The organism is Alcaligenes sp. GW821-FHT11D07 (assembly GCF_058808495.1).
Genome location: NZ_JBXART010000003.1, coordinates 286,556 through 344,226 on the forward strand (window position 1 = coordinate 286,556; position 57,671 = coordinate 344,226).

Consider the following 57,671-nt stretch of genomic DNA (forward strand, 5'->3'; position numbering starts at 1 on the left):
CAAAAAAAACGCAGCAACATCAGCACTGACGACTACGGGTTATCCGCAGTAGCGCATCACTATCTGCCGATTCAAGGGGTATGCTGCTGGAGCCTGGCCGCCCTTTGTGCACATACAAGCAGATCACAAATTTGAATAAGAAATTTCAGAATATAAGAAATAAATCAATCTGCAGCCTGTATTTTTTTCAATTAAGAAAAATAGTCATCAACATTATTTTTGAAACAAAAAAATATCACAAAAAAACAGGATATTGATTCATCGAACAGGCGGCACGGGAACAAATGTCTTATACTTCAACTAAATAATCACTTGAATTTAGCCAGCTTATCGCCTCATATCCAAGTTGGGCCGCTGGTGGCACATTATTCAAAGCTGCAACAGTTAAAGTAAATAGCAGACAGGATTTTGCATTTCTTTACCTAAAGCGTTCGCGCCACTTAGAGCCCTTTGCTTCATTTGATTAATTTAAGCTTAAAAACGAATTTACTTTGATCTGTCGCAATGTCAAACTTCGATACAGCCCCTAAGATACCCTCCAAGCTAACCCAGCTTGCTCATGGCTGCGGTCTGCGTCCTTCAAAGCTAAACATTTTGGACATGCACCATTAAGGCAAGCTATCTATGATCATGAACGATATCCCCGCTTCCGCCGTCGCTGATGCCGCTCCCGACTTGGAAAGCCGTGCTCACAGCGACGACCACTTCGACACCCGACTGTGGTTACGTCTGATGGCCTGCACCAATCTGGTTGAAGGCGAAATTCGCAGCCGTCTGCGTACCGAACACATGACTACCCTGCCTCGTTTTGACCTGATGGCTCAGCTACAGCGTCAACCCGCCGGCATGAAAATGAGCGAGCTGTCTCGCCATTTGATGGTCACCAACGGCAACATCACCGGCATTACCGATCAACTGGAAAAAGAAGGCCTGGTCGAACGCATCAAAGTTCTGACAGACCGTCGCAGCTCCCTGATCCGCCTGACACCCAAAGGCAAGCGCCAGTTCAAGAAAATGGCCGCTTCCCACGAACAGTGGCTGCAAGAGATGTTTGCCAACCTGTCCGAAAAAGCGCGTTCCGCCTTGTTCGAGGCACTGGGCGAGCTCAAACTGATCACCCGCAACAACGTTGCGCTGGCAGCGCGCCAGAACTAAATACGCCACACGCCCAAAGCGATGTGCTCAGGCGGCTCAAAGCAAGTATCATTATTGCTTTGAGCCGCCTTTAACATTGTTTTCCGGATCGCGTCATGGCCGTCAATCTGTTCATTCCCTCTGAGTCTGATATTCACCCCGTTGCCGGTGTCAAAATCGGTATTACCGAAGCCGGTATCCGCAAGGCCAACCGACGCGACCTGACCGTGTTTGAACTGGCCCCTGGCACCAGCGTGGCCGGCGTGTTCACCACTAACCGTTTTCGTGCTGCCCCGGTACAAGTGTGCGAATCGCACCTGGCCACCCACGATGGCATTCGCGCCCTGGTCATCAACACGGGCAATGCCAATGCAGGTACCGGGCAAGCCGGTCTGGAAAAAGCACAGCAAACGTGTAAGGAAGCCGCCCGCTTGCTGAACATCCTGCCTCAGCAAGTGCTGCCCTTTTCCACTGGCGTGATTCTGGAACCGCTGCCTATGGATCGCCTGCTGGGTGCCTTGCCTGCGGCCGTGAACGATTTGTCCGACAACAACTGGTTCAATGCTGCCCACAGCATCATGACTACCGACACGCAGCCCAAAATCGTGTCGCGTCAAATCCAGCTGTCCGGCAAAACCATCACCCTGACGGGTATCAGCAAAGGTGCGGGCATGATTCGCCCAAATATGGCCACCATGTTGGGCTATCTGGCTACCGACGCCGGTATTGCTCCCGACTTGCTGCGCGATATGTGCCGCCAGGCAGCGGATCGTTCGTTCAACCGTATTACCGTTGATGGCGATACTTCGACCAACGATTCCTTCATCATCATGGCCACTGGCCAAAGCGGCGTTACGGTGGAGTCGATTGCTGACCCTAACTACAACACCTTGCTGGACGCCCTGGTCGACGCCTCGCGTGAACTGGCACAGAAAATCGTGCGTGACGCCGAAGGTGCCACCAAGTTCATGACGATTCAGGTAGACGATGCGGGCAGCAGCGAAGAAGCCCTGAAAGTGGCCTACGCCATCGCCCACTCGCCATTGGTCAAGACTGCGTTTTTTGCCTCGGACCCGAACCTGGGCCGTATCTTGTGCGCTATTGGCTATGCCGGCATCACCGATCTGGATGTCGACAAGCTGCGTTTGTGGCTGGGTGACGTTCTGGTTGCCGTTGATGGCGGTCGCAACCCTGATTACCGCGAAGAAGACGGCCAGCGCGTCATGCAGGAAGCCGAAATTCTGGTGCGAGTGTCACTGGGCCGTGGCCAGCACAGCGAAACGGTTTACACCTGCGACTTCTCCCACGAGTACGTCACGATCAACGCTGACTACCGCTCATAAAAAAACCGCCTCCATCCTAAGATGGAGACGGTTTTTCGATTCAGACGGGCCCGCCCTGAGCGGGCCTGTTCTATTTCTTGCCCATGCCCTTGACCAGCGTGAACACCGCCAGAATCAAGAACACTACAAACAGAATCTTGGCTATCGAAGCAGCCCCGGCGGCAATACCACCGAAACCCAGCACAGCCGCCACAATGGCGATTACAAAAAAGACGACAGCATAGTAAAGCATACGATTCTCCTCTCCTTCAGTACGAACGGACTAATAGCGTTGTCTGACCATCCACGCCTACCTCTATCGGGAACCAGGTGTCAGACCCGATCCTGCTATCCGCGTCGCTAACGATCGTACTTATCGTAAAAATCCTTCACTTCACGTTCCGCTTCTTCCCGGGTACGGCCATAGCGCTCCTGCACCAGACCCGCTAACTGCGTAGCATCCCCTTTGATCTTGGCCAAATCATCATCGGTAATCTCGCCCCAGACCGTACGGGCCTTGCCCGCCAGTTGCTTCCATTTCCCTTCGATCGTGTCCTTATTCATACGCTTCCCCTTAATCAGGTTCGAGAAATAAATGACTTACGCTCAGTGAACGCAACGTCTCTAGCCTAACGGAAACATCAGCCCACAAACGCCACAGATTGAGGGGAAATGTAATAGTTTGGGGCGAAACCATACACGGAACGCATCGAAGCGGACGCGCGAGCGGTGCTGCTCCTGCCTCTGGCAAGGAACCGGCGCCAGAGAGAGACGAAAGGATTGGATGCAAAATACTGACAGCAAAGGGGCCAAGCCATTGACAGCAAAGCCTTTTTAACCTATTATTTTTTGCTTGGCATTTTGCGTGTCAAGATTTTTTTATGTTAGATGGCATTACAGCGGGCACTAAACAGCCTTTACGCGATGCCTGTTTGACTCTTTAAGGGATTCCCTATGTACGCGGTTATAAAAACCGGCGGTAAGCAATATCGCATTACTGCTGGCCAAAAACTCAAAATAGAACAGATACCGGCTGACATTGGGCAAGAAATTTCGCTCGACCAGGTACTGTCGGTAGGCGAAGGTGAAGCACTGCAAATTGGTGCTCCTTTCGTTACTGGCGCCGTGGTCAAGGCAACCGTTCTTGCGCAAGGCCGTCACGACAAAATCAAAGTCTTCAAAATGCGCCGTCGCAAGCACTACCGCAAAACGCAAGGCCATCGTCAAAACTACACCGAAATCCGTATCGAAGCGATCAACGCCTAAGTTGTTGCTGAAAACGAATTTGGTAATTTCTTCATCTAGGAGCTAAAGAAATGGCACAGAAGAAAGGCGGCGGCTCTACGCGGAACGGCCGTGACTCACAGGCCAAACGTCTGGGCGTTAAAGTCTACGGCGGTCAGGTAATTTCGGCTGGCGGCATTATTGTTCGTCAGCGCGGCACTCAGTTTCACCCCGGCGTGAACGTGGGCATTGGTAAAGACCACACCCTGTTCTCCCTGGTCGATGGCAAAGTTAAATTTTCCATCACCGGTGCACTGAACAAGCGTACCGTTTCGGTCGTTGCTGCCGAATAAGCATTACGTATTTACGTAATCGCTACGAAAAGCCCTGCCGCTATTGGCAGGGCTTTTTTTATGCGTGGCAATCTGCCATGCTGATACTCATACCCGGCTTAGCCAGTTTCCCTTGGGGCCACAGCAAGAGATTAAAAATCGGCCACTATCACTGCACATACCGGCAGATAAGCCAATCTCCTATACACTAAGCAATTGGGGTTTTTGTTTAAAATGGTCTGCACTCAGACTAGCAGCCCGACCGGCTCTGCGGCCCCTGGACCTATACAGCACTCATCACCATGAAATTCGTAGACGAAGCGACCATTGAAGTGGTCGCAGGCAAGGGTGGAAACGGCGCTGCCAGTTTCCGCCGAGAAAAATTTATTGAAAAAGGTGGCCCTAACGGTGGCGATGGCGGCCGTGGCGGCAGCATCTATGCCGAGGCCGACCGCAACGTCAACACCCTGATTGACTACCGCTATGCCCGCCTGCACCGCGCTCGCAACGGCGAGAACGGCCGTGGCTCCGACCAGTACGGCGCGGGTGGCGAAGACATCACTTTGCGCGTGCCCGTAGGCACCATGATTTTCGATGCCGAGACCGGCGAGCAACTGTTTGACCTGAAGCGTCATGGCGAGAAAATCACCTTGGCTCAGGGCGGCTCTGGCGGTCTGGGTAACCTGCACTTCAAATCCAGTGTGAACCGCGCCCCGCGTCAGTTTACTTATGGCAAGGAAGGCGAGCAGCGCAAACTGCGCCTGGAGCTGAAAGTACTGGCCGATGTGGGCCTGCTGGGCATGCCCAATGCCGGTAAATCCACCTTGATCACCCGCATTTCCAATGCCAAGCCCCGTATCGCGGACTACCCTTTCACGACCTTGCACCCTAATCTGGGTGTGGTGCGTTCCTCCGAAGCCCACAGCTTTGTAGTGGCGGATATTCCCGGTCTGATTGAAGGTGCTTCCGAAGGCGCTGGTCTGGGTCATCTATTCCTGCGTCACCTGACTCGTACTCGTATCCTGTTGCACCTGCTGGATGTATCCAGCCTGGACCCGGACGAAGATATCGTAGCCAAGGTTTCTGCCGAAGCCCGCGCCATTGTCGAAGAACTGCGCTTGTACAGTGAAGAGCTGCACGCCAAGCCTCGTTGGTTGGTGCTGAACAAGCTGGACATGGTGTCTGACCCTGAAGACCTGAAAGCCCGCCTGCTCAAAGAGCTGGAGTGGGAAGGCCCGGTCTTTGGTATCTCGGCGCTTACCGGCGTAGGCACCCAGGATCTGGTGTACCAACTGCAGTCCTGGCTGGACGAGGAAAGCCGCAAAGAACATATCGAGCAGGATATTGCGGACGGCACTCATATTTACGACGAGAGGTTTGCCCCAGACTGATCGTGCCAAACAGGTCCAGGCCCCAGGCTCTGTGACTGAACACTAAAATGCCCGGAAAGAGGCGGTAAGCCTGCCGCCCTGCTCCTGGCATTTTCTCTATTTACACGCCAAGCGATGGATTTCTGACTCCTCATGCAGCACTCTTCTCATTCTGAATCGGCCGTTGCACAGTCACGCCGACTGGTTATTAAAGTAGGTTCGTCCCTGGTCACCAACGAAGGCAAAGGGATTGACCTGGATGCCGTCGAACAGTGGGCCACCCAAATCGCCCAGTTGCATGCCCAAGGCAAGCAATTGGTGCTGGTGTCCAGCGGCGCTATCGCCGAAGGCATGGCCCGCCTGGGCTGGCCGCGTCGACCCAAAGCCATGAATGAATTGCAGGCTGCTGCAGCCGTGGGCCAGATGGGACTGATCCAGGCCTATGAAGTAGCGTTTGCCCGCCACGGCGTGCGCACTGCCCAGATCTTGCTGACCCATGAAGACCTGGCAGACCGCCATCGCTACCTGAATGCACGGGGCACCATCACCACCCTGCTGGACCTAGGTGTGGTGCCTATCGTGAACGAGAACGATACCGTCGTCACCGACGAAATCCGTGTGGGCGACAACGATACGCTGGGTGCGCTGGTCACTAACCTGATCGAAGCCGAAACCCTGATTATTCTGACGGACCAGGCTGGCCTGTACAGTGCTGACCCTCGCAGCAATCCAGACGCCCAATTTATCTCGCTGGGACAAGCGGGCGACCCGACTCTGGAAGCGATGGCTGGCGGATCGGGCAGCAATATTGGCACCGGTGGCATGATCACCAAGATTCTGGCCGCCAAGCGCGCCGCACAAAGCGGTGGGCACACCATTATTGCTTCGGGCCGGGAGCAACAAGTGCTGTCGCGTCTGGCACAAGGCGAGCGCATTGGTACGGAGCTGCGCGCCACCCTGCCTGTGCGCTCGGCACGTCAACGCTGGCTGGTGGATCAGTTGCGCGTCCGTGGCCGTGTGTCTTTGGATGAAGGCGCAGTGCGTGCTCTGGTACAGGGCCACAAGAGCCTGCTGCCCGTAGGCGTGACTCATGTAGAGGGTGAGTTTGACCGTGGTGATGTCGTCGCTTGCGTGGACAAGCACGGCGTGGAGTACGCCCGCGGTCTGATCAATTACTCCTCTGACGACACGCGTCGCATCATGGGCCAGCCCAGCCATTTGATCAACGAACTGCTGGGTAGTGAGCACGACACCGAACTGATTCATCGCAACAATATGGTGTTCCCACGCAGCACACCGGATCAAGACTAATCCTTGACCCCCACCCAGCCTGCCTGTTGAAATAGACGGATAAAACGTATCGAATTGCGACAGCACGCGCGGCTCTTCCGCGCCTGATCGCAACACTCTCTCTTTCGGGCGATGCGCCCCAGGAAAAGTATGAAGATCCTCGTGCTAGGTGCTGGCGTAGAAGGCGTAACCAGCGCTTATTATCTTGCTCGCCAAGGACACAGCGTGACGGTAATCGACCGCATGGCTGGGCCCGCTCTGGAAACCAGTTTTGCCAATGCCGGTCAGCTCTCTTTTGGCTACGCCTGCCCTTGGGCTGCGCCGGGTATCCCTCGCAAAGCCATCAAGTGGATGTTCGACAAGCACCCTCCCCTGACCATTCGCCCGGACGGCACGCTGACCCAAATCAAGTGGTTGCTGGCGATGTGGAGAAACTGCACGGCAGATCGCTACGCAGTCAACAAGGAACGCATGGTGCGGCTGGCTGAGTACAGCCGCCACTGCATGGGCGAATTACGCGCCCAGACCGACATCCAGTTTGAGCACCGCTCGCAAGGCACTTTGCAGGTCTTCCGCACTCAAAAGCAGTTGGATGGCATTGCTGCCGATATTGAGGTCTTGAAACAAGCTGGCGTCCCTTACGAGCTACTGGCTGCATCTGAGCTGCACACAATCGAACCCGCCTTGCGCCATGTGGAGCACAAGCTAAGTGGTGGCCTGCGCTTTCCCGAAGACGAAACGGGTGACTGCCAATTGTTCACCCGTCGCCTGAGCGAGCTGGCTGAAAAAGAAGGCGTGGAATTTCGTTGGAACCAAAACATTCAGCGCATTCATGCCAGCGGCAATGAGATCAGCGGCGTACAGTGCGCCAACGAATTGCTTACGGCTGATGCCTATGTGATGGCATTGGGTTCCTGGTCCACAGGCTTGATGAAAGACCTGCAAGCCATTCCGGTCTACCCGCTCAAAGGCTATTCAATTACAGCCACCATTGCGGATGCCTCCCGCGCCCCACAATCCACCTTGCTGGATGAGAGCTACAAGATCGCCCTGACCCGCTTTGATGAGCGTATTCGCGTTGGCGGCATGGCCGAGGTCGTCGGCTTTAACAAGCGCCTGAACCCTCGTCGTGAACAAACCTTGTTGATGGTCTTGAACGACCTGTTCCCAGGCAGCTACCAAAGCGATGCAGACCTGCACTTTTGGACCGGCTTGCGTCCCAAGACACCAGACAGCACCCCGATTGTGGGCCGTAGCCGCTACCCCAACCTGTTCCTGAACACGGGCCACGGCACCTTGGGCTGGACCCTGGCTACCGGCAGCGCTCAATTGCTGGCTGATCTGGTCAGTAATAAAGAGCCTGCCATCCGTGCAGACGACTTATCGGTACAGCGCTACTACTAAGAAAGACACGCTCCTGCGATCAAAGGCTCTGTCAGCCTATGCTGTCAGAGCCTTTTTCATGCGCCCTGCCCTAGTGACGCCCGGACGCTTCAAGCAGTTGACACGTAGCGGCAAACATATAGCCCCAGTTATGGATTGAGCGTATGGGCAAGGACGTACCGCCTTGGCTAAATTTGCGCCGCATTCGGCTGACCAGCACGCCCAAACGATTTACATGCTGGGCACCGGGTGGATTAGCAATAACATCCCGCTTGCTTGCAACGGCCTTCATCAGCTCGTAGTGACTGGCCCGGCGGTCTTCATCTTTGAGCAGACAGACAATAAAAGCTCTTTCGGTACTGGTCAGGCCAAAAGAGATCCCCAAGGGAGAGATCAAGGTCCAGCCCTCCTGATCCAGAATCCAGTCGCTAGACAGCCCAGGGTCAGGGATAAGGGGCACTTGCATCAGGCGTCGCCGCAGGCTGTGCAAGCTGGCTGCCAGTAGTTCCAAAGAAGCATCCTTGGGACAAAACTGGTCCCCTCCACTATGCAGGGCTTGGAGCATGGCGGAATCAGACGCCTCGGACTGCATCAGAATGCCTATCTGAGGGCACAGCATGCGTAGGCGCACGGCTGCCGAGCAGATCTCTGTCAGGGCTCCTCCCAGCCACGCAATGCACACCGAGCCGGCATGACGGCTCCGCGTTTGAGCCAGCTGCAACAAGGCCGTGATATCCGGACAAAAAATAAGGCGATAACCACGCTCTGCCAAAGCCTGTATTTTTCGTTCCAGCAGACCCCGATCAGTGATGGTACTGGCCAAGTACAAGACCACAGGACCGCCAGCGACTTCATTTACAACCGACATAGTTGACACCTTAACTATAATGACATCCGATGACTGTGCCGGACAGTATAAATCACGACTGTGATTTTTTACTAAAACCATCGTGCTGGCAGTTACATCAACAATCTGTTGTGTGAAACATTTCTCCGAACGCCTCCGCCATGCACGTCAACACCGCAGTCTTTCCCAGGCGGGTTTGGCGCGTCTATGTGGATTGAGCCAAAGCGCTATTTCCAACTATGAAAATGGCACGCGTCGGGATGCTCGTGAAATTCTGGATCTGGCCAAAGCCTTGAATGTCAGTGCGCTGTGGTTGCATAAGGGGGTAGGCAGAATGGAGTTGCGGATGGATGGCGACTACTCTCTTCACGAATCCCAGGAAGGTGCGCCTATTGTGACTTGGCCTTTTAGCCTGTTCTCCGTGAATGAAGTGGTTGCTTTAGGCAATTCCGAACGTGATTTGCTGGATCGCACTATTCGTCATTTGCTGGACGGCATGAAAAAACGCTAAAGCACGCCTGCTGCTGACCGCGTTATCCACCCATCCCCTATAAAAAGCGTGTCGCCCAGTGGGTTTACTGAGGCGTCTGATGGGCGCTGCCTACTTTCTTGAATCCATTCGTTTTATCACATACGGGGTTTTTTCTCAAAACCATCGTGCAGGATGTTCCATGAACAATCTGTAGTGTGAAACATTTCTCCGATCGCCTTCGCCACGCCCGTCTGCAACGCGGCTTTTCCCAAGCCGAACTTGCCCGCCTGTGCAACCTCAGTCAAAGCGCCATCTCCAATTACGAGAGCGGCACACGACGGGATGCACGCGAGATTCTGGACCTGGCAAAAGCCCTGAACATCAGCGCACAATGGCTGAAAAACGGGCTGGGCAATATGGAGCTGAGCGCCTCAAACACAACAACGCTGCAGGACTCCGGCGAAGGGCCGCCGATCGTGACCTGGCCGTTCAGCCGTTTCTCCGTAGACGAAATCGTGGCTTTACCCGCCAAAGAGCGTGACCATCTGGATCAAACCATCCGTCACCTGCTCAATGGCATGAAAAGAAAATAAGCCTTATACGTCCACAAGCCACTCCAAGATACCTATACTTGTCAGCACGCAGGGGTACTCGCCATTTGGCGGGTTGAGAAAAACCCTCGTACCAGTACGGATAATGCCGATGCTGGGAGCGTGTGCCACAGGTGCAATGCCTGTACTGCACTTCTTCCTATATCGGCTCCACCTATCTTTGGAGCTGCAATGACAAGCAAGACCCCTTCTTTTACGGCCACAGCGGCCAGCGTAGACCCGGCTGCGATCCAGCCCTTACCCAACTCCCGAAAGATCTACCAAACCGGCTCACGGCCTGATCTGCGTGTGCCTTTTCGGGAAATATCCCTGGCTGATACCCCCAGCCAATTCGGTGCCGAACCCAATCCCCCTTTAAGCGTGTATGACACAAGCGGCCCTTACTCCGACCCCAGTGTTCAGATTGATATACGCAAAGGTTTGCCCGCGCTGCGCCAAGCCTGGATTCAGGAACGCCAGGACACGGAGCTAATGGCCGGGCTTAACAGCCAGTACGGTCAGGCCCGCCAGGCTGACCCGGAACTGGACACGTTGCGTTTTGAATTGAAGCGTCAACCCCGACGCAGTCAACCCGGCGCCAATGTCACGCAAATGCATTACGCACGACGCGGCATTATCACGCCCGAAATGGAGTTTGTCGCTATTCGGGAAAATCTGCGGCGCGAGCAGTACATTGAAAGCCTGCGAGCCACCGGCCCGCAAGGTGAGGAGATGGCCCGACGCATGACCAAGGTCCATCCAGGGCAAGGCTTCGGTGCCAGTCTGCCTCCCTCGGTTACTCCCGAGTTTGTCAGGGATGAAATTGCGCGGGGCCGGGCTATTCTGCCTGCCAATATCAACCATCCAGAAACTGAGCCCATGATTATTGGCCGCAATTTCCTGGTGAAGATCAACGCCAATATTGGCAACTCCGCCTTGGGTTCCACTATTGGCGAAGAGGTCGAGAAAATGACCTGGGCGATTCGCTGGGGTGCGGACACCATCATGGATCTGTCCACTGGCAAGAACATTCACGAAACGCGGGAATGGATTATCCGCAATTCACCTGTTCCGGTTGGCACAGTGCCCATTTATCAGGCCTTGGAAAAGGTAGGTGGCATTGCCGAAGACCTCACCTGGGCCATTTTCCGCGACACCTTGATCGAGCAGGCTGAGCAAGGCGTGGACTATTTCACGATTCACGCCGGTGTGCGTTTGCCCTTTGTTCCCATGACGGCCAGCCGCATGACAGGCATTGTGTCGCGTGGCGGTTCCATCATGGCCAAATGGTGTCTGGCCCATCACCGAGAAAGCTTTTTGTACGAGCATTTCGAGGATATCTGCGAAATCATGAAGCAGTACGATGTGGCCTTCTCGCTGGGGGATGGTTTGCGTCCGGGTTCAGGCTATGACGCCAATGATCAGGCTCAGTTTGCAGAGCTGCGTACTTTGGGCGAGCTGACTCAAGTGGCGTGGAAACATGATGTGCAAGTCATGATTGAAGGGCCTGGCCACGTGCCTTTGCATCTGATTCCAGAGAACATGCAGTTGCAGCTGGAACACTGTCACGAGGCCCCGTTCTACACCCTGGGGCCATTGGCAACGGATATTGCGCCCGGCTACGACCACATCACCTCCGGCTTGGGTGCTGCCATGATCGCCTGGCAAGGTACAGCGATGCTGTGCTATGTGACACCTAAGGAGCATCTAGGCTTGCCCAACAAGAAGGATGTGAAGGACGGCATCATCACTTACAAGATTGCGGCTCATGCGGCGGACTTGGCCAAGGGGCATCCTTCGGCGGCATTCCGGGACAATGCTTTATCCAAGGCGCGCTTTGAATTCCGTTGGGATGATCAGTTCAATCTAGGTCTGGACCCGGATACCGCGCGTGAGTTCCACGATGAGACCTTGCCCAAGGACTCCATGAAAGTGGCGCACTTCTGCTCTATGTGTGGTCCCAAGTTCTGCAGTATGAAGATCTCACAAGACGTGCGGGATTACGCCAAGGCGAATGGTCTGGACGAACAGTCGGCCGTGGATCAGGGAATGAAGGAGATGTCGGTGCAGTTTGTTCAACAGGGGAGCAAGCTTTATCAGGATGCTTGATGCCTGTTTAATGGAATCGTAGTTCACGCCTGATGCTTGCTTGCTTGCTTGCTTGCTTGCTTGCTTGCTTGCTTGCTTGCTTGCTTGCTTGCTTGCTTGCTTGCATTGACTCTAATGGATGAAAAGCCCTGAGTAGACAGCATGTCTGCTTGGGGCTTTTTCCTTTTTGGAAGGTAGGGGCCCAAATTATGCGGCAGTCGTATTCGTAGGCAGAATAGTTCGTTCTGGGAGACGCCCCTTGAGCCTGGCTTCCGGGTGTCTGGGCTGAGTGTTTGCCGGTGCTGCGCACCGGTGCCCTTGTCGAGAGATGGCTACGGGCGCATCCTGAACTCGCCGGGTACTTGGTCCCCCGGACCAAGTACAAGCGTCCGGCTCAAACAGCAGGATGCTTGTACCCCTACGCCATCTCCCGCCCGCGGCAAACTCTCTGACCCGCCCTGCCACCCTGAAGCCAGGCTCAACGGGCTCACAATCGTTTTCTTCTGACTGGTTGAACACTGTGTGCTTGAATGGGTACGTTATGAGCCCTTGGCGGCCGTGGGGACACGGAGGGGCGATTCAGAGTACTTGCCGCAGACACGGGGGCATCATCTGGGATGCAAGCACTCTGCTGTTCGAGTGGGGCGCTTGTGGCTGGTCCGGGGGACCAGCCACCCCAGGAGTTCAGAGTGCGCCCAGATGTTGCCCTCGGCAAGGGAACCGGTGCGCAGCACCGGCAAGTGCTCAAGCCCCTCCGTGTCCCCACGGCCGCCAAGGGCGTGCTCACTACTGGGTTCTATTCAATAATCAGGCCTGCTCCCCAAGTGACGCTATCAACGGCAACAGATACTCCTCAATTGGCAGCTCACAACTAGCAACTAGCAACTAGCAACTAGCAAAGGATACTGCCCTCTAACCAAGCCATTACTCATCGATCAAACACAAAAAAGCCCGGCTAAAAGACCGGGCTTCTTATCCATACGCCCGAAGGCGCTAGGAGCTTATTACTTCTGCGGAGCGTACAAGTACAGTTCCACACGGCGGTTCATGGCGCGACCTTCAGCCGTAGCATTGTCGCCAATTGGCGCACTCGGACCACGACCTTCCACCATCAAACGACCCTGACCCACGCCTTGCTGAGTCAAGTAGTTGGTCACAGCGCTAGCGCGGTTAACCGACAAAGTCTGGTTGGTTTGAGCCGAACCCGTGCTGTCGGTATGACCGATCGCCTTGGCACGCAGTTCAGGATGCTGATTCATGGCGCGAGCCACACTATCGAGCACAGGCAGCAAGGCCGGTTTGAGCTGGTAATGGCCAGTATCAAAAGAGACGCTGCTTGGAATATTGACGCGCAAGCTGCCGTCAGACATCTCGGTAACATCGACACCAAGGCTGGACGCGCCAGACTGCTGCACATCCTTTTTGATGCCCGACCAGTTATAGGCGGCAATACCGCCGGCCAGAGCGCCGATGCCAGCACCGATCATGGCAGCCTTACTGCTGTCACCAATCAAGGCACCTAGACCTGCACCCACGGCGGCACCACCACCGGCCCCAACGGCTGTGCGGCCGCCAGTTCCCATGTTGTCCATAGTGCCGCAGGCTGCCAGCAAGGAAAAAGCACCAGCACACGCTGCTAATTTTGCAGAACGAATGAAAATTGTCATTATTGGCTCCGTAATCTCAAATTAAGTACCAGGACTTATTGAACGCCTACCATACTAGCAAGTGGCGCCCAAAGGAGATACTTCAAAACAGCCTTCACTGCCTTCTTTAACAATTCTTGATCTTGCAAGAAACCCTGCAAGACCTTGATCACTCGTTGCCACCGGCACTAAGTCCTTGAAACCTTAGAACAACTCGGCACCCGAGTCGGCAACGACTTCTTTGTACTTCTTAAGATCACTGCTGACAAGCTCGCTGAACTCTTGCATGGTGCCCGGCTGTACGTCCGAACCCATAGTCGCCAGCGCTTCACGCACAGCGGGGTCCATCAACGCCTTGGTGTAAGCGGCATGCAGCTTGTCCAAAACAGGTTGCGGGGTGCCACCCGTGGCGAACACGCCAAACCAAGTACCCAAGTCAAAGGGCTTCACACCGGCTTGTTCCATTGTTGGGACTTCTGGCAGGAAGCTGGAACGCTCCAAGGTCGTGACCGCCAGGGCAGTCACCGTGTCTGCCTTGATCAAGGGCGAGGCCGAGGCCAGGTTGTCGAACATGAAATGCACTTGACCCGCCAGCAGAGCGGTCTTGGCGGGGTTTGCGCCCGCGTAAGGGACGTGAACAGAATTAATCTCGGCGCGAGTATTCAACACTTCGCCAGCCAAGTGACCCGCGCTGCCATTACCGCCCGATGCAAAGTTCAACTGACCGGGATGCTCTTTGGCATAGCTGACCAAATCCTGTACGGTGGCAATCTTGTTCTTCTCGGCAAATTCCTTGTTCACGATCAGGATGTTGGGCACCGAGGCAACCAGAGCGATGGGGGCAAAGCTTTCAACCGGATCAAAAGGCACGGTTTTGTACAGCCAAGGGTTGATGGAGTTGATCGCAACCGCGCCCATCATCAAGGTGTAACCGTCTGGGGCCGCCTTGGCCACGATGCTGGCACCGATATTGCCACCCGCACCTGACTTGTTCTCGACCACGACTGTACCCAGGTCGCTTTTGACGCGCTCGGCCAGCAAGCGGGCCATGCTGTCCAGTGGGCCACCCGGCGGATAAGGCACCACAAACTGAATCGGTTTGGAGGGATAAGAATCCTCTGCCATTACTGCAGGCGCAGCCATGACGGCAGCGACACCCGATACGGCCAGCATCCACTTACAGACACGAAACATCACTTTTTCCTTGAAATTAAAATGCACATGGGCTGCACAAGGCAGCCCATCAAGAGCAGCCACGGATCTTAATGAATGATCTGGCTTAAGAACTCGCGTGTTCTTTCACTGCGTGGCGAGTCAAAGAACTCATCTGGCGTATTTTGCTCGATGATTTCTCCTTGATCCATAAAAATGACCCGATCGGCCACTTTACGTGCAAAACCCATTTCGTGGGTCACGCACAGCATGGTCATGCCGGTATGGGCCAGTTCAACCATCACCTCCAGCACTTCCTTGACCATTTCCGGGTCCAGAGCCGAGGTGGGTTCGTCAAACAACATGATTTTAGGCTCCATGCACAATGAACGTGCAATGGCCACCCGCTGTTGCTGACCACCGGATAATTGCCCTGGGTATTTATCAGCCTGCTCCGGAATGCGCACACGCTCCAGATACTTCATGGCCAGCTCCTGTGCCTGGGCTTTTGTTTTACGACGCACCCACATGGGGCCCAGGGTCAGATTCTCCATGACAGTCAGATGGGGGAACAAATTAAAGTGCTGAAACACCATTCCCACATCGCGCCGGATCGCTTCTACCTGGCGCACATCGTTGGTGAGCTCTTCACCGGCCACAATAATCTGCCCCTGCTGATGCTCTTCCAGACGGTTGATACAGCGGATTAAGGTGGACTTGCCGGAGCCTGATGGCCCGCAGATCACAATGCGCTCGCCCGAGGCTACATCCAGATTGATGTTACGCAGCACGTGAAACTGCCCATACCATTTGTTGACGTTCTTTAGCTGAATAATGGCGTCTGCCATGCAAAACTCCTTGTCTGGACTGCAAGGCAGCCCGGCTTTACCGGACACCTTGCCGCCTGTGTCAGCGTTCATAACCCGTTTGCAAACGTCGCTCCAAAGAACGACTGTAGCGAGAGATGGAGTAGCAGAACACAAAATAAATCAGTGCGATAAACAGGTAGGCTTCCCGGCTGAACCCGCGCCAGGCCGCATCGGCCAGAGCCACTTTGGCCGCCTGGGTCAAATCGAAAATACCGATGATGACCACCAGCGAGGTGTCTTTGAACAGGGAAATAAAAATGCCTACCAAAGGGGGAATCACAATCTTGAGCGCCTGGGGCAGAATGATCTGCCGCATGGTGCGCCAATAGCTCAAGCCCAAGGATTGGGCTCCCTCGTACTGTCCTTTGGGGATAGCCTGCAAGCCACCACGCACGGTTTCTGCAATATACGCAGCCGCAAACAAAATAATGGCGATTTGGGCGCGCAGCAGCTTGTCGATGTTAAAGCCCTCGGGCAGGAACAAGGGCAGCATCACCGAGGACATGAACAACAGGCTGATCAGCGGCACGCCCCGAATCAACTCGATGTAGATCACGCACACCGCTTTAACAGCCGGTAAACGCGAGGTACGGCCCAAGGCCAGCAGCAATCCCAGCGGGAAGGCAAAAGCAATACCGAAAGTGGCCAGGATCAAGGTCAGTGGCAAGCCACCCCACAGGCTATTTTCTACATAGCTCAGGCCCAGCACGCCGCCCCACATGAAAATACCCACGACGGTCAGTCCGACCAGCCATAGCAGTGGCAACCAGGGCTTCCAGAACCAGCGCACGCAACTGCATACGATCAGCAAGGTCAGCAAGATCGTGGCCACCAAGGGCCGCCACTGTTCGTCGTAGGGGTAGATGCCAAACAGGATCAGGCGGTGCTTTTCACGGATAAAGGCCCAGCACGCCCCAGCATTGGCACGGCAATCCTGGGCCGTTTGCGCATCGAAGTTGGCCTTGATGAACAGCCAGTCGACCATGGCAGGCACGGTCAACAAAAGCAGCCACGCCGACAAGGCCGTCAAGATGGCATTTAAGGGGGAGGAAAACAGATTCTGGCGCAGCCAGCCCAGCGTGCCCCGCTGCAGCGGCGGCGGTCCGGATAAGGTGGATGTAGGCGTATGACTCATTTAGCGCTCCACCAAGGCAATACGATTGTTGTACCAGTTCATGAAGACCGAGATCGACAAGCTGACCGTCAGATACGCGGCCATGATGATCAAGATGCCTTCAATTGCCTGCCCGGTCTGGTTCAGGGTGGTGTTCACCACCGAAACGATGTCGGGATAGCCAATGGCAACCGCCAATGAACTGTTTTTAGTCAGGTTCAGATACTGACTGGTCATGGGCGGCACAATCACGCGCAAGGCCTGCGGCAACACCACCAGACGCATCATGCGTCCACGGGACAGACCCAATGCCTGCGCGGCTTCCCACTGACCTTTGCCTACCGCTTGAATACCGGAGCGCACCACTTCGGCCACGAAAGCCGAGGTATAGGTAATCAAGCCAGCCAACAGAGCGGCAAACTCCGGTGACAGCGTTACGCCACCCACAAAGTTGAAACCTTGCAGACGCGGCAGATCAAGAGCCAGGGGCTCGGGGCTCACCACCAAAGCCAGCACCGGCAGCGCGATCAGCATCAGCACGCCAAAACGGATGGTGGGGAAAGGACGACCGGTTTGTTCCAGGCGACGGCGAGCCCAGTGAGCCATCAAAACCCACAGCACCACAGCCAAGCCCAGACCCATGAAGATCCAGTCCATTCCGTCGCCCTGCAAGGTAGGCAGTTTCAGGCCGCGATTGGACAGAAACACGCCCCCGATGGGATTCAGGGCTTGCCGGGGTCCCGGCAACGTTTCGGTAATCAGCGCATACCAGAAGAACAGTTGCAGCAGCAGTGGCACATTACGCATCACTTCCACATACAAACCGGCCAGCCTTGAGACCAGCCAGTTATTGGACAGGCGCGCGATGCCCAGCAAGGTGCCAAAGACCGTGGCGGCAATAATGCCGATAACCGCTATTTTGAGTGTATTGACCAGGCCGACCAGAATAGCCCGCCCATAGGTATCTGAAGGCTTATACGCCAGAGCCGACTCACCAATGGCAAAGCCGGCTTCTCGATTCAGAAAATCAAAACCTGTTGAAATATTGCGAACAGCCAGATTGTGCAAGGTATTGGAGACCAGATACCACACACAAAAACCCAGCACACCTAAGATCAGCGCCTGGTAAATAATGCCGCGTGTGAACGGATCATTCCAGGACAGGCGTCGTTTAGGGGCTGGCGCGGCAGGTGTTTTTTGTGCCATAGCGTAAAACCCGTGGATGCAGCACTACGCGTAGCCCTGCGAAGTGGCGCGCGTCCGACCGGGGCCGGACGCGAGAAACAAACAGTGAAGATCGAAATCTTAACGCACTGGCCAGCCGTACATCACACCACCATCACGCCATTGTGCATTCAAACCGCGATCCAGCTTCAATGCCGTCGATTTACCCAGATTACGATCGAAGCTTTCGCCGTAATTGCCGACCTGTTTAATTATGTTGTAGGCCCACTTGTTATCCAGCTTCAGGCCTTTGCCCAATTCGCCAGACACACCCAAAATACGCTGGATGTTCGGGTTCTCGCTCTTGAGTTTTTCATCAACGTTGCTGCTGGTGATACCGTACTCTTCGGCTTCCAGCATGGCGTTCAAAGTCCAGCGAACCAGATTGAACCAGTCCTCGTCACCTTGACGCACGAACGGTCCTAAAGGCTCTTTGGAGAAGTCCTCCGGCAAGATATCAAACTCATCCGGTGTGGCCTGGGCAGCACGCATGGCAGCCAACTGCGACTTGTCGCTGGTAAAGCCGTCACAACGTCCCGAGGTAAAGGAGCGCATGGCTTCTTCAGGATTGTTGATCACCACAGGATTGAATTTCATGCCCTGACCACGGAACCAGTCGGCCAGGTTCAGCTCTGTTGTCGTACCTGGCTGAACGCAAACGGCAGCACCATCGAGCTCTTTGGCACTTTTAACCCCCAGGGCTTTTTTGACCATCACGCCCTGGCTGTCGTAGTAGTTCACGCCGGTGCTGACCAAACCCAAGGTCGTATCGCGTGAAATGGTAGCTGTCGTATTACGGGTCAAGACATCGACCTCACCCGATTGCAAGGCAGTAAAGCGTTGCTGGGTCGTCAAAGGCGTCACTTTATATTTCTTGGCATCCCCAAAAATGGCAGCGGCGATGGAACTGCACATGTCCACATCAAGGCCGGACCAAACACCTTTACTGTCTGCCAGCGAGAATCCTGCAATACCGGTCGAGACACCGCACTGGACAAAGCCTTTTTTCTTGACGGAGTCCAGGGTTTCACCTGCTTGTACATTGGCGGCCAGAGCCATCAACGCAACACTACTTGCAATGGTTTTCACTAAGGTCATGGAATATCACCTCCTGTTTACTTTTGGTAAATGGATGCAGATTACAATTGCAGCTAAGCTGTGGTGTCCAATCGTAGAGCCAGACTGTGGAAACAAAAATCGGGGGTTTCCCTCTAACTGTCTGCTAATTACTTTTACCTACGTTGACATTTTCAGCCCTGCCCCTGCGAATATCTCATGGGGTTTTCCAAGCAGATTCCTCTTTAATTGTGCGTCGCGATGATCGAGTTTCAACACGTTTTTAAATCGTATGGCCGCAGTAAAAATATTCTTGCCGACATTAATTTTCGCATTGATGATGGCGAATTCATTTTTGTGTCCGGCCCGTCGGGAGCAGGCAAATCCACCCTGCTGCGCCTGATCGGAGGTCTGGAACTGCCCAGCCGCGGCTCTGTTCAGGTCAATGGCCATCGGCTCGACAAGCTGCCGGCCCGGGCTAGGCCGTACCTGCGGCGAGCCGTAGGCGTTGTCTTGCAAGACACGCACCTGCTGCAGGACCGCAGTGCGCTAGACAATGTGCTGTTGCCCCTGGCCGTCATGGGCCTGGAGCCGCGCACCGCGCAAGCGCGTGCCCGAGCGGCCATGGAAAAAGTGGGTCTGCGCGGTAAAGAGGACTTAAAACCCGTGGAGATGTCCGGCGGGGAACAGCAACGGCTAGCCATTGCCCGGGCAATTGTGAATCGCCCTGCTATTTTGATTGCCGACGAACCCACCGCCAATCTGGACGCCGATAACGCCAAACGCATCATGGATGTATTGATGGACTTTAATCGGGTGGGTGTCACCACCCTCATTGCTTCTCACGATATGAACTTAATGGCGCGCTATGCCCGGCGCACTTTGCTGATTCGAGACGGCCGCTTTTCCGATCATCCGGGAGTGCTGGCATGAGAACCTGGCTGCGCCATCATCAATACGCCTTTCTGGTGGCTTTGCGTCGCCTGAAAGTGCAACCGTTTTCCTCCTTGTCCAACCTGCTGGTCATCGCTCTAACCTTGGCGGTTCCAGTGCTGGGGGCCAGTATTTTGCTGGCTGCTCAACCCGTCGTGCGCGAGATTCCTACTTCGCCCGAAATGACGGTGTTCATGAAGCAGAACAGCACACTGGAACAGGCTCAGGCCTTCAGTAAGGCGATAGGCAAAGAGTTTCAGACCGAGCTTGCCAATGTGCGGCTGGTCAGCAAGGAGCAGGCCTTAAAGCAGCTGCAAAGCAATCCCAGCTGGACCGATGCCTTGGGCGCTTTGCCCAGCAACCCTTTGCCGCATGCTATTGTGCTGACGCTGCACGAAACACCGGATCTGGTGACGCGCGCCGACTCCCTGGCCAAGACCTTGCAGGACCGCGAAGGCGTAGACAGCGTCTTGCTGGATAGTGAATGGGTGCAGCGCCTGGCCGCCATCCTGAGCTTCATCCGCATTGGCTTATGGATACTGATGGCTGGCGTGGGAGTAGTGGTGATTGCCACCGTATTTAACACGGTACGTTTACAAGCCCTGAACCAGCGTGAAGAAATCGCAGTAGCTCGTCTGGTGGGAGCAACTGAGGCCTTTGTACGCCGCCCCTTCCTGTACATGGGTGCCTTGACGGGCCTTGTCGCCAGCGCGTTGGCTTGCGGCTTGGCACTGCTGGCCCTGACACCCTTGAATAAAGTCTTATCCAGTCTGGCCGCCAGCTACGGCGTGCCATTAACGCTTAGCCTGCCAGACTTTTCCACCTTGCTGACGGCCGCCATTCTGGTTGCCATTTTGGGCGCACTGGCTGCACGCTGGTCCGTTACCCGTAGTACTCAATATTGATGTCGCTCCCTACCCCTAGTCCTCAAAATCTGGCCGAAAAAGTGGTGGCCTGGCAGAAAGTCTCCGGCCGCCACCACCTGCCTTGGCAGAATACTCAAGACCCTTACCGCGTCTGGCTTTCAGAAATCATGCTGCAACAAACCCAGGTCGCGACCGTCCTGGGCTATTACGAGCGTTTTCTGGAGCGTTTTCCTACGGTGCAAGACCTGGCCGCTGCCGAACAAGACGAAGTCATGCCGTACTGGGCCGGTCTGGGTTATTACGCCCGAGCCCGTAACCTGCATCGCTGTGCTCGTGAAGTTATCGAAAAATGGCAAGGCCGCTTCCCTGAAAAAGCCGTAGATCTGGCTACCTTGCCAGGCATTGGCCGCTCCACCGCCTGTGCGATTGCAGCCTTCTGTTTTGGGGAGCGTAGCCCCATCATGGACGGCAACGTCAAACGCGTTTTCACACGCTATTTCGGGATTTACGGACCCACGCAAAAAAAGGCAGTAGAAAACGCCTTATGGGACAAGGCCGAGGAAGTTGTAGAGTTAGCCCCGGCAGATCTGGACATGGCGGCCTATACCCAAGGTTTGATGGATCTGGGTTCGCAGTGCTGTACGCGCAGCAAGCCCACCTGTAGTCTCTGTCCCTTGCAAAATGACTGCTACGCCCATACCCATCAGGCGCAGTCAGAGTTACCCAGCCCCAAGGAACGTCTGCGACAGGACGAGCGCTATGCGCACGTATTGATTCTGGAACTCAATGGGCAAGTTCTGCTGGAAGCCCGCCCCGACAAGGGCATCTGGGGCGGGCTTCTGACGCTGCCACAGTACGACGATGCCATGAGCCTGCACACGGCAGCCTTACATTGGTCCAAGGATGAGGCCATCGCATTGGCCTCCTTCCAGCATGTGTTCTCGCACTTCAAGCTGCATATCACGCCCTGGCTCTTGCAAGTGGATGAGTCCGTCTTGGCCGAGCCAGCGGCCGGACAGCAATGGCAAGACCATGAGGCACTGGAGCAGACAGCTTTGCCCGCGCCTATTCGCAAATTGCTATTGGGCCTGTATCAGAGCGCAGAAAGTGAACAACTGAGCTTGGGCTGATTCATCCGTCACCCGGCACATCAGGGCTTGGCCAGTTCTAAACGACCAGCCCTGCCCCGTTGGCAGTACGCTTTTCTTAACCGAAACTTTCGCCCACGCTTTGCTAGGTGGGCCGCCTGGGCTTGTCATTGCTAATGCTCATCAGCATCCCGCAAGCCACGCCCAAGGTCATCAAGGCGGTACCGCCGTAGCTCAAGAAAGGCAGTGGCACGCCCACGATAGGCAAGATGCCCGTCACCATGCCGATGTTCACGAAGACATAAACAAACAGCATCATGGACATGGAGCCCGCCAGCAGGCGGCTGAACTGGGTATGGGCTACAGCTGCGATAGACAGGCCGCGCAGAATCAGCAATGCGTACAAAACCAGCAGCATGATACCGCCATACAAGCCAAACTCTTCAGCGAACACGGCAAAAATAAAGTCGGTTGTACGCTCTGGCACAAAATCCAGATGGGACTGCGTGCCCATCATATAGCCCTTGCCGTACACCCCGCCCGAACCAATAGCAATCATGGACTGGATGGTGTGAAAACCTTTACCCAACCTGTCACTGCCCGGATTTAGCAGCGTGCAGACCCGGTGCTTTTGATAGTCGTGCAGCAGGACCCAATCAACTTCGGGCATGCATATATAGTCCTCGTAGTACAGCAAGGCGCTAATACCCAGGACCAGCAACACCACAATAGGCACAATCAGCTTGAACGACAGTCCAGCAAAATAAATCACGCAAAAGCCAGCGGCAAACACCAGCAATGCGGTACCCAAGTCCGGCTGACGCACGATCAGCAGGAAAGGAATCATCAGCAAAACCCCGGCGACCGCGAAATCCAGCAGGCTCATCTTGGGCCGCTGATAACGGTGGAAATACCAGGCCAGCATCAAAGGCACTGAAATCTTGAGCATTTCAGAGGGTTGGATACGAGCAATCCCCAGATCCAGCCAGCGCGTTGCCCCTTTGCTGGTTTCACCAAAGAACTCTACCCCCAGCAGCAAAACCACCCCTACCGTATACACAACGGGGGCCAGCTTCATCCACATGGCAGGCGGGATCATGGCAGCCAGCCACATCACGCCAAAGGCCAGCAGGAAGTTACGCACCTGGTCTGCAAAGCGCCAGTCTGTACCCCCCACCGCCGAATGCATGACCGTCATGCCCAAGGCCGCCATCAACACCAACAAAAGCAGCAAAGGCCAGTCAAAGGCAGTAATGGCTTTCAGGCCCAGTTGCAAAATTCGCCTCATTGCATCTGCCCCCGCTCGACCAACCAGTAATCAAAGACTTTGCGCACAATAGGTGCCGCAATCGAACCGCCCCAACCGGCGTTTTCTACAATCAACGCCACCGCAATCTTGGGGTTTTCTGCTGGCGCGTAAGACATGAATAAAGCGTGGTCGCGCAAACGCTCGTCAATTGCATTGGCGTTGTACTTGGCTCCTCGCAGGCTGAACACCTGCGCTGTCCCGGTCTTGCCAGCCGCCTGATAAGCAGCCCCGGCAAACGCACGTCGTGCCGTGCCCAGACGCACCACATCCACCAGTGCGCGCTTGATCACATCAAGATTGGCCTGCTTGAGCGGAATCAGCCGGGCATCAATACGCACGGGCTGCTCGATATCCGGGTCATGAGGATTCAAGGTCTGGGTTACCAGATGCGGGGGGCGAACAATGCCATTGCTGGCCAAGACAGCCGTCGCATGTGCCAATTGCAATACTGTAAAGGAGTTGTATCCCTGTCCCACCGCCACGGAGATACTTTCCCCGGCATACCAGCGTTGTTGGGCGGGTTTACGGTATGCCTGACGCTTCCACTCTGTAGAAGGCAGAATCCCTTGGCGCTCTCCATCCAGGTCAATCCCTGTCTGCTGGCCAAAGCCAAACTGCTTCATGAAGTCGTGCAGATTATCTACCCCGATCTCTGGCCCCAGAGAATAGAAGTAGGTATCAGAGGACACCACCAGAGCCCGGTGCATATCGGTAGAGCCATACACTGCGCCGCCCGCGTTGCGGAAACGCTGTCCGCCAAATTCAAAATAACCAGGGTCTGAAATACGATCTGTAGCCCGGCGCTTGCCCAGCTCCAAGGCGGCTAAAGCGACAAAAGGCTTATAGGTAGAGCCAATCGGATAAGTGCCGTAAAGCGGGCGGTTAATCAGTGGGTGATCGGGCGAGTCGTTCAACTTGCGCCAGTTTTCCACATCAATACCATCGATAAACAGGTTCGGGTCGAAGGACGGGGCAGACACAAATGCCAGCACTTCGCCGGTGCTGGGTTCAATCGCCACCAAAGCACCGCGACGCCCCTCGAACAGAGCCTCCGCCATCTTCTGCAAACCGATATCCAGGGACAGGCGCAAACTGGCACCCGGCACAGGATCAATACGGCTCAGTGTGCGCACGGGGCGGCCCGAGGCAGCGACTTCCACTTCCTCGATACCGGTACGGCCATGCAGCGTTTTTTCCCAGGTTTTTTCAATCCCTTTTTTGCCAATGACCTGGGTGCCACGGTAATTCCCCGTTTGCCCTGTCTCTTCAAGACGCTGCTGATCTCCCTCGGAAATCCGGCCTACATAGCCCAACACGTGGGCCGCCGCTTCGCCTTGCGGATATTCGCGCACCCAGCGGGCCTGCAAGGTCACACCTGGAAACTTGAAAGCATGAGCAGAGAACCAGGCGGCCTCCTCATCGTTCAGGTTATTACGCAGCAAAATTTCAGAGTAGCGGCTGTTTTGCGCAACGCTTTGCTTGAATCGACGGCGGTCACGCGGGCTGAGCTCCACCAGTTCCCCTACCCGGTCCAGCATATCGTCCACCGGCTCACCCAGGCTGGCTGGCACGGCGGACAAGGTGTAGTCCCGGTAGTTGCGGGCCAGAACTTCGCCATTACGGTCCAGGATCTCGCCACGACGGGGCGTAATCGGGACAACGGCAATCCGGTTTTGATCTGCCCGGGCGGCAAAGCCTTCGTAGCGCACCACCTGTAAATACCACAAGCGTACGCCCAGCACCCCTAAGAGCACGCAGGCCAGAACAGCCGCCACCAAGGCGCGAAACAAAATGCGCTGGCGCAGCTGGTGCGAGGTTTTCTTGAATTCAAACATGGCCGGCCATCCTGTCAGGACGAACCGGAGTCGGACTCGTCCAGACGTCGCTGCGGCAAGAACAGCACGCTATCGGCCAACGGCCATAAGGCAGCGGTCAGCAAGATGCCGCCCGCCCATTCCCAACCAGACCATTCCCCCACCAGCCAGGCATGCAATACACGCACAATTAACTGGGCCAGCAGCATGACTACCGCCATGTGCAGGAAATGGGTCCACATGCCGAAGTTCAGGATGCGCTTGCGCAGGACAAGTGCGCCATACACCACCAGCACATAGGCCAGGGCATGTTCGCCCAGCAAGCTGCCATCGTGCACATCCATCAGAATACCCAGCACAAAAGCCAGGGACATCGGTACGCGACGTGGTTCGTGCACAGCCCAAAAGGCCAGCACCAGCATCAACATGTCCGGGGCAAAGGGCAGCAAGCGCCACGACAACATGGAACTGAGCCACATCAGCAGGATCGAGCCCCAGATCAACCACGGGCTGGAAGCACGTGTGAAAGGGCTGCTGTCGATGGGCTGCAAGCTTCCCAACGACGAAGCCTTGGCCTTACGGTTTGGAGGAGTACTTGAGGACTCAGCGCGTCGCATCATTGGCATCGTCCTGTTCAAGAGAGCGCTCGCTCTCCGGTACTAGCAAAATCAGAAAATGGCGGTAGCGTTCCGGGTGCGACAAGGGCGTCACCAGCGCCAGGGCAAAGCCGGAGGCGTCATCGCGCTCAATGCTGCTGACCACGCCAACGGGCAAACCGGCAGGGAACAAACCACCAATTCCACTGGTAATCAGGGTGTCTTCAGGCTCCAGATCCACATCCGCCGTCAAATAGCGCACTTCCACCTTGCCGCCTGGATTGCCGCCAAAGGCGATCAAGCGCAAACCATTGCGCAGTACCTGTACCGGCACCGAGACTTTATCGTCCGTGATCAAAGCCGCTTCAGAGGTAAAGCGGGTTACGCGCACCACTTGGCCGACCACCCCCCCTTCATCAATCACCGGCATGCCGGGACGAATGCCGCTGGCCGAGCCTTTATTGAAAATCAGGTGGCGGGCATAACCATTGGGAGGTTCGTAGAGCACTTCAACCGCCACAGACGGTTGGGTGACCGTATCGGCCACTTGTAGCAAACGACGCAATTGTTCGTTTTCGGCAGAAAGCTGGGCGGCGTGAGTGGAAAGCTGCGCCAGCTCAATGCGCTGGCGTTGCAACGCTTCTTTTTCAGAACGTGCCGTAGACGCAGCGTCCGTCCAGCTGCTGAAGTAAGACACCATATCGCGTGGCGCCAGCATGACGCGCTGAAAGGGATACAGCACAGCCGCTACTGCTTGACGCACGGGTTCGAGCACCGCATAGCGAGCATCAGTGATCAACAAGCCCACCGCCAGCACCAAAAGAGCGGCCAGACGCAGCTCAGCAGATGAGCCACGCCTAAATAGCCGAATGGAGCCTTGTTCTCGCATTACTCAAGCACTCGATCACTTGTCCCCACGGGCAGAACACTGCCTTGAGAACCAAGCAAAGATCAATCGTAAATGAATACGGACTCCAGACGCTCCAGATGCTCCAGAGCCTCGCCGCAACCACGTACCACGCAGGTCAATGGGTCCTCGGCCACCACCACGGGCAAGCCGGTCTCTTCCTGCAACAAACGGTCCAGATCATGCACCAGGGCACCACCACCGGTCAGGACAATACCTTTATCGGTGATATCCGCACCCAGTTCGGGAGGAGTTTGCTCCAACGCCGTTTTAACTGCCGAGACGATTTGATTCAAGGGATCGGTCAACGATTCCAGAATCTCGTTGGAAGAAACGGTGAAACTGCGTGGCACACCTTCGGACAAATTACGGCCTTTGACTTCGATTTCGCGAATTTCAGTGCCGGGGAATGCGGAACCAATCTGTTTTTTGATCAATTCTGCAGTCGGTTCGCCAATTAACATTCCGTAATTGCGACGGATGTAATTAATAATGGCTTCGTCAAATTTATCGCCACCGACGCGCACGGATCCTTTATAGACCATACCGCCCAAAGAGATCACCGCCACTTCCGTGGTGCCGCCACCGATATCGACCACCATGGAACCGCTGGCATCGGACACGGCCAGGCCTGCACCGATGGCTGCTGCCATGGGCTCTTCGATCAGGTAGACCTTGCTGGCACCGGCGCCCAGAGCAGATTCTTTGATGGCGCGGCGTTCCACTTGAGTAGAGCCACAAGGCACGCACACGATAATACGTGGGCTGGGGGCAAACATGCTGCGTGGATGGACCATGCGGATGAACTGCTTGAGCATTTGCTCGGTCACAGTGAAGTCCGCGATGACGCCATCTTTCATGGGACGAATGGCTTCAATATTGCCAGGCACCCGACCCAGCATCTGCTTGGCCTCCTGCCCGACTGCCTGAATGATTTTCTTGCCATTAGGTCCACCTTCATGGCGGATGGCTACAACGGACGGTTCATCCAGTACGATACCCTTGCCGCGTACATAGATAAGGGTATTGGCCGTACCGAGGTCGATTGCCATATCGCTGGAAAAGTAACTGCGTAGGAATCCGAACATGGGCGCGCAAAGTGTAAAGTGTTTGGGGAAAAAGGCAGATAAATTCGGCGCGGAACTCAAGCGTAGAACGACAGGCACAAGAACCAGGCAACGAATTCAAAAATACCTGGGAAGGAAACGGTCAATGATAACTTATAATTGCTCTACATTAGGACTGTTTTAATGGTCAGTTAAGTTCTGTAACCCCCGCATTTGCTGCAAAAGTGCCAAACTGCCCTTAACTGTCAGATTTCAGCATTTTTTTATTACTCATTTTCCAGTACCCACCCACATGTCTATCACTGAACAGGATGTTGCCCGTATAGCGCAACTGGCGCGCCTTGATCTTTCTGCCGAACAAGCCACCCAGGTCGAGCACGATTTGACGCGCATCCTGGGCCTGATCCAGACCTTGCAAACCGTTGACACTCAAGGCGTTGAGCCCATGGCCCACCCTTTGTCCGCACGCCAGCAGATCAGTCTGCGTCTGCGCGAGGACAAGGCCCTGCCCTCTGGCACGGTCGAAACCCGTCAGGCCATGATGCGCAACGCCCCCGCCGAGCAGGAAGGCCTGTTTCTGGTGCCCACGGTCATCGAATAAAGTAAAACCATGTCTTTTACCCCTGAATTCGCGACGATTGCACAGCTGCGCCAAGCTTTGCAAAACAAAACCGTCAGTGCCCGCGAGCTGGCCCAGCAAGCCCTGGACAATAGCGCCCGTCAAAAAGAGCTCAATGCCTTTGTGCAGCAAGATGCTGCCCTGACGCTGGCCCAGGCCGATGCGGCCGATGCCCTGATTGCCCAAGGCAAGGCCGGTCCACTGACCGGCATCCCTATCGCCCACAAAGATTTGTTTGTCACCCAAAACTGGCAAACCACAGCCTGCAGTAAAATGCTGGGAGGCTACGTCAGCCCCTTTGACGCCACGGTAGTCACCAAGCTGCAAACAGCCGGTGCCGTCTCGCTGGGCAAACTGAACTGCGACGAGTTCGCCATGGGCTCGCGCAACGAGAGCTCCGTTTTCGGCCCGGTGCGCAACCCTTGGGACCACGATATGGTCCCCGGTGGCTCCTCGGGTGGTTCTGCTGCTGCTGTGGCAGCGGGCCTGGTGGCCGCAGCCACGGCTACCGATACCGGTGGTTCGATTCGCCAACCTGCCGCCCTGTGTGGTGTCAGCGGCATCAAGCCCACTTACGGCACCATTTCGCGCTTTGGCATTATTGCTTACGGCTCCAGCCTGGATCAGGCCGGCCCGATTGCCCGCAATGCCCGCGACCTGCTCGATATGCTGGAGAGCATGTGCGGTTTCGATCCGCACGATGCCACCAGCCTGGAATTTTGCGACGACCAGCCCAATACGGGCGAGCGCATTCGCCAGCAGTTTGAACAAAGCCAGGCGCAGCAAGAAGCCCAAGGCAGCCTGCCACTGAAAGGCTTGCGTATTGGGGTGCCCGAGCAGTTCTTCGGACCAGGTCTGGACCCAGTCGTGGCTGACGCCATTGAAGCTGCCCTGAAAACCTACGAAAGCCTGGGTGCAGAGCGAGTTAGCGTGCAACTGCCGCTGACTGAGCTGTCTGTCCCGACTTATTACGTCATCAGCCCTGCCGAAGCCTCGACCAACCTGTCGCGCTTTGACGGTGTGCGCTTTGGCCACCGTGCCAATCAGTACACCGACTTAAACAGCATGATTTCGCGCTCGCGTTCGGAAGGCTTTGGCCCCGAAGTGGTACGCCGCATCCTGGTCGGTACCTACGTGCTCTCGCACGGCTATTACGATGCCTACTATTTGCAGGCGCAACGCGTGCGCCGCATGATTGTGGACGATTTCCAGAAAGTCTTTGAACAGTGCGATCTGATCCTGGGGCCTGTCGCCCCGGCCTTGGGCCGCAAACTGGGCGCCACCATTGAAGACCCCACCACGGACTGGCTGGGCGATATCTACACCTTGGGCGTGAGCCTGGCTGGCCTGCCTGCCATGTCCATCCCCTGCGGTTTCAGCAATGATGCGCGCCCCTTGCCCATCGGCCTGCAAATCATTGGCAACTACTTCCGCGAAGGCCAATTGCTGGCTTTTGCAGACCGCTTCCAGCAAGTCACCGACTGGCATCAACGTCAACCAGGACAACAATAATGGAATGGGAAATTGTGATCGGGCTGGAAACTCATACCCAGCTCTCGACCGAATCCAAAATCTTCTCCAGCAGCAGCACCCGCTTTGGCGCTTTGCCCAACACGCAAGCCAACGAAGTCGATATGGCTCTGCCCGGCGCGCTGCCCGTCTTTAACCGTGGCGCGGCCGAACGTGCCATCCGCCTGGGTTTGGCGGTGGGTGGTCACATTGCGCCTCGCTCCGTATTCGAGCGCAAAAACTACTTCTACCCTGATCTGCCCAAGAACTACCAGATCAGCCAGATGGAAATTCCCGTCATCAGCGGCGGCACCATCAGCTTCATGCTGGGCGAAGAAGAAAAGACCATCAATCTGACCCGCGCCCACCTGGAAGAAGATGCCGGTAAATCCCTGCACGAAAACTTCCGTGGCCCATACGGCGAGTCCAGCACCGGGATTGACTTGAACCGCGCAGGTACACCCCTGCTGGAAATCGTGTCCGAGCCTGAAATGCGTTCCGCTGCCGAAGCTGTGGGTTACGCCCGTGCCTTGCACAGCCTGGTTGTGTGGCTGGGTATTTGCGACGGCAATATGCAGGAAGGCTCCTTCCGCGTGGACGCCAACGTATCCGTACGCCCCAAAGGCCAGAAAGAACTGGGTACCCGCTGCGAATTGAAGAACATCAACTCCTTCCGCTTTCTGGAACGCGCCATTCAATATGAAGTGCGCCGTCAGATTGAGCTGATTGAAGATGGTGGCAAGGTGGTTCAGGAAACCCGCCTGTACGACTCGGACCGCGACGAAACCCGCAGCATGCGCAGCAAAGAAGACGCGCATGATTACCGTTACTTCCCTGATCCGGATCTGCCACCGCTGCTGATTAGCGAAGAGTGGATCGAGCAAGTTCGCCAGGACATGCCCGAGCTGCCCGCTCAGAAACTGGCCCGCTTCGAGCAGGAGTTTGAACTGAGCCGGTACGATGCCTCTCAGTTGACGGTTGACCGCGCCACATCGAACTTCTTTGAAGCTATTGTGCAAGCAGGCACCAACGCGAATGCCAAACTGGCTGCCAACTGGGTGCTGGGCGAGCTGTCGGCAGCTTTGAACCGTGAAGAGCTGAGCATCGACCAATCCAAAGTCAGCCCAGCGCAGCTGGCCCAATTGATTGCTCGTATTGCTGACGGCACGATCTCCAACAAGATTGCCCGTGACGTATTTGCGGCGCAGTGGGATGGCGAGCTGGACGGCGATGTCGATGCCATCATCGAATCCCGTGGTTTGAAGCAGATCAACGATGCCGGTGCAATTGGCGCCATGGTAGACGAAGTCCTGGCAGCAAACCCTGCCATTGTCGAACAGCATCGTGCTGGTAAGCCCAAGGCGTTCAATGCCTTGGTCGGCCAGGTGATGAAGGTTGCCAAGGGCAAAGCCAACCCGCAACAAATCAACGAGATGCTCAAGCAAAAGCTGGACGCTTAAGTACCGTTGTTGCGCACAAAGAAAAACACCAGGCCATGGCCTGGTGTTTTTTATGGGCTGACCAAAGCTAATCAGACGCCGTAGCGATCCCGATAGGCTTTGACCTGAGGTGCATGAGCGGCCAGGGTTGTGTCGTCTGCCAACACAGCCATGATGTCCGCCAGCGAAGCAATACTGATGACGGGGATGCCGTATTTCTGTTCCACTTCCTGCACAGCAGAGTGAGCAGACAAATCCTGATCGTTACCTGCACGTTCCATACGGTCCAGCGCAATCAGCACAGCTGCAGGTTCAGCACCGGCTGCCTGGATGATCTGCATGGATTCACGCACGGATGTACCGGCGGTAATCACGTCATCAATAATGACAACCTTGCCCTTCAAAGGAGCGCCCACCAAAGTGCCGCCTTCGCCGTGGTCTTTGGCTTCCTTGCGGTTGAACGCAAAAGGCACGTCACGGTCACCGATCTGGGCATGCTCGGCCAAGGCAATGGAGGTAGCCGCAGCCAAAGGAATACCTTTGTACGCCGGTCCGAACAGCATGTCGAAAGACACGCCTGAATCCAGCAGTGCCTGGGCGTAAAAGCGCGCCAATTGGCCTACGCTACGTCCCGTATTGAACAGGCCGGCATTAAAAAAGTAAGGGCTCAAACGGCCAGACTTGACCTTGAATTCCCCAAAGCGCAGCACTCCCTGTTCCAGGGAAAAGCGCACAAAATTGCGACGATTATCGTTATTAGCCGACATGACAGAGTATGAAAAAGATAGAGACGAAAGGCATTTTAGCGTGTTGTGCCGTATCACTTGCCTGCTTCTGTCAGTTCTTCTAATAAGAAGTCGATAAAACTGCGCACTTTAGGCGTCAAATAACGGCGGCTGGCATAGACAGCGTGCAGTTGTTGCTGCTCTTCGGTGTAGTTGGGTAATAGGCGCAGCAGGCGACCCTGTTGCATATCATCCATCACCAGCCACTCTGGCAGATAGGCCAAACCCGCACCGCCCAAGGCACTGTAATAGGTCAGATTGGTGTTGTCCGAACGCATAAACGGGTTCAGCCGCAGGGACTCCGGCCCATCCGGACCCAAAAACTCAAAACTGGGCTGCTGCAAATAACTGGGGCTGATGGCGGGCAAACGCATGACCTCGGCACAGTTACGCGGCATGCCATGTTTGGCCACGAACTCAGGGCTGGCCACCAGATGAAACGGCATGGGGGAAATAAGACGGGCAATCTGATGCGGAGCTGGTTCACGCATCACGCGCAACGCCAGGTCAAAGCCTTCAGCCACCAAATCCACCTTGTGATTGCTTAAGCTCATATCCAAGGTGACCTCGGGAAAGCGAGTTTGGTAATCCAGCAACAGTTTGGCCACTTTTCGGTTAGCAAACCACACCGGTGCCGTCACTCGCAGCACACCCTGTGGCTGATGCGCAGAACCTGACAAAGCCTGTTGGCCTCGCTCCAGGGTATCCAAGGCCTGCAAGCAATAATCAAAATAGGTCTGCCCCAGTTCCGTCAGGCTTAAACGGCGGCTACTACGATTAAGCAGGCGCGCACCCAGCTGTCTTTCCAGATTGGCCAAATGTTTGCTAACCATGGGTGCTGACATATCCAGGCGTTGCGCTGCCGCCGCAAAACTGCCAGCAGCCACAATCTCCCGGAACACCCGCAAACTCTGAATCGTATCCATGCTTTCCTAATAAGAAAGTAACTAATGAAAATAGGGTAGTTTATTTCCTGATAGTAATTGATTAATCTTAAACGAGCGCAAACCCGGTGTCTGTCTGGGCCTTGAATGGGCGGGACCAGAAAAAGGCCGATGAGCATCGTGCCTTACACAGATCCACTGTCACGACATCAGGCCAGCGCTTCTATTTACCGATACTGTCAACTTTCCAAAGGAAATTACATGAGCGCCCTTACCTCTAGCTGGACTCCTCGCCTCCTTAGCTTGCTGCGCATCGTAGCGGGCTATCTCTTGCTGACACACGGTACCGCCAAAATTCTGGGTTTTCCTAAAGTGGAGATGTTTGCCAACCTGCAGATCGCTTCGATGTACGGCGTAGCGGGTGTGTTGGAACTGATCCTGGGTGCCTTGTTGCTGATCGGTCTGTTCTCGCGCTTTGCCGCTTTTATTGCTTCGGGTCTGTGCGCATTTGCCTACTTTATTGGTCACGCCAGTGCCAGCACCTTTGCAACGCCCATCCTGAATGGTGGTGAAACCGCTGTGTTGTTCTGCTTTGCCTTCCTGTTCCTGGCCGCTGCCGGCCCAGGCCCGTGGAGCATAGACGCAGGTCGCGGCAAAGCCTAAGCGCCTCGTTCAACCCTATATCCCCTGCCTCTTTCAGGGCAGGGGCAGGAGATCATCATGACAATGCCCACCTATTTTATTTCGCATGGTGGCGGACCCTGGCCCTGGATGGCCGAAGAGCAAACCATGTATGCGCCGCTTCGCGCTGCCCTGCAAGATATCCCTCGCCAGTTGGGCCGCACACCTAAAGCGATCTTGATGGTCTCTGCCCACTGGGAAGCAAACGAATCCAATCTACTGGTAGCCGGTGCCCAAAGCCCGTCCATGGTGTACGACTACTACGGTTTTCCGTCCCATACCTACGAAATTCATTACCCTGCCCCAGGCGATCCCGCGTTGGCGCAGCAAGTCTGTCAGTTGTTGGATGCGGCCGGTCTGCCCACCCGCCTGGACATGGAACGAGGCTTTGACCACGGTGCTTTTGTTCCCGCCTACGTGATCTACCCCCAGGCCAAAGTTCCGATGGTGCAACTGTCTATTCACGCCAACTATGACCCTGCATTGCACTACGCGATGGGGCAGGCGCTAGCACCTTTGCGCAATGAAGAGGTGCTGATTATCGGCAGTGGTCTGAGCTATCACAACCTGCGCAATATGGGCGCGGGCGGGGTTCAGCCTTCGGCCCAGTTTGATGCCTGGCTGCATGAAAGCCTGAGCCTGAGCAATCCTGAAGACCGCCGCCAAGCCTTGCTGAACTGGGAACAGGCGCCTGCAGCTCGTATTGCTCATCCTCGTGAAGATCACCTGGTTCCCGTCATGGTGGCCGCAGGTGCCGCCGGTAGTGACAGCGCCCATCGCTTTCATCATGAAACCCAGGCTTTTGGGGGGCTGACTGTATCCAGCTATCGCTTCGGCTCTGCCACGTAACAAGGGCTGACGAGCGCTGACATGGGGGCGGATTACGGGTTAAAGTGCTGACGCTATAAGGAGAATTGCCACGTGTTACGCGTCACCTCGTTAAACGTCAACGGCATTCGTGCCGCCTTTCGTAAAGGCCTGCCCGCCTGGCTCGAAGCCCAACAACCCCATATCGTCTGCATGCAGGAAATCAAGATCAGTGCGCCGGATTTGACGCCGGACCTGATCAATCCAGGCCAATATCACGGCCACTTTCACCATGCACAGAAAAAAGGCTATAGCGGTGTTGGCCTGTACCTGAGCCATAAGGCCGAGGCCGTTGCCGAAGGCATGGCTTGTGAAGAGTTCGATGCCGAGGGCCGCATCATCCGCGCCGACTGGGACAAGCTCAGTGTCATCAGTGCCTACCTGCCCTCCGGCTCTTCCGGGGACGAGCGCCAAACGGCCAAGTACCGTTTCCTGGATCATTTTGAACAGTGGATTGGTAGCTTGATGCAGGAACACCGCGATACTGGACGCGAGTTCATCATTTGCGGCGACTGGAATATTGCCCACCATGAAGCCGACCTGAAAAACTGGAAAGGCAATCTGAAAAACAGCGGCTTTCTGCCTGAAGAACGCGCCTGGATGACAAAAGTGCTGAGCGAACTGTCCTGGGTGGACGTGTACCGCAGCCTGCATCCTGATACCACTGAGGAGTGCTACACCTGGTGGAGTAACCGGGGCCAGGCGTGGGCCAAAAATGTAGGGTGGCGCATTGATTATCAAATTGCCACCCCAGGTATTGCCGCTAAAGCGCGCAGTGCAACGGTCTATAAAGAAGAGCGTTTCAGCGACCACGCGCCATTAACGGTTGATTACGACTGGACCTTGTAAATCCAGCCTGAAAAGGTCAGCGCATTAGCTGGCCTTTTCAATCATGTAGCGCACAACGCTGCGCAGTTGCTCATCGGTTGCCTTGGGAGCTGCACCACGCGGGGGCATGGCACCTTTACCGTTGATAACCACTTCCATCATCGCGTCTTCGCCCTCTGCAATCAAAGGGTCCCAGCGAGCCTTATCGCCCAGACGGGGTGCATTGGCCATACCGGATGCGTGACAGACCATACACGAGGACTTGTACAGCTTGACGGCTTCTTCGGAGCTGGCTTGCGCGGCAGGTGCAGCGGCCAGAAGAACCAAAGCGGCAATTGCGGAATACATCATGGTGGCGGGTCGATAGGTTTTCATGGGTTTACCCTTTAAACAGTCGGCATTTCGTGATGCCTGGCTGATACTTCATTTTCTGAACAGAAAGCCTGGTTTCCACATTGCCTGGGCTTTCTGCTTCTTTCGCTATTCAGTGAAAAACTTGCATCCCGGGGAATTGATCAGCTCAGGTTTGGATCAACTCAAGGTCCAGAATGCAAGCGCCTGACTTAGCCCTTGATGGGGCCGGGAGGGCTGACTTGCTTCATCAAGTCGTCATTCCAATCGCCTTCGACCAGAACGTGACCTGCTGCGCCCAACTCCATGGCCTCGATCAGGTTGTGGTTGACGTAGGCGTACACACCGGGTTGCTTGAAGGTGTAGATCGCCACCCCTGCCGAACCGCCCCGAATAAACCAGGTTTCCAGATTCTTGGCTGGTGGGTCGTCAAATTTGCCCAGTTCCCACACCCAGTCGCCGTGACCACCAATCAGGTGAGGACGGGTATCGCGGTTAGCCTGCGAGTGGATGAACATGACGGTTTCGCCAACGTTGGCCTTCATGGCGCCATCGCCCATCAAAGCACCGACCTTGCCGTTAAAGACCACGTGGCTGGGGATCAGACCACGCATGGCTTCCAGGGTGTCGCCGTAGCTTTCAGCCGAAGAACCATACTTTTTGAAGTTGCCCTTTTCATCGCGAGGGATGTAGAGGTCAAACTCACCAATGGTGTAGACGCGGTCGTAATGCAATGCATTACCGGCCGAATCTTTCAGGCCATCGCGTGGCAAGACCATAACGGTGCCGTGCATGCCCTGAACCACGTGCCAGGCAACCGAGCCTTCAGGCGCGCAGTGATACACGAAGGTGCCGCTGCGGTCTGCTTTGAAACGCAGTGTGGCTTGCTCGCCTGGGTTCACGTTGGTCAGCTTGGCACCGCCCAGCGCGCCGGTAGAGGCGTGAAAGTCGATGTTGTGCGGCATGGTGTTGCTGGCCGGGTTGATCAGCGTCAGCTCCAGGTAGTCGCCTTCATGCACCACCATGGTGGGGCCGGGCATGGAGCCGTCGAACATCATGGCGTGCATGGTCGTGCCATCGCGGTCCACCACGATTTCCTTTTCCGTGATGCTCATGCGAAATTCAACAACACGAGGCTCGGGGCCCGCTTTTTGCTCGTGCTTATGGACCATTGGAGGTGCCACCAGATCCACCTTGACGCGCTCCAGCTTGGCAATCTGGGCTTCTGTGCGTGCAGCCAGCCAAGGTGCGTTCTTTTGTGGCGCAGCCGTCTCGCGGGCTTGTACTTGTGCCGCCAGCAAAGTCGTTCCTGCTGCGACACCAAGGCCTGCACTTTTCAAGAAATGACGACGTTCCATACTACCTCCGGTTTCATCCAGGCGTGATGCCTGCTGATTAAATGTTTTTCAGATCTAACAGTTACAGGATGTATTGAACCGCAATCAGTGAACGCACTCTTTGCTGCAGCGCAAGCAACGGCGATAGAGATGAAAAAAAATATCTGTTTGCACGCTCTGTCGCGTGCTTGCGGCCACCAAAGCACTTTCACGCTCAGACGGGCACGCATGAAAAAACCGCCCGAAGGCGGTTTTGTTTGCTAGACGTAATCTCACAGAAATTGAGACTACTGTTGAAAAGGATCAAGAGGCTTTTATTGCACCTGCAGCATCGCTGGGGGAAGCCGAGCGAGTGGCTCTGATGCGTACCCAGACTTGCTGGAACACGATCAAGGCACCGGCAATAAACACCACATCACCCAGGGTTCGCCACCAGCGCAGGGATTGCAGAATAGGCTGCTGCATGAACTCTTCGCTGCGGGCGTACCACATGCCCTCGGAAATGCTGGCCCAGGCCTGAATAATGCCGGCAGGCAACAAGCTGACGAACATCATCAAGGCTAAGCCGATATTCAGTGACCAGAAGCCCCAGCTCATCAGACGGTCGTTGTAGCGAACCTCTGGCGAGACATAACGCACCACCAGCAAGACAAAGCCCAGAGACAGGAAACCATAGACACCGAACAAAGCTGCGTGAGCATGCAAAGGCGTCGTGTTCAGACCTTGAATGTAGTAGAGCGAGATTGGCGGATTGATCAGGAAGCCAAAGACACCTGCCCCCAACATGTTCCAGAAGGCCACGGCCACAAAGAACATCACAGGCCAGCGCAAATCCTGCATCCAGCTAGCTTGCTTTTGCATTCTCCAGTTATGGAAACCTTCGTAGCCCAACATGATCAAAGGCACCACTTCCAGAGCACTGAAGGAAGCACCGATTGCCATAATGGGTGTGGTCGTTCCCGAGAAGTAAATGTGGTGCAAGGTACCGGGCACCCCACCGACCAGGAACAGCGAGGCGGCAGCCAAGCCCGCAATGGTGGCGCTGCGTTTGGACACCAGCCCCAAGGTCAGGAAGATAAAGCCCATGGCAACAGTAGCAAAGACTTCGAAAAAGCCTTCGACCCACAGGTGAACCACCCACCAGCGCCAGTACTCCATGATGGTGATATTGGTATGTTCGCCATAGAACAGACCCGTGCCGTAAAACAGGCCGATTGCCACCGTAGAGATAGTCAGCAGAATCAACAGGTGGTTATCGCCTTTGTCGCGACGCAAGGCCGGCCACATGCCACGCAGCATCAGCACCAGCCAGAAGGCCAAACCAATGAACTTCACAATCTGCCAGAAACGGCCCAAGTCCAGGTATTCGTACCCTTGGTGACCAAACCAGAAGTTCAATTCGGGCGGCAAAATGTGTTTGATTGCCAGGAAGTTACCCGCAAAAGAACCGATAAACAGCACCACCAGAGCGCCAAACAGTACATCGACACCCAGGCGCTGATACTTAGGATCAACACCCCCATTGATCAGCGGCACCAGGAACAAGCCAGCTGTCAAAAAGCCACTGGCAATCCACAGCAAAGCGGCCTGAATATGCCAGGTACGGGTCAAGGAATAAGGGAACCACTGCGAGACGTCGATGCCATAAAACATCTGCCCTTCAACCGTGTAGTGGGCGGTGAAGCCCCCCAAAAAGACTTGGATCACAAACAAGGCGACGGTCAAAAAGGCATATTTCTTCAAGGCACGTTGCGAAGGGGTCAGCTGAAAGCCCAGCACGGGGTCAGTCGCTGGAGCAACGGGGGCAGCTTCTTCCTTGTGCGTAAAGGCCCAGACCCAAACCAGCAATCCAATCCCGGCCAGCAGTAAGACGATACTGACAATGGACCAGACGATATTGGCCGTGGAAGGATGGTTATCCACCAAAGGCTCGTGCGGCCAGTTATTGGTATAGCTGACGGTCGAATCCGGACGCTCAGTCACGGTTGCCCAGGACAGCCAGAAGAAAAAGCGTGTCATATCCTGACGACGCTGCAAATCCGGCAAGGTGTTGTCCTTCATGGCAAAGCTCTCGCGGCTGGATTTCAGCGCGGGCGCATCACCAAACAGATCAATGTAGTACTGGGAGATCGTCTCAATGGCTTGGGCACGACGCTCACTGATCTGCAGTACACCACTTGCTTCATCAATACGGTTGGGACGGTATTCGTCCTGTAGTTCTTGACGCAAGGTCGCTTGCTGGGTGGAGGTCAGCTCGCTGTACTTCAAGGAATAAGCTTGCTCGGCAGCCAGATCCAGCCACGCCAGGGCTTCGCGGTGCAACCAGTCCGCACTCCAGTCCGGTGCCTGGTAAGCACCATGGCCCCAGATCGACCCCAGCTGCATACCGCCGGTACTCTGCCAGGCCGATTGGCCACGGTGTATCTGTTCCTGCGAGGTGAATTCCCGGCCATCCGGCGTCACCACCTTGACGGGCATAGGCGGTGCCTGGCGGTAGATCTCTACCCCGGTCCAGCCCAAAAGAGCAAAGGTCACGATGGTGACCGCCACCAGGGCCAGCCATAATTTTTTGTAGCTACGCATGTTGTTCTCCGTCTCGCTGATGAATCCAGAGAACCGGCCCACACAAGGTCCCGGACGCCTTGTCCGAACCTGCTTGAACCTGCTCTCCTAGCGATGAGCGACTGCTGGAATAAAAAGTGGCCAGGGCAAGCGTATTGCCTTGGCTATTCTGGGAGTGAGCCTGGGTGCCGATCTGTTTAATCAGCGCGGCCATGGACGAGCTGACTGGCCGCTGCAAACGAGCCAGGATGGCCGAGCCCAGGACAGCATCCAGAAACTGCCCGGCCCCACGGTGAAAGGGATGAAGATAGAAAACCGGCCTGTTCAAATCGTCCTGGCCGCGTGACGGGGGACGGACCGGAGCACTAACCGGGTAGCGATGTTCTGCTAATTCGGGGGTCATGTCATAGTCCTTAAAAATGTATGACAAAACCTATAAAGCAAACACCGTGCCAAGTTCAAAATGGTATTAATCAACAGTTTGTTTCAGGCATAGGTATAAAATACCCTATTAAAATCGGGTACTTTTAACCATAAGGGTATTTTTCACCCATGCTAGATCTTCTGATTGCCGACCTTGCGACCGAGATTCCAGGCCCGTTACGCCTTCAGCGCATGGTGAAATTACTGGCCCGTCACTTTGGCTGTGATGCTGCCGGGCTGCTTAAGCGAGACGATACAGTGCTGCGCATTGTGGCCGCCAGTGGTCTGGGCAACGACACCTTGGGGCGTCACTTTGTGATTGCGGACCATCCCCGTCTGACCCGGATTTTGGGCTCAACCAAGCTGACTCGCTTTGAGCCCAACTGTGGCCTGCCCGACCCCTACGATGGTCTGCTGGATGACAAGTTGGGGCAGCCCTTGCCCGTACATGATTGCGTTGGGGTGACCTTGCACGTACAAGGGGCTCTGTGGGGAATACTTACGCTGGATGCGTTACGACCGGGCACCTTTTCAGCGTCCATGCTGGTAGAACTGAAACACTGGTGCCTGATTTTGGAAAGCGCGATCCGCCTGAGCGAACTGGAAGAAGAAAACCGCAGCCTGCGACTGCTTTCCACCCTGCCGCCGGATTATCTGTCACGCAGCAACTCGGCGGCCATCATCGGCAATAGCAAACCCTTGCTGGAAGTCATCCAGTTTCTGGACACTGTAGCTACCTCCGAGCTACCTGTACTGCTGCTGGGTGAGACCGGTGTCGGTAAGGAGTTGTTTGCGCAGCGCTTGCATCAACGCTCGCCGCGTCACAACAAACCGTTGATCTATGTAAACTGCGCCGCCCTGCCCGAGTCTCTGGCTGAAAGCGAACTGTTTGGCCACGTCAAAGGGGCCTTTTCCGGTGCCCATGAACACCGCGCAGGACGTATCGAAGCCGCGCAAGGCGGCACACTGTTTCTGGATGAAATCGGTGAGTTATCCTTGACCATTCAGGCCAAGCTGCTGCGTACCTTGCAAAACGGCGAGATCCAGCGCCTGGGGGCGGACCAGCCCATCAAACTGAATGTGCGCTTGGTGGCCGCCACGAACCGAGACCTGACACAGCAAATAGCCCAAGGCGGTTTTCGGGCTGATCTGTTCCACCGCTTGTCCGTCTTTCCCTTGACCATTCCCGCTTTGCGCGAGCGCCATCAAGATATCTTGTTGCTGGCAGGCCATTTTTTAGAAACGAACCGCTCTCGTTTGGGATTGCGCGGAATTCGCTTATCTCCTGACGCAGAAGCTGCTTTACTGACTTATCATTGGCCAGGTAATGTTCGCGAACTAGAACATTTAATCAGCCGTGCAACCATCCGCCTGCTGGTCGATACGCCAGATCGTAACCAAATATTTACACTTAGCGCCGATAATCTCAATTTGTTACCTTCAGCTCCCCGCCCGGTATCAACGGTCAGTGTGCCCGCACCGTCTTCCACACTGTCGTTGCGCCAATGCGTAGAACAGCTGCAAAGCCAGTTGATCCGCCAGGCACTGGATCAGAGCAAAGGTAACTGGAGCCAGGCTGCCAAGCAGCTCAGCATAGATCCCAGCAATCTGCACAAGCTGGCCAGCAAACTCGGGCTTAAAACCCGCTCAGAAAGCTTAAGTGATGACTGACATTTCCTACCCCTCCTTGTTAGCCAGCCTGCCCGTCTTCTCTGATCTGGATGCGGCAAGCATCAACGAATTGTGGAAAGAGGGGCGCCTGATGCACTATGACAAAGACAGCCAAGTCTTTCGCCAAGAGCAAAATAGCGATCATTTTTTCATTCTGCTGCAAGGCCTGATCAAAGTGGTACGCACCATGCCCAATGGGTCACAGTTGTTGGTGCGTTTCGCCTTGCCCGGTGATGTGATTGGTATTGCCCCGGCCCTGCGCCGCCGCAACTACCCCGCCACCGCCATCAGCGTCACCAGCAGTTCCGCCCTCGCCTGGCCGGAAAAATCCTGGGAAAGCCTGACCCAGCGTTTTCCTTGTTTGCTCAGCAGCGCGCAAGATACGGTGGCGCGTCGGCTTAGCGATGCAGATGATCGCTTGCTGGAAATTCATAGCCTGGAAGTGGAGCAGCGATTGGCCCACAGCCTGCTACGTTTGATTCGTCAGGTGGGGCAATTGGGTGAAGAAGGAACCTCTTTGAGTATTCCTGTGACCCGGCAAGATCTGGCTGATCTGGCCGGGACAACCTTATACACTGCCAGCCGCGTGGTCAGCAGTTGGGATCACCAGGGCCTGATACTGGCAGGCCGCAAGCAAATCACTATTGCTGATCTGGATAAATTTGCGCGGGCGGTGCTGGAGCGTGGCGCTTAATCCTCGGTCACCAGACGCAGGCCCAGATAACGCGGGGGCACGCCCACCGAACACGCCCCGGTTTTAGGGTCGCGAATAAAGTCCGGCATCACCGCAATATGCTCACCACCCAAGGTGCGCACACCGCAGTTTTCCAGCCGTGACTCAGCACGCGGCATACTGATGCGGTGCACCCGCACGTGGCAGGTATCCGTCCATTCGGCCACCTGCCCGCCTGCATCAAAGACGCCATAGGCGTTGGCCTGCCCTTGTCCCAAAGGCGCCAGCGGCACTTCCTGCTCCTGCTTACGGCGGTAGCTGTCCTGATATTCCTTTAACCACATTTCTGCCTGCTCGTTTTCGTCCAAATTTTGCTGGGCGGACTCGGGCACAGGCTGATCGGCGAAGTAACTCCATTCCAGATAAGTAGGCAGACGGAATTTCTTGCCGGTACGTTCGCTCAGCCAAGCGGCATAATCCTGCCCGTCCTGCCAACTGACACCCACCACCGGCATATTTTTGGCCTGCCCTCGTCCCACCGCGTCTGCGGGTTTGCAACGCTCGGCACGCACACATTGCTCGTACTCGTACTGACTGAGCAAATTCTTCATGACCCTCAAATTGGGTGAAGGGGCATACATCACGGTATCGGATGCCATCAAACGACCATCCAGCAAAAACTCCCCCGCCTCCATCACGTTACGAGCCGGACCGGCGACCTGAACTAACTCGGGCAAACCGACCTGGCTGGACGGCTCTCCGGCCGAACATCCGGCCAGAATGGCCACTAACAGCACTGATCCCACGACATGGCTTCGCATTGCATACTCCCTTGAGACAAACGCAATTGAAGCGCAGCTTGTGCCCAGCGTCCTTGCGCCAAGGCAAACACCCGTTAGAACAGGTCAATAAGATTCAAAGATCAAGGTGTGAGGAAAGCTCAAGCAAAGAAAAGCAGCCCAAAAAAATAACCCCCAGAGCAGGATAGGCATCCACGCTCTGGGGGTTGGACGGATAAGTCGGCGCTTTTACCTGCAAGCGCAGCACTGTCCGGTGTTTAGCTCAAGACTTTCAAGAAGCCAGTAATGATCACCGCATTGAAGAAGTCGATAAACAAAGAGCCGACCAGCGGAATGACAAAGAATGCTTTGCGTGATGGGCCGTTGTCCTCGGTAAAGGCTTGCATATTAGCCATGGCGTTGGGCGTAGCACCCATACCGAAACCACAATGCCCAGCCGACATCACAACCGCGTCATAGTCTTTACCCATGACTTTGAAGGTGACATAGGTGGCGAAAAAGAACATCAATACCGTCTGGGCAACAAGGATCAGCAAGAGTGGACCCGCTACGTCAGCCAATTGCCACAGCTTCATGATCATCAAGGACAGCACCAGGAAAAAGGCCAGCGAGACATTGCCGATAACCTCAAACTCTTTTTCAGGTAAGCGATAGCGACGCCAATCGATGACGTTGCGAATACCCGCGGCGATCAACATGGACCCCAGATACTCGGGCAGCACAATTTTGTAAGACGCCAGGAAATCAATAATGACGCTACCCGCACCAATGGCCACACACAGCAGCACCACGGCGTAAACGGGCATATCAAACCCACCATCCTGAATCTGAGTGGTTTCTTGCACTGTCGTCACCGGTGCGTCCTTGCCTTCATGTTGGCGGCGATGACGGCGATGGGGCTCGGGTCCGGTGATATTGTTCTTTCTCATCAGGCGCTTGCCCAAGGGGCCACCGATGACACAACCCATCACCAAGCCCCAGGTAGAGGCTGCAATAGCCGCTGGCAAAGCACCGACGGCCCCCGCTTTCTCCAGCAAGGGACCAAAAGCACCCGAGGTGCCGTGCCCACCTGTCATGGACACTGAACCGGCGGCTAGGCCCAGCAAGGGGTTGGCATCCAACAGCACTGCCAAAGACACACCCAGTATGTTCTGCAGCACAATCAAACCGACGGCACAGCCCAGGAACAAAGCAACAGCCACCCCACCCTTTTTCAGCAGCTCAAAACTGGCCGAAAAACCGATGGTGGTGAAAAAGGCCATCAAAAGGAAATGACGTATATCGTCGTTGAACTCGAAGGTAAATGTACCCGTTTGGTAGCCAATCAAGGCGATTAGCGAAAAGACCAGGCCCCCGATAATGGGGCTGGGGATAAAATAGCGGGCCAAGATAGCCACACGATTTTTGATGTACTCCCCGATCACTAAAAAGACCGCAGCGATCCCGACCGTCTGCGCAATATCGAGTTGAATGTTCATCTATCCGTGTTTCCTTATATCTTTTGGATAAGACAACGCCTCTGTCTGTTGCATGGCGCAGGTAAAAGCCACCTTTTTCAGAGCGCGTATCTAGCAGGTGCAAGCCAGTCTGAGGTGACCGCCACTTGCACGGAAATCATAGTAATGGGGTAGCAAAATAACATGAGCCGCTGCCAAAACACGCGAAAACACCCAACTTTCGGTTTCTAATTACAAAAAAACCCGCCGGATGGCGGGTTTGATTTTGTATGGCGCTTAACGATCTCGTTGTACCGAGAATGCGCACAGATCCAGCAAGACCTTTTTAAATTCACTGTCTGGTACAGAAGCCAGGGCTTCGACAGCCAATTGCGCTTCGGCTTGTGCAGCTTCACGGGTATAGGTCAGGGCATCAGTCTGTTCAATGGCCTGCGCAACAGCCGCAAAATCCGCATCACCCGTTTCAATGGCTGACTTGATCAGTTGGACTTGCTCCGGTGTACCCACCTCCATGACACGAATCAGAGGCATGGTTGGCTTGCCTTCACGCAGGTCGTCACCCACGTTTTTACCCAGTGCCTGGGCATCGCCGGTGTAATCCAGTACATCATCAACCAGCTGGAACGCCGTACCCAGGTGGCGACCGTAAGCGGCCATGGCCTCTTCCATTTCGGGGGAAGCTCCTGCCACGATTGCGCCTACCTGTGCGGCTGCCTCAAACAGCTTGGCTGTTTTGTAGCGCACCACTTGCAGGTAACGCTCCAGCGAAACGTCCGGATCGTGTACGTTCAGCAGTTGCAAGACCTCGCCTTCGGCAATCACGGTGGTGGCCGCCGACAGTACCGCCATGGCGGGCATGGAATTGGACTGCACCATCATTTCAAAGGAACGCGAATACAGATAGTCGCCAACCAGCACACTGGCCGCATTGCCGTAAACAGCGTTGGCCGTGTCACGACCACGGCGCATATCGGACTCGTCAACGACATCATCGTGCAACAAGGTGGCGGTATGGATGAACTCCACCACGCCAGCCAGCAGATGATGTGTGTTCCCCTGATAAGCCAGCGCGCGGGCTACCAGCAACAACAAGGCAGGCCGCATGCGCTTGCCACCTGCACTAACGATGTATTCGCCGATTGTGCGTATCAGCACCACTTCCGAATTCAAGCGCTCACGAATGACGACATCAAGAGCCTTCATGTCGTCGGCGATAGGATCAATCAGGGTGGACAGGTTCAAAACAGAATTCCGGACGAGTAAGGGAGGTGGCCAATGTCGGCCAATCGTAACTTGATGATTATACGATTTTGAATCGCTTTGGGCCTATTGTTACGCGTCATGCACAACAGGGATAGCAGAAAAAGATGCCAAATTAGCGATAATAAGCATTTAAACCTGAAACGGAGACTGTCTTGAATCCGCAAGACCTCAGTACCCTGATCGGCCGGGCCGAGCGTGTACTCGCTCAATTAGAAGCCTGGCTGCCCCCTGCCCCACCCCCTATCAACTGGGATGCTACCGCTTTTCGCTGGCGCACCAATGGCTCGCGCGGCTGGCTGGAAGGTGTTCAGCATGTGGCCAGCATCAACACAGAAGACCTGCACCACATCGAACGCCAAAAGGGCATTATTGAGCGCAATACTCGCCATTTCCTGGAGGGTAAACCGGCCAATAACGTCTTGATGACAGGCGCACGCGGCACCGGCAAAAGTTCGCTGGTCAAAGCCATGCTGTCCAAATTCTCTGACCAGGGCCTGCGCCTGATCGAAGTGGACAAGTCCGACCTGGGTGATCTGGGCAACATTATTGACCTGATCAGCACCCGCCCTGAACACTTCATCATCTTCAGCGACGACCTGTCCTTTGAAGAGGGCGAAGCCGGATATAAAGCACTAAAATCCGTGCTGGATGGCTCTTTGGCCTCCCCCGGCGACAATGTACTTATCTATGCCACGTCCAACCGACGTCACCTGATGCCCGAGTACATGAAAGAGAACCTGAGCGTCTCAACGGCGTCCGATGGGGAAATCCACCCTGGTGAAGCCGTGGAAGAAAAAGTGTCCCTGTCCGAGCGTTTTGGACTGTGGCTCTCGTTTTACCCCTTTAAACAAGACGACTATCTGGACATCGTGTATTACTGGCTGGGCGCCCTGGGCTGCCCCACAGAACACATTGAAAGTTCACGTAGAGAAGCCCTGCAATGGGCGCTGGAACGTGGCTCGCGCTCGGGCCGGGTAGCACGTCAATTTGCTAGAGACTGGACCGCTAGACATGTCTAAACCCACGCTGGAAGTGGCCGTTGGCGTTTTACTGAACCAACACGGCCAAGTGCTACTGGGAAAACGCCCAGCCGATAAACCCTGGCCAGGCTGGTGGGAACTGCCAGGTGGCAAGATTGAGGCGGGTGAAAGCGTCATACAGGCGCTGGTACGGGAACTGCGCGAAGAACTCGGCATTGAAACCACCCATGCACACTCCTGGGTCACCTATACACACGAATACCCCAAAAATTTCGTCAAGCTCTACTTCTGCCTGGTGCGAGAATGGGAAGGCGAACCGCAATGCCTGGAAGGCCAAGAACTTGCCTGGGTAAATCCGGCGGGCCCTTTGGAAGTAGGCCCTGTACTGCCTGCTACGGAGCCACCGCTGAAATGGCTGCAACTACCCGAACGCTACCTGATTACCCAAATCGAAGAGCCGGCGCGCTTACCCGCCTATCTGGCCCAACTGGAACATGCCCTGCAACAAGGCCCGGCATTGGTTCAGTTCCGAGAGCCAGCCTGGGCAGCCCGGCCCGAAGCCGAATTTCATCTGCACCAAGCCTTTTTGCAAGTGGTCAACCTGTGCCAGCGCTATCAAGCCCGCTGCCTGGTAAACAGCCTGCATCCTGAAAGCTGGTGGGACCACGCCGATGGCGTGCATTTGCGAGCCAGTGACGCGCTGGCCCTGTCTGAAAAGTGTCACGACACCCTGACCACTGTCCCGCCCATCAGCAAAGGCCTGATCGGCATGTCCACCCACACAGAAAACGACATTGAAGTCGCCCGCAAAATTCAAGCGGACTTTCTGGTGCTGGGCCATGTCCTGGAAACCCCTTCCCATCCCGGCGATCCCGGAATGGGCTGGGCCCGCTTTGCCAGCCTGGCTGAACAAGCCAGCCTGCCCGTCTTTGCCATTGGCGGCCAATCGGCACGCACTCTGGCCGACGCGCGCGAGCATGGCGCTCACGGTATCGCGGGTATCCGCAATATGCTGGACAGCGACCCGGCATGACGCCCCACGTCACCATTTCGGAACACGATGGCGTACGCTACCTGCACCTGGGCTCGCCCTGGGTGCAGGGGGCTATGCGCCTGGACGCTCCCGACCAGCTTGAGCTGCATTACATCCGGCAAATGATGATCTGGACCCTGTTCCAGAGTGAACCCCGCCGCATTGCCCAATTAGGGTTGGGGGCAGGCAGTCTGACCCGGTTTTGCCACCAGCATTTCCCCCAGACTCGCATCGACGCGGTAGAAATCAATCCGGAGGTGGTGCGAGCCAGCCGCCTGCTGTTCAATTTGCCGCCCGACGATGAACGCCTGAGCGTGCACACGGTAGATGCGCTGGATTATCTGGATGCTGTAGATGGCGCACTGGATGTGCTGCAAATTGATGTGTATTCGGACCAGGCCGAACACCCTGCCCTGGAAAGCCTGAGTTTTTATCAGGCCTGCCGCAAAGCCCTAGGCCCACAAGGCCTGTTGACCGTTAACCTGCTGGGCTCTGAACTGGTCCATGCACGTAATCTGCATGCGCTGCAAGATAGCTTCGCAGCGGTCGTCTGGCTTCCAGAAACGCACGATGGCAATCTCGTGGCCTTAGCGTTTGTGGAACCGCCGCAAATTGATTTTGAAGAGCTTTACGAACGCGCCGACCAAATCCAGGCCACGCTAGGACTAGCCGACGGTGAAGAATGGGTGGATGGACTGTACGCGTGGATGGATCAGGACTGAGCCTCGAACCCGGCTGCTCGATACATAAAGCAGCGGGCCACGCTCAGTCAGTCCTGATATCACGGCCCTGCCGGGCTTGGCTGGGCTGTGCTGGATGCTGTACCTGCCCCCGCTACCTCTTCCGGGCTCAAGTCAGTTTGCGCGTTCCAGCCGCCGCCTAAAGCCACCATCAGTTTGACAGCAGCACGCAAGCGCTGCGACTCCAGTTCCAGCGCCTGACGCTCTGCCGACAAGGCGCTGGCCTGAGTTTGCGCCAGACTTAAAAAGTCCACCAAACCCGCATCGAACTGATTGCGCGTCAGCTGCAAGGATTCTCGCGCTGCCGCCAAGGCTCGTGCCTGGCTGGCCTGCTCCTGCTCCAGGCCATAACGCTCAGACAGCGCATCCTCTACTTCTTTCAGGGCATCCAGCACGGTTTGTCGATAAGCAGCCAACTGCTCATCGTAGCTAGCCTGTGCCTGCTCGACCTGAGCACGGCGCGCGCCAAAGTCCAGCAAGGTCAAGGCAAAGGCGGGGCCTAAAGACCACACACGCGCAGGGGCAGTCAGCCACTCACTTAAATCCGTACTGCTGAAGCCACCGCTGGCCTTCAGACTCAAGCTAGGGAACCAGGCCGCTTTGGCCACGCCAATCTGCGCATTCGCCTGCGCCATACGACGCTCTGCCCGCGCCACATCCGGACGACGTTCAAGCAGGCTGGACGGCAAACCCACCGGTATATCTGGGGCTACAGGCCAAGGCGCATACTGCACCACCTCAAACTGGGACGGCGCACGTCCTACCAGCACCGCCATAGCGTGTTGATAAGATGCTTTTTCACGATTCAGTGCCAGACGCTGAGTGCGCGCCCCTTCCAACTGGCTCAAGGCCGCCGCCACATCACCCGGAGCAGAAAAACCGGCATCCAAACGATTCTGATTAATCTGCAAAGAACGCTCATAGGCGGCAATCGTCTGGTCCAATACCCGCTCACTGGACTCCACACTGCGGTACTGCAAATAGGTTTGTGCCAACTGCGATTGCAAGCTTAAACGAGTCGCCGCCATATCAGCCGCACTGGCCTGCAAGCCTGCATCACCCGCTTCTACCTGGCGGCGAATCCGCCCCCACAAGTCCACTTCCCAATTCACGGTGATGCTGGCGTCGTAGGCACTGCTGCTTTGGCTGGTATCACCGGAGCCACTGCCACGCCGTGTCGTGCCTACGGAACTGCCCACCTGCGGGAACTGAGTTGCACGGGTGCCGGACAGCGTTGCCTGTGCCTGTCGTACCCGAGCCTGCGCCTGTTGCAGCGTAAAGTTCTGCTCGTTCAGGTTCTGCATCAAGGTGTTCAAGACGCCATCATTCAGGCTTTCCCACCAGGGGCCTCGATCCTGCAAATCCGCCGGCTCTGCCGGTTTCCAGGCAGTGGGGCGAACCTCTTCCCGAAAGTGCTCGCCAAGCGGCGCATCGGGCCGTTGATAATCAGGGCCGACAGCACATGCGGACAAGGCCAGCACCATCCCTGCCAGTGCAAAGCGCGGAAAAATCATGGTGTTAGAAGTAGGCATATCGGCTTATGTATTCAAGGTTTTCCGGTTTCTGCGATTCATGAAACGGTGTCGCAAACGATCCAGATAAAGATAAACCACCGGCGTGGTGTACAAGGTCAGGATTTGGCTAAGTACCAAACCACCCACAATGGTGACCCCCAGGGGCTGGCGCATTTCCACTCCGGGCCCGGAAGCCATAATCAGGGGAATGGCACCAAAAATCGCAGACAAGGTCGTCATCATGATGGGACGAAAGCGCACCAGGCAGGCCTCATAAATCGCCTCACGTGAATCCATGCCGCGTTCGCGTTCCATCTGCAGGGCATAGTCCACCATCATGATGGCGTTTTTCTTGACGATACCAATCAAGAGAAACACTCCAATCATGGCGATCAGGTTGAATTCGCCACTGGTCATCATCAAGGCCAATAATGCGCCAATCCCGGCAGACGGCAAGGTGGACAAGATGGTAAGCGGGTGCATATAGCTTTCGTACAGCATCCCCAACACGATATACAGGGCGACCAAAGCCGCCAGGAACATCATGGGCTGCTTGGCCAAGGCATCGAGCATCTGCGCCGTATTACCTTCAAAGCCAGCCTGAATTTCACGGGTTGGCAGTTGAATGCGTGCCATTGCCTGCTCAATTGCCTCTGTTGCCTGACTGAGCGTCACCCCTTCCGCCAAGCTGAAGGAAACCGATTCCGCCACCAACAAGCCCATATGGTTAATGCTGCGTGGCGCTGTGCCTGTACTAAAGCGCGTAAAGGCTGACAAGGGCACTCGTGTGCCATCGCGAGCGACGACCTCGATCTCCTTCAAGGACTCCAGATCCTGAGCAAAGCGTGGCTCCACCTCCATCACCACGTAATACTGATTCAGACGACCAAAAATCGTCGAAACCTGACGCTGTGAAAAGGAGTTGTTCAGCGTACCCGCCACCATGGACATATCAATACCCAGGCGGGTAGCCAGGTCACGGTCAATTTCCAGCTGCACTAAACCGGCCTTATCGTCCGTGCCTGTATCCACGTCCACCAGCTCCGGCAGTTCCGCCATGGCTTGCTGCACTTTGGGCAGCCAGGTTTTCAGCAGCTCAAGATCGCTGCCCAACAAGGAGTAATCGTAAGAACCACTACGGCCCCCACCACCGCTACCCACCGGGATGTCTTGCTGCGGCACCATAAACATGCGCGCACCTGGCGTGGTCGACAAAGGATCTCGCAGACGATTGACGATATCCACCGTACTGGCCTTGCGCTCATCCAAAGGCTTGAGTTCCACCAGAATGAAAGACGAAGTACTGCCACTCCGCCCACCTGCAAACACGGCAACTGAACGAATATCCGGGTCCTGATTCAAGATGGCACGGAAGTGTTCCAGCTTGGGCACCATCGACTGAAACGAAGTCCCCCTGTCTACCCGGAAAAAGCCCATTAACTGGCCGGTATCCTGCTGCGGGAACAGCCCTTTGGGCACCACGGTGTACAGGTAAACATTCAACCCAATGGTGGCGAACAGGGAAAACAGCATCAAACGGTGATGCTTCAAGGCCCACTGCAAGGATGTCCGATATCCCTCCCAGCTGACACGGCCAATCCAGCCCAGAAAACGGCTGACAGGATGCGAGGATTCTTTTTCTTGCGGACCAGGACGCAGCAAACGAGCCGACATCATGGGCGTCAGCATCAAAGAGATCACCAGCGACACCAGCACAGCTGTACACAGGGTGACGGCAAACTCCATGAACAAGCGCCCTGCCAGCCCGCCGATCAACCACAAGGGGATGAATACGGCAACCAGCGACAGGCTCATGGCAGTGACGGTAAAACCTACTTCGCGTGTGCCGCGCAAGGCCGCCCGCATCGGTGACAAGCCTTTTTCCAAATAACGCATGATGCTCTCCAGCACCACAATGGCGTCATCCACTACAAAGCCAGTCGCCACAATCAAGGCCATCAAAGAAATGGTGTTTAGCGTAAAGCCAAACAAATGCATGAAGGCAAACGTGCTGATCAGTGAAGCAGGCACAGCAATGGCCGGAATCAGGGCCGCTCGCCAATTACGCAAGAACAGCAAGACCACCAGAACCACCAAGGCCACCGCAATGATCAAGGTCAGCTGGGCTTCTTCCAAGGTGGCGCGAATGCTGGGGGTGCGGTCCTGTGCCACCGTCAATTGCGCCTGGCTAGGCAGCATTTCTTCAATATCGGGCAGGCGCTCTCGTATGGTGTTAACCGTTTCGATAATGTTGGCACCCGCCTGACGGCGCACAATCAGCAGTACCGCTTCCTGATCATTCCAATAGCCCAGGCTGTGGATGTTCTCTACCGAGTCTTCAACTTTGGCCACATCCCCCAAACGGATCACCTGCCCGTTCTGGTTCTTGAGCACCAAAGGATCAAAAAAACGGGCCTGGTTATATTGCTTGCCCGAATTGATCTGCCACTGCCCCTGCTCACTTTCCAGATAACCGTTAGGCCGCAAGCTATTGGCGTTATTAATTACCGAGCGCACATCATCCAGAGCAATGCCGGCCGATGCTAAGGCTTTGGGATTCAGCCCCACTCGCACCGCCGGTAAAGAACCACCACCCACATCCACCGACCCGACACCGGGAATCTGTGCCAGTTTTTGCTGCACAATGCCGCTGGCCATATCAAATAACTGGGCCTTATTCGCCGTTTGCGAGGTCAGCGCCAGCACCATGATGGGCATGGAGGACGGGTTTACCTTTTCATAGGTAGGCACACTGGACATGCCCGAAGGCAACATGGGCCGGGCTTGATTGATGGCCGCCTGCACATCACGCGCCGCCCCTTCAATATCCCGGTCCAACTCAAAAACCAGCATGATTTGAGAAGAGCCTTCGCTACTGCGCGAGCTCATCTCCGACACACCGGCAATTGAACCCAAAGCCTGTTCCAAAGGCGTGGCCACGCTGGAGGCCATCGTTTCAGGGCTGGCACCGGGCAAATTGGCCGAGATCGCAATCACCGGAAAGTCCATTTCCGGCAAAGAGGCGACAGGCAAAAGCCGCAGCGCCAAGGCCCCTACCAGAACCATGGCCAGCGCCAGCAGGCTGGAGCCCACTGGCCGGAAGATGAACAGCGCTAACAAACGTCTCATGACTGCTCGCGCACCGACGGGTTACCACGACGGGTGAAGCGATCAAAGAACAGGTAGATGACCGGCGTGGTGAACAAAGTCAGCACCTGACTGGCCAGCAGGCCGCCCACCATTACCAAGCCCAGGGGCTGGCGCAGCTCGGCACCGGAACCTGTAGCCAGCATCAGCGGTATGGCACTGAACAGCGCCGCCAAGGTGGTCATCAAAATCGGACGGAATCGCAGCAGGGCCGCTTGATGGATAGCATCGCGCGGGCTCATGCCCTGTTCTCGCTGCGCTTCCAGCGCGAAGTCGATCATCATGATGGCGTTCTTTTTCACAATGCCAATCAACAAGATGATGCCGATGACACCCACCATATCCAGGTCCCTTCCGGCCAGCAGCAAGGCCACCAAGGCCCCAATGGCAGCCGATGGCAAGGTCGACAAGATAGTGATGGGGTGGATATAGCTCTCGTACAGCACGCCCAGCACGATGTACATGGTCACGATCGCGGCCAGCATCAGCCACAGAGTGCTGGACAAAGAAGCATGAAACGCTTTGGCTGCCCCCAAATAACGCGTATCCACCGACGAGGGCATCCCTATCTCAGCCGGCACGGTTTCAATCGCTTCGATAGCATCGGACAAGGAATAACCGTCTGCCAAGTCAAAAGACACATTCACTGAAGGAAACTGCCCAAGTCGCTCCACCGACAAGGTGGTAGGCACCAGTTGGATACGCGCCAAAGACGTAATGGGCACCGGCGTTCCAGCCGCAGTCATCACATGGATATTTTCCAGATCCTGCGGACCTTGGCGGTACTGATCTTGTACTTCCAGCACTACACGGTACTGCGCAGACTGCGTGTAAATAGTGGAGATCAAACGCTGGCCAAACGCATCGTAAAGAGCATCGTCGATATTGGCTTTGGTGACGCCCACACGGGCAGCGGCATCACGGTCAATATCCAGCAGCACTTGCAAGCCATCGTTTTGCAGGCTCATGGACGCTTCTTTTATCTGCGGCAAGGCGTTTACCGCTTCCAGCCAACGCGGCATCCAGGTCACCAACACATCGGTCTCAGGATCGGACAAGGCCATCTGGTACACATTGCGGCTGATCTGATCGTCCACCGTCAGCTCTTGAATGGACTGCTGATAGACCGACAGGCTGGGAATCTCTTTCAGCCGTTCATCCAGCCGGTCCATGATTTCTTTGGCCGTCGCACGGGAACCGATGGGCTTCAGCGCTATCTGCAGGCGGCCATTATTCAAGGTGGCATTGGTGCCATCGACGCCAATAAAAGAGGTAACGGTTTCGACATCAGGATCTTCCAGCACAATGGCCACAGCCTGTTGCTGCAGATTTCCCATCGCCCGAAACGAAGCTGTCTGCGGACCTTGAGTAATTACCTGAATCAAGCCGGTATCTTGCTGCGGGAAAAAGCCTTTGGGGACTATCACGTACAACAGGCCGGTCAGCACCACGGTGCCCAGCGCCACCCACAAGGTCAGCGTCTGGTGGCGCAGCACCACGATCAGGCCGCGATCATAAGCGGCAATGATGCGGTCCATCTGATCGCCCAACCAGGTGGTGAAGCGGCCATACTGGCGCTCGTTCTCGGGCTTGAGCATACGCGCGCACATCATGGGGGTGAGCGTCAGCGAGATAAACAAGGAAAGCAAAATCGCCACTGCCAGCGTGATGGCAAATTCGCGGAACAGGCGGCCAATGACATCGCTCATGAACAGCAGCGGAATCAGCACAGCAATCAGAGAGATGGTCAGCGACAAAAGCGTAAAGCCAATTTGCGCCGCCCCTTTCAGGGAAGCCTGCAAGGCCGTCTCGCCTTTCTCGATGTAGCGAGCGATGTTTTCAATCATCACAATCGCATCGTCAACCACAAAGCCGGTTGCCACCGTCAAGGCCATCAACGTCAGGTTATTAATGCTGAAACCCCACATCAGCATGATGGCAAAGGTGGCGATCAAGGAAATAGGCACCACTACGCTTGGAATCAGTGTGGCTGTCCAGGTACGCAGGAACACAAAGGTCACCAGCACCACCAGCACAATGGCCAGCGTCATTTCCTTTTGCACGTGGCTGACCGAATCACGGATAGTCTGGGTCCGGTCTGTGGCAACTGCCACATCCACGCCCACCGGCAGGGATCGGCGAATTTCTGGGAGCAGACTTTGAATCTGGTCCACGACATCAATCACGTTAGCGCCGGGCTGACGCTGAATATTGAGCAGGATCGCCGGTACGGTCCCCATCCAGGCGGCTTGGCGCACATCCTGCGCATCCCGCACAACCTTGGCCAATTCGCCCAGGCGCACGGCGGCGCCATCTTTGTAGCTGACGATCAGGTTTTCGTAATCTTGCACCGACTTCAGTTGCTCATTGGCACTGATGCTGGTGGAGCGCTGCGGCCCGTCCAAATTCCCCTTGGGCTGATTCACGTTGGCCGCAACCACTGCCTGACGTACGTGGCTTAAGGTCAGATTACGCACCGCCAGCGCATTGGGGTCAGCCTGAATGCGCACGGCAGGCTCTTGCCCCCCCGCAATACTGACCAGACCCACACCCGTGACTTGAGACAACTTTTGCGCCACGCGCACGTCAATCAAGTCGCGCACCTCGTGCAAAGGCATATTGGGGGAAGTGACAGCCAGCGAGATCACCGGCGTGTCGGCCGGATTGACCTTGTTATAGATAGGCGGTGCGGGCAAATCATTGGGCAGCATCGTGGAGGCCGCGTTAATAGCCGCCTGCACTTCTTGCTCGGCCACATCCAGCGGCAAACCCAGATCAAACTGCAGCGTGATACGCGATGCCCCACCCGAACTGGACGAAATCATCTGTGACAGCCCCGACATACTGCCAAAGCGCCGCTCCAGCGGCGAGGTAATCAAGGCAGCCACCACATCCGGGCTGGCCCCCGGATACAAGGTGACAACCTGAATGGTGGGATAGTCCACCTGCGGCAAAGCAGCGACCGGCAACATGCGGTAAGCCAGCAAACCGGACACCAGCAAGGCTACCATCGCCAGGGTGGTAGCCACCGGGCGCAGAATGAAAAGGCGGGACATGCTCACGGCTTACTCGCTTGCAGGACGTGGACGGCGACCCTCACCCGCGCGCTTGCTCTGCTCCGGTTTGGCAGCATCTGGCTGGGCCTGTTTTTCCTGGGCCTGACCGTCCTGCTGCATCACCTCGACTTCCGAGCCTTCACGCAAACGGTCAGTGCCTTCAACCACAACACGATCGCCCTCTTTCAGGCCCGTTTTAATCAGCGTCAATTCCAAGGTGGCCGTACCCAGCTCCACAACCTGAATATGCACCTTGTTCTCGGCATCCAGCGTGTACACGTAGGTGCCTACCGAACCGCGCTGTACCGCATGCGATGGGATCAACAACCCTTTTTCCTGCCCCAAGAACACGCGTGAATTCACAAACTGATTGGCAAACAAAGTTTCGTCCGCATTATCGAACTCAGCTTTCACTTTCAACGTGCCGGTATTGATATCAATCTGATTATCCAGGGCTTGCAAACGGCCTTTGTCAGACAAAAGCTGGCCTTTGCTGTCAATCAGGGACACCCGTAGCGAACCCTCGTTTTGCTTCATGGCTTCCAGCAAGCTACTGAGCTGGTTTTGCGGCAAGGAGAATTCGGCAGCAATAGGATCGATCTGGGTAAGGATCACAATGCCGTCCGTATTGCCTGCCGACACCAGGTTGCCCTGGTCCAGCTTGCGCAAGCCCAGCCGCCCGTCCAGCGGTGCGGTGATGCGTGTACGATCCAGCTGCACCTGAGCCCGAGCGACTTCTGCCTGATTGGATTTGATCTGTGCCTGCAACTGCTGCACAGCGGTTTCCTTGGTTTCCAAAGCCTGACGGGCAATGGAGTTTTGCTGGAACAGCACACGGTGACGCTGCAGCTCTTGCTGCGCACCTTTCAGTTGTGCCTGATTTTGAGCCAGTTGCCCACGCGCTTGATCCAGCTGCACCTGATAGGTACGCGGATCAATCTCGGCCAGCAAATCACCCGCTTTGACGCGTTGCCCATCCTTGAAGTAGATGCGCTGCAAAACGCCATCGACTTCACCACGAATGGCCACCGTCTGCAGGGGCTTAACAGTGGCAATGGCATTCAGGGTTTGATCGATCAAACCGTGTTGCACCGTGGCTACCTGGACCGGTACTTTAGTAGAACCCATCATGCCGCGTGGCCCGCGCATCGGGCTGACAGACTGAGAGGAGCTAGACAGGGCGTAATAAACAAGGCCTGCTGTCAGCAGCAGCCCTACTATCACCCAGACATAGAAAGATCGGGACCGCCGACCCCTGCCTGCGTTCAACTCCGACATGAATACTCCCCGGCTAAAACTTGATTGTCTCTATACAAGGTCTAAAGAAGCGTTTAAGCACTACCTATCGCGACCGTGCCA

51 protein-coding genes are annotated in these 57,671 nt (G+C 55.7%); 24 read left to right on the plus strand and 27 right to left on the minus strand.

Going from position 1 to position 57,671, the window contains the following annotated elements:
- Positions 1–624 precede the first annotated feature (624 nt).
- Both AC1RSM_RS14335 and argJ read left to right on the plus strand, forming a co-directional pair.
- Positions 625–1,155, plus strand: coding sequence for a MarR family winged helix-turn-helix transcriptional regulator (locus tag AC1RSM_RS14335; RefSeq protein WP_492933218.1), 531 nt, complete (start codon positions 625–627; stop codon positions 1,153–1,155).
- A gap of 95 nt (positions 1,156–1,250) precedes the next feature.
- Positions 1,251–2,477: a bifunctional glutamate N-acetyltransferase/amino-acid acetyltransferase ArgJ gene (argJ, locus tag AC1RSM_RS14340; RefSeq protein ID WP_492933219.1), complete on the plus strand. Its 1,227-nt coding sequence runs from the start codon at positions 1,251–1,253 to the stop codon at positions 2,475–2,477.
- 70 nt (positions 2,478–2,547) lie between these two features.
- On the opposite strand, the gene AC1RSM_RS14345 is transcribed toward argJ, so the two are convergent.
- Positions 2,548–2,709 (minus strand): DUF1328 domain-containing protein, encoded by a 162-nt coding sequence (locus tag AC1RSM_RS14345; RefSeq protein ID WP_492933220.1) that lies wholly within the window; start codon positions 2,707–2,709, stop codon positions 2,548–2,550.
- Positions 2,710–2,816: 107 nt separating this feature from the next.
- Positions 2,817–3,020 (minus strand): CsbD family protein, encoded by a 204-nt coding sequence (locus AC1RSM_RS14350; RefSeq protein WP_492933221.1) that lies wholly within the window; start codon positions 3,018–3,020, stop codon positions 2,817–2,819.
- A gap of 390 nt (positions 3,021–3,410) precedes the next feature.
- On the opposite strand from AC1RSM_RS14350, the gene rplU reads away from it, so the two are divergent.
- From rplU to AC1RSM_RS14375, 5 genes are all read left to right on the plus strand, one after another.
- Entirely contained in the window at positions 3,411–3,722 is a 312-nt protein-coding gene (gene rplU, locus AC1RSM_RS14355) for a 50S ribosomal protein L21 (RefSeq protein WP_492933222.1), read from the plus strand.
- 50 nt (positions 3,723–3,772) lie between these two features.
- Complete coding sequence (gene rpmA, locus AC1RSM_RS14360) at positions 3,773–4,033, plus strand: 50S ribosomal protein L27 (RefSeq protein WP_003801903.1); 261 nt, start codon at positions 3,773–3,775, stop codon at positions 4,031–4,033.
- Positions 4,034–4,314: 281 nt separating this feature from the next.
- Positions 4,315–5,403 (plus strand): GTPase ObgE, encoded by a 1,089-nt coding sequence (obgE, locus tag AC1RSM_RS14365; protein WP_492933223.1) that lies wholly within the window; start codon positions 4,315–4,317, stop codon positions 5,401–5,403.
- A 132-nt stretch (positions 5,404–5,535) separates the two neighbouring features.
- Positions 5,536–6,693 (plus strand): glutamate 5-kinase, encoded by a 1,158-nt coding sequence (gene proB, locus AC1RSM_RS14370; RefSeq protein ID WP_492933224.1) that lies wholly within the window; start codon positions 5,536–5,538, stop codon positions 6,691–6,693.
- A 129-nt stretch (positions 6,694–6,822) separates the two neighbouring features.
- Complete coding sequence (locus tag AC1RSM_RS14375) at positions 6,823–8,076, plus strand: D-amino acid dehydrogenase (RefSeq protein ID WP_492933225.1); 1,254 nt, start codon at positions 6,823–6,825, stop codon at positions 8,074–8,076.
- A 70-nt stretch (positions 8,077–8,146) separates the two neighbouring features.
- Here the strand turns inward: AC1RSM_RS14375 and AC1RSM_RS14380 are convergent, their stop codons facing one another.
- Positions 8,147–8,923 carry a response regulator transcription factor gene (locus AC1RSM_RS14380; protein ID WP_492933226.1) on the minus strand — a complete coding sequence of 259 codons (777 nt, stop codon included), beginning with the start codon at positions 8,921–8,923 and terminating at the stop codon, positions 8,147–8,149.
- A 112-nt stretch (positions 8,924–9,035) separates the two neighbouring features.
- Between AC1RSM_RS14380 and AC1RSM_RS14385 the strand changes: the two genes are divergently transcribed.
- The 3 genes from AC1RSM_RS14385 (at position 9,036) to thiC (ending at position 12,073) form a co-directional block, all read left to right on the plus strand.
- Entirely contained in the window at positions 9,036–9,413 is a 378-nt protein-coding gene (locus tag AC1RSM_RS14385; protein ID WP_492933227.1) for a helix-turn-helix domain-containing protein, read from the plus strand.
- Between the two features lie 176 nt (positions 9,414–9,589).
- Positions 9,590–9,967, plus strand: a complete 378-nt coding sequence (locus AC1RSM_RS14390; protein ID WP_492933228.1) for a helix-turn-helix domain-containing protein — start codon at positions 9,590–9,592, stop codon at positions 9,965–9,967.
- Between the two features lie 189 nt (positions 9,968–10,156).
- Complete coding sequence (thiC, locus tag AC1RSM_RS14395; RefSeq protein ID WP_492933229.1) at positions 10,157–12,073, plus strand: phosphomethylpyrimidine synthase ThiC; 1,917 nt, start codon at positions 10,157–10,159, stop codon at positions 12,071–12,073.
- Positions 12,074–13,056: 983 nt separating this feature from the next.
- Here the strand turns inward: thiC and AC1RSM_RS14400 are convergent.
- The 6 genes from AC1RSM_RS14400 to AC1RSM_RS14425 all read right to left on the minus strand — a co-directional run bounded on the left by AC1RSM_RS14400 (position 13,057) and on the right by AC1RSM_RS14425 (position 19,155).
- The gene (locus tag AC1RSM_RS14400; RefSeq protein ID WP_492933230.1) at positions 13,057–13,719 is read right to left on the minus strand and encodes a YiaD family glycine zipper/OmpA-like lipoprotein; all 663 of its coding nucleotides are present in this window, start codon (positions 13,717–13,719) and stop codon (positions 13,057–13,059) included.
- 183 nt (positions 13,720–13,902) lie between these two features.
- A complete protein-coding gene (locus AC1RSM_RS14405) occupies positions 13,903–14,892 on the minus strand; it encodes a Bug family tripartite tricarboxylate transporter substrate binding protein (RefSeq protein ID WP_492933231.1) in 990 nt (329 codons plus the stop codon).
- Between the two features lie 68 nt (positions 14,893–14,960).
- Positions 14,961–15,698, minus strand: coding sequence for an amino acid ABC transporter ATP-binding protein (locus tag AC1RSM_RS14410; protein WP_492933698.1), 738 nt, complete (start codon positions 15,696–15,698; stop codon positions 14,961–14,963).
- A gap of 61 nt (positions 15,699–15,759) precedes the next feature.
- Positions 15,760–16,854, minus strand: coding sequence for an amino acid ABC transporter permease (locus AC1RSM_RS14415; RefSeq protein ID WP_492933232.1), 1,095 nt, complete (start codon positions 16,852–16,854; stop codon positions 15,760–15,762).
- Positions 16,855–18,039, minus strand: coding sequence for an amino acid ABC transporter permease (locus AC1RSM_RS14420; RefSeq protein WP_492933233.1), 1,185 nt, complete (start codon positions 18,037–18,039; stop codon positions 16,855–16,857).
- Between the two features lie 99 nt (positions 18,040–18,138).
- Positions 18,139–19,155 (minus strand): amino acid ABC transporter substrate-binding protein, encoded by a 1,017-nt coding sequence (locus tag AC1RSM_RS14425; RefSeq protein WP_492933234.1) that lies wholly within the window; start codon positions 19,153–19,155, stop codon positions 18,139–18,141.
- Positions 19,156–19,374: 219 nt separating this feature from the next.
- Here AC1RSM_RS14425 and AC1RSM_RS14430 point away from each other — a divergent pair, with 219 nt between their 5' ends.
- Genes AC1RSM_RS14430 through mutY form a run of 3 tightly spaced genes read left to right on the plus strand, consistent with a single transcriptional unit; the run spans position 19,375 to position 22,042 of the window.
- Positions 19,375–20,046, plus strand: a complete 672-nt coding sequence (locus AC1RSM_RS14430; RefSeq protein ID WP_492933235.1) for a cell division ATP-binding protein FtsE — start codon at positions 19,375–19,377, stop codon at positions 20,044–20,046.
- Positions 20,043–20,951: a cell division protein FtsX gene (locus AC1RSM_RS14435; protein ID WP_492933236.1), complete on the plus strand. Its 909-nt coding sequence runs from the start codon at positions 20,043–20,045 to the stop codon at positions 20,949–20,951. The genes AC1RSM_RS14430 and AC1RSM_RS14435 overlap by 4 nt, the downstream gene beginning before the upstream one ends.
- The gene (mutY, locus tag AC1RSM_RS14440; RefSeq protein WP_492933237.1) at positions 20,951–22,042 is read left to right on the plus strand and encodes an A/G-specific adenine glycosylase; all 1,092 of its coding nucleotides are present in this window, start codon (positions 20,951–20,953) and stop codon (positions 22,040–22,042) included. Before AC1RSM_RS14435 ends, mutY begins: the two co-directional genes overlap by 1 nt.
- Positions 22,043–22,145: 103 nt before the next feature.
- Here mutY and rodA read toward each other — a convergent pair whose 3' ends face one another.
- The 5 genes from rodA to AC1RSM_RS14465 form a co-directional block, all read right to left on the minus strand.
- Entirely contained in the window at positions 22,146–23,288 is a 1,143-nt protein-coding gene (rodA, locus tag AC1RSM_RS14445) for a rod shape-determining protein RodA (protein ID WP_492933238.1), read from the minus strand.
- Positions 23,285–25,144 (minus strand): penicillin-binding protein 2, encoded by a 1,860-nt coding sequence (gene mrdA, locus AC1RSM_RS14450; protein WP_492933239.1) that lies wholly within the window; start codon positions 25,142–25,144, stop codon positions 23,285–23,287. Before mrdA ends, rodA begins: the two co-directional genes overlap by 4 nt.
- 14 nt (positions 25,145–25,158) lie before the next feature.
- A complete protein-coding gene (gene mreD, locus AC1RSM_RS14455; RefSeq protein ID WP_492933240.1) occupies positions 25,159–25,743 on the minus strand; it encodes a rod shape-determining protein MreD in 585 nt (194 codons plus the stop codon).
- Positions 25,727–26,608 carry a rod shape-determining protein MreC gene (mreC, locus tag AC1RSM_RS14460; RefSeq protein ID WP_492933241.1) on the minus strand — a complete coding sequence of 294 codons (882 nt, stop codon included), beginning with the start codon at positions 26,606–26,608 and terminating at the stop codon, positions 25,727–25,729. The genes mreD and mreC overlap by 17 nt, the downstream gene beginning before the upstream one ends.
- Positions 26,609–26,670: 62 nt before the next feature.
- Positions 26,671–27,714: a rod shape-determining protein gene (locus AC1RSM_RS14465; protein WP_189392483.1), complete on the minus strand. Its 1,044-nt coding sequence runs from the start codon at positions 27,712–27,714 to the stop codon at positions 26,671–26,673.
- 271 nt (positions 27,715–27,985) lie between these two features.
- Here AC1RSM_RS14465 and gatC point away from each other — a divergent pair, with 271 nt between their 5' ends.
- From gatC to gatB, 3 genes are read left to right on the plus strand one after another with little or no spacing between them, the layout of a single operon-like run.
- Positions 27,986–28,294 carry an Asp-tRNA(Asn)/Glu-tRNA(Gln) amidotransferase subunit GatC gene (gene gatC / locus AC1RSM_RS14470; RefSeq protein WP_492933242.1) on the plus strand — a complete coding sequence of 103 codons (309 nt, stop codon included), beginning with the start codon at positions 27,986–27,988 and terminating at the stop codon, positions 28,292–28,294.
- Positions 28,295–28,303: 9 nt separating this feature from the next.
- Positions 28,304–29,824 carry an Asp-tRNA(Asn)/Glu-tRNA(Gln) amidotransferase subunit GatA gene (gene gatA, locus AC1RSM_RS14475; protein WP_492933243.1) on the plus strand — a complete coding sequence of 507 codons (1,521 nt, stop codon included), beginning with the start codon at positions 28,304–28,306 and terminating at the stop codon, positions 29,822–29,824.
- Positions 29,824–31,281 (plus strand): Asp-tRNA(Asn)/Glu-tRNA(Gln) amidotransferase subunit GatB, encoded by a 1,458-nt coding sequence (gene gatB / locus AC1RSM_RS14480; protein WP_492933244.1) that lies wholly within the window; start codon positions 29,824–29,826, stop codon positions 31,279–31,281. Before gatA ends, gatB begins: the two co-directional genes overlap by 1 nt.
- A 71-nt stretch (positions 31,282–31,352) precedes the next feature.
- On the opposite strand, the gene pyrE is transcribed toward gatB, so the two are convergent.
- Both pyrE and AC1RSM_RS14490 read right to left on the minus strand, forming a co-directional pair.
- Positions 31,353–32,027 (minus strand): orotate phosphoribosyltransferase, encoded by a 675-nt coding sequence (gene pyrE, locus AC1RSM_RS14485; RefSeq protein WP_492933245.1) that lies wholly within the window; start codon positions 32,025–32,027, stop codon positions 31,353–31,355.
- Positions 32,028–32,080: 53 nt separating this feature from the next.
- Positions 32,081–32,971 (minus strand): LysR family transcriptional regulator, encoded by an 891-nt coding sequence (locus tag AC1RSM_RS14490; RefSeq protein WP_492933246.1) that lies wholly within the window; start codon positions 32,969–32,971, stop codon positions 32,081–32,083.
- Between the two features lie 219 nt (positions 32,972–33,190).
- Between AC1RSM_RS14490 and AC1RSM_RS14495 the strand changes: the two genes are divergently transcribed.
- From AC1RSM_RS14495 to AC1RSM_RS14505, 3 genes are all read left to right on the plus strand, one after another.
- Entirely contained in the window at positions 33,191–33,592 is a 402-nt protein-coding gene (locus AC1RSM_RS14495; protein WP_492933247.1) for a DoxX family protein, read from the plus strand.
- Between the two features lie 57 nt (positions 33,593–33,649).
- On the plus strand, positions 33,650–34,459 hold the full coding sequence (locus tag AC1RSM_RS14500) for a DODA-type extradiol aromatic ring-opening family dioxygenase (RefSeq protein ID WP_492933248.1): 810 nt from the start codon (positions 33,650–33,652) through the stop codon (positions 34,457–34,459).
- 72 nt (positions 34,460–34,531) lie between these two features.
- Positions 34,532–35,326, plus strand: a complete 795-nt coding sequence (locus AC1RSM_RS14505; protein WP_492933249.1) for an exodeoxyribonuclease III — start codon at positions 34,532–34,534, stop codon at positions 35,324–35,326.
- 24 nt (positions 35,327–35,350) lie between these two features.
- Here the strand turns inward: AC1RSM_RS14505 and AC1RSM_RS14510 are convergent, their stop codons facing one another.
- The 4 genes from AC1RSM_RS14510 to AC1RSM_RS14525 all read right to left on the minus strand — a co-directional run bounded on the left by AC1RSM_RS14510 (position 35,351) and on the right by AC1RSM_RS14525 (position 39,958).
- Positions 35,351–35,680 (minus strand): c-type cytochrome, encoded by a 330-nt coding sequence (locus tag AC1RSM_RS14510; RefSeq protein ID WP_492933250.1) that lies wholly within the window; start codon positions 35,678–35,680, stop codon positions 35,351–35,353.
- Positions 35,681–35,868: 188 nt separating this feature from the next.
- Positions 35,869–37,014: a copper-containing nitrite reductase gene (gene nirK, locus AC1RSM_RS14515; protein ID WP_492933251.1), complete on the minus strand. Its 1,146-nt coding sequence runs from the start codon at positions 37,012–37,014 to the stop codon at positions 35,869–35,871.
- 282 nt (positions 37,015–37,296) lie between these two features.
- Positions 37,297–39,576 (minus strand): nitric-oxide reductase large subunit, encoded by a 2,280-nt coding sequence (locus AC1RSM_RS14520; RefSeq protein ID WP_492933252.1) that lies wholly within the window; start codon positions 39,574–39,576, stop codon positions 37,297–37,299.
- Positions 39,569–39,958: a hypothetical protein gene (locus AC1RSM_RS14525; RefSeq protein ID WP_492933253.1), complete on the minus strand. Its 390-nt coding sequence runs from the start codon at positions 39,956–39,958 to the stop codon at positions 39,569–39,571. The genes AC1RSM_RS14520 and AC1RSM_RS14525 overlap by 8 nt, the downstream gene beginning before the upstream one ends.
- 149 nt (positions 39,959–40,107) lie before the next feature.
- Between AC1RSM_RS14525 and norR the strand changes: the two genes are divergently transcribed.
- The gene (gene norR, locus AC1RSM_RS14530; RefSeq protein WP_492933254.1) at positions 40,108–41,649 is read left to right on the plus strand and encodes a nitric oxide reductase transcriptional regulator NorR; all 1,542 of its coding nucleotides are present in this window, start codon (positions 40,108–40,110) and stop codon (positions 41,647–41,649) included.
- Positions 41,642–42,343, plus strand: coding sequence for a Crp/Fnr family transcriptional regulator (locus tag AC1RSM_RS14535; protein WP_492933255.1), 702 nt, complete (start codon positions 41,642–41,644; stop codon positions 42,341–42,343). Before norR ends, AC1RSM_RS14535 begins: the two co-directional genes overlap by 8 nt.
- On the opposite strand, the gene AC1RSM_RS14540 is transcribed toward AC1RSM_RS14535, so the two are convergent.
- From AC1RSM_RS14540 to ispB, 3 genes are all read right to left on the minus strand, one after another.
- A complete protein-coding gene (locus tag AC1RSM_RS14540) occupies positions 42,340–43,143 on the minus strand; it encodes a formylglycine-generating enzyme family protein (RefSeq protein ID WP_492933256.1) in 804 nt (267 codons plus the stop codon). The two genes, AC1RSM_RS14535 and AC1RSM_RS14540, sit on opposite strands and share 4 nt — an antisense overlap.
- Positions 43,144–43,379: 236 nt before the next feature.
- Complete coding sequence (gene gltS / locus AC1RSM_RS14545; protein ID WP_492933257.1) at positions 43,380–44,600, minus strand: sodium/glutamate symporter; 1,221 nt, start codon at positions 44,598–44,600, stop codon at positions 43,380–43,382.
- A gap of 255 nt (positions 44,601–44,855) precedes the next feature.
- Entirely contained in the window at positions 44,856–45,821 is a 966-nt protein-coding gene (ispB, locus tag AC1RSM_RS14550) for an octaprenyl diphosphate synthase (protein WP_492933258.1), read from the minus strand.
- Between the two features lie 173 nt (positions 45,822–45,994).
- Between ispB and AC1RSM_RS14555 the strand changes: the two genes are divergently transcribed.
- Genes AC1RSM_RS14555 through AC1RSM_RS14565 form a run of 3 tightly spaced genes read left to right on the plus strand, consistent with a single transcriptional unit; the run spans position 45,995 to position 48,577 of the window.
- Positions 45,995–46,861: an ATP-binding protein gene (locus AC1RSM_RS14555; protein WP_492933259.1), complete on the plus strand. Its 867-nt coding sequence runs from the start codon at positions 45,995–45,997 to the stop codon at positions 46,859–46,861.
- Positions 46,854–47,855 carry a Nudix family hydrolase gene (locus AC1RSM_RS14560; RefSeq protein WP_492933260.1) on the plus strand — a complete coding sequence of 334 codons (1,002 nt, stop codon included), beginning with the start codon at positions 46,854–46,856 and terminating at the stop codon, positions 47,853–47,855. The genes AC1RSM_RS14555 and AC1RSM_RS14560 overlap by 8 nt, the downstream gene beginning before the upstream one ends.
- The gene (locus AC1RSM_RS14565; RefSeq protein WP_492933261.1) at positions 47,852–48,577 is read left to right on the plus strand and encodes a spermine/spermidine synthase domain-containing protein; all 726 of its coding nucleotides are present in this window, start codon (positions 47,852–47,854) and stop codon (positions 48,575–48,577) included. Before AC1RSM_RS14560 ends, AC1RSM_RS14565 begins: the two co-directional genes overlap by 4 nt.
- Before the next feature lie 59 nt (positions 48,578–48,636).
- Here the strand turns inward: AC1RSM_RS14565 and AC1RSM_RS14570 are convergent, their stop codons facing one another.
- Genes AC1RSM_RS14570 through AC1RSM_RS14585 form a run of 4 tightly spaced genes read right to left on the minus strand, consistent with a single transcriptional unit; the run spans position 48,637 to position 57,443 of the window.
- On the minus strand, positions 48,637–50,127 hold the full coding sequence (locus AC1RSM_RS14570) for an efflux transporter outer membrane subunit (protein WP_492933262.1): 1,491 nt from the start codon (positions 50,125–50,127) through the stop codon (positions 48,637–48,639).
- 6 nt (positions 50,128–50,133) lie between these two features.
- Positions 50,134–53,238: an efflux RND transporter permease subunit gene (locus tag AC1RSM_RS14575; protein ID WP_492933263.1), complete on the minus strand. Its 3,105-nt coding sequence runs from the start codon at positions 53,236–53,238 to the stop codon at positions 50,134–50,136.
- On the minus strand, positions 53,235–56,318 hold the full coding sequence (locus tag AC1RSM_RS14580; RefSeq protein WP_492933264.1) for a multidrug efflux RND transporter permease subunit: 3,084 nt from the start codon (positions 56,316–56,318) through the stop codon (positions 53,235–53,237). The genes AC1RSM_RS14575 and AC1RSM_RS14580 overlap by 4 nt, the downstream gene beginning before the upstream one ends.
- A 3-nt stretch (positions 56,319–56,321) precedes the next feature.
- Positions 56,322–57,443, minus strand: coding sequence for an efflux RND transporter periplasmic adaptor subunit (locus AC1RSM_RS14585; protein ID WP_492933265.1), 1,122 nt, complete (start codon positions 57,441–57,443; stop codon positions 56,322–56,324).
- Between the last annotated feature and the right edge of the window lie 228 nt (positions 57,444–57,671).

Coding starts and splice junctions, on each gene's coding strand:
- gatC (WP_492933242.1), top strand. CDS start 27,986: ATGTCTATCACTGAACAGGATGTTGCCCGTATAGCGCAACTGGCGCGC.
- mutY (WP_492933237.1), top strand. CDS start 20,951: ATGTCGCTCCCTACCCCTAGTCCTCAAAATCTGGCCGAAAAAGTGGTG.
- pyrE (WP_492933245.1), bottom strand. CDS start 32,027: ATGTCGGCTAATAACGATAATCGTCGCAATTTTGTGCGCTTTTCCCTG.
- proB (WP_492933224.1), top strand. CDS start 5,536: ATGCAGCACTCTTCTCATTCTGAATCGGCCGTTGCACAGTCACGCCGA.
- nirK (WP_492933251.1), bottom strand. CDS start 37,014: ATGGAACGTCGTCATTTCTTGAAAAGTGCAGGCCTTGGTGTCGCAGCA.
- AC1RSM_RS14415 (WP_492933232.1), bottom strand. CDS start 16,854: ATGAGTCATACGCCTACATCCACCTTATCCGGACCGCCGCCGCTGCAG.
- mreC (WP_492933241.1), bottom strand. CDS start 26,608: ATGCGAGAACAAGGCTCCATTCGGCTATTTAGGCGTGGCTCATCTGCT.
- rodA (WP_492933238.1), bottom strand. CDS start 23,288: ATGAGGCGAATTTTGCAACTGGGCCTGAAAGCCATTACTGCCTTTGAC.
- AC1RSM_RS14430 (WP_492933235.1), top strand. CDS start 19,375: ATGATCGAGTTTCAACACGTTTTTAAATCGTATGGCCGCAGTAAAAAT.
- AC1RSM_RS14575 (WP_492933263.1), bottom strand. CDS start 53,238: ATGAGACGTTTGTTAGCGCTGTTCATCTTCCGGCCAGTGGGCTCCAGC.
- gatA (WP_492933243.1), top strand. CDS start 28,304: ATGTCTTTTACCCCTGAATTCGCGACGATTGCACAGCTGCGCCAAGCT.
- AC1RSM_RS14400 (WP_492933230.1), bottom strand. CDS start 13,719: ATGACAATTTTCATTCGTTCTGCAAAATTAGCAGCGTGTGCTGGTGCT.
- AC1RSM_RS14585 (WP_492933265.1), bottom strand. CDS start 57,443: ATGATGGGTTCTACTAAAGTACCGGTCCAGGTAGCCACGGTGCAACAC.
- AC1RSM_RS14465 (WP_189392483.1), bottom strand. CDS start 27,714: ATGTTCGGATTCCTACGCAGTTACTTTTCCAGCGATATGGCAATCGAC.
- norR (WP_492933254.1), top strand. CDS start 40,108: ATGCTAGATCTTCTGATTGCCGACCTTGCGACCGAGATTCCAGGCCCG.
- AC1RSM_RS14565 (WP_492933261.1), top strand. CDS start 47,852: ATGACGCCCCACGTCACCATTTCGGAACACGATGGCGTACGCTACCTG.
- AC1RSM_RS14375 (WP_492933225.1), top strand. CDS start 6,823: ATGAAGATCCTCGTGCTAGGTGCTGGCGTAGAAGGCGTAACCAGCGCT.
- AC1RSM_RS14495 (WP_492933247.1), top strand. CDS start 33,191: ATGAGCGCCCTTACCTCTAGCTGGACTCCTCGCCTCCTTAGCTTGCTG.
- AC1RSM_RS14435 (WP_492933236.1), top strand. CDS start 20,043: ATGAGAACCTGGCTGCGCCATCATCAATACGCCTTTCTGGTGGCTTTG.
- AC1RSM_RS14535 (WP_492933255.1), top strand. CDS start 41,642: ATGACTGACATTTCCTACCCCTCCTTGTTAGCCAGCCTGCCCGTCTTC.
- AC1RSM_RS14405 (WP_492933231.1), bottom strand. CDS start 14,892: ATGTTTCGTGTCTGTAAGTGGATGCTGGCCGTATCGGGTGTCGCTGCC.
- AC1RSM_RS14380 (WP_492933226.1), bottom strand. CDS start 8,923: ATGTCGGTTGTAAATGAAGTCGCTGGCGGTCCTGTGGTCTTGTACTTG.
- AC1RSM_RS14490 (WP_492933246.1), bottom strand. CDS start 32,971: ATGGATACGATTCAGAGTTTGCGGGTGTTCCGGGAGATTGTGGCTGCT.
- AC1RSM_RS14500 (WP_492933248.1), top strand. CDS start 33,650: ATGACAATGCCCACCTATTTTATTTCGCATGGTGGCGGACCCTGGCCC.
- AC1RSM_RS14420 (WP_492933233.1), bottom strand. CDS start 18,039: ATGGCACAAAAAACACCTGCCGCGCCAGCCCCTAAACGACGCCTGTCC.
- argJ (WP_492933219.1), top strand. CDS start 1,251: ATGGCCGTCAATCTGTTCATTCCCTCTGAGTCTGATATTCACCCCGTT.
- AC1RSM_RS14520 (WP_492933252.1), bottom strand. CDS start 39,576: ATGCGTAGCTACAAAAAATTATGGCTGGCCCTGGTGGCGGTCACCATC.
- AC1RSM_RS14540 (WP_492933256.1), bottom strand. CDS start 43,143: ATGCGAAGCCATGTCGTGGGATCAGTGCTGTTAGTGGCCATTCTGGCC.
- AC1RSM_RS14525 (WP_492933253.1), bottom strand. CDS start 39,958: ATGACCCCCGAATTAGCAGAACATCGCTACCCGGTTAGTGCTCCGGTC.
- AC1RSM_RS14570 (WP_492933262.1), bottom strand. CDS start 50,127: ATGCCTACTTCTAACACCATGATTTTTCCGCGCTTTGCACTGGCAGGG.
- AC1RSM_RS14345 (WP_492933220.1), bottom strand. CDS start 2,709: ATGCTTTACTATGCTGTCGTCTTTTTTGTAATCGCCATTGTGGCGGCT.
- gltS (WP_492933257.1), bottom strand. CDS start 44,600: ATGAACATTCAACTCGATATTGCGCAGACGGTCGGGATCGCTGCGGTC.
- rpmA (WP_003801903.1), top strand. CDS start 3,773: ATGGCACAGAAGAAAGGCGGCGGCTCTACGCGGAACGGCCGTGACTCA.
- AC1RSM_RS14410 (WP_492933698.1), bottom strand. CDS start 15,698: ATGGCAGACGCCATTATTCAGCTAAAGAACGTCAACAAATGGTATGGG.
- thiC (WP_492933229.1), top strand. CDS start 10,157: ATGACAAGCAAGACCCCTTCTTTTACGGCCACAGCGGCCAGCGTAGAC.
- mrdA (WP_492933239.1), bottom strand. CDS start 25,144: ATGTTTGAATTCAAGAAAACCTCGCACCAGCTGCGCCAGCGCATTTTG.
- obgE (WP_492933223.1), top strand. CDS start 4,315: ATGAAATTCGTAGACGAAGCGACCATTGAAGTGGTCGCAGGCAAGGGT.
- AC1RSM_RS14335 (WP_492933218.1), top strand. CDS start 625: ATGATCATGAACGATATCCCCGCTTCCGCCGTCGCTGATGCCGCTCCC.
- AC1RSM_RS14560 (WP_492933260.1), top strand. CDS start 46,854: ATGTCTAAACCCACGCTGGAAGTGGCCGTTGGCGTTTTACTGAACCAA.
- rplU (WP_492933222.1), top strand. CDS start 3,411: ATGTACGCGGTTATAAAAACCGGCGGTAAGCAATATCGCATTACTGCT.
- AC1RSM_RS14425 (WP_492933234.1), bottom strand. CDS start 19,155: ATGACCTTAGTGAAAACCATTGCAAGTAGTGTTGCGTTGATGGCTCTG.
- AC1RSM_RS14350 (WP_492933221.1), bottom strand. CDS start 3,020: ATGAATAAGGACACGATCGAAGGGAAATGGAAGCAACTGGCGGGCAAG.
- gatB (WP_492933244.1), top strand. CDS start 29,824: ATGGAATGGGAAATTGTGATCGGGCTGGAAACTCATACCCAGCTCTCG.
- mreD (WP_492933240.1), bottom strand. CDS start 25,743: ATGATGCGACGCGCTGAGTCCTCAAGTACTCCTCCAAACCGTAAGGCC.
- AC1RSM_RS14510 (WP_492933250.1), bottom strand. CDS start 35,680: ATGAAAACCTATCGACCCGCCACCATGATGTATTCCGCAATTGCCGCT.